Origin of the sequence: Streptomyces nanhaiensis, from assembly GCF_046614825.1 — a bacterium.
Lineage (GTDB): Bacteria > Actinomycetota > Actinomycetes > Streptomycetales > Streptomycetaceae > Streptomyces > Streptomyces radiopugnans.
In genome coordinates this window covers 1-51,826 of the sequence record NZ_JBKJFM010000011.1, presented here as the reverse complement: position 1 = coordinate 51,826, position 51,826 = coordinate 1, and the positions used below count along the sequence as shown (strand labels likewise).

Below are 51,826 nucleotides of genomic sequence, written 5' to 3'. Positions count from 1 at the left end.
GCTCGGCGGAGTCCGGCCGCGGATGCGCCGACCGCTCTGCGACCACGGCGTCGTGGGCGTTCTGCGCGAACGTCCCGGCGTGGTTGCAGCGGCCCCAGCCGACCATCGTCACCACACCCGTCTTGGACAGGTGGGAGTGGCACAGCGGGCCCGGCAGCCCGGACGTGCCCTCGTAGCACAGCCGCAGCGAATCCCGGCCCGCGGTGTGGTGGATGACGACGCCGTTCACGCCGCCCCACGGGCCCTTGTGGTTGCGGTTGTGGCTGCGCCACAGCCCGTACTCGCGGATCGTCAGGCCCTCATCTCGGAACGCGCGCAGCGCCCGGTCGGCGGACAGCGGTGTGGCCATCACACGCCCCCGGTGCCGGTCGGGGTGACGGTCTCGGTGACCTCACCGGTACGGCTCGCGTTCACCTGCTCGAAGTCCGGGCTGGCGTTGACCAGGTCCAACAGCCGCTGGAACGCGGCCTCCGTGTCCGCCTGCGGAGCGGACGCCAGATCGAGCGTCACGTGGAAGTAGGTGCGGTACTCGACCCCGGTGTCGGGGACCGCGTCGCGGAACGTGATCCGGTACCCCTCGCCCCGGTAGCGAGGCTCAGTCGGGTCCTGAAACGGCATGAAGGGCTCCTCAAAAAAGGGGGGTTAGGTGATGCGCTGGTACAGCAGCCGTGTCTGGGTGGTGCCGCCGCGCAGGATCGTCCCGACCGCGTGCGCGGTCACCTGGGAGAACTGCATCGTGATCGCCGCGGTCGTGTCGGCGGTGACGGTGCCCTGGTCGTAGGCGGAGAAGAACGAGCCCAGAGGGACGTCGGTGCCGCCGCCGCCCGCGATGCGGTCCGTGCTGTTCGACGGGCGGCGGAAGATCACACTGGCTGCGGCGTTGAAGGTGCCGGTCGCGTCCGTGTGCCGGGCCTGCGTGAACGACGCGAACGTCGCGCCGGGGGCATCCCACCGCCAGCGGAAATCGGCCGCCTCATGGGCGCTGTAGGAGATCAGCAGCGTGTACCAGTACGTCGCGCCCGCCACCGGCACAAAGCTGATCTCGCTGTTGGCGTAGGTGGTGGAGGCGACGGTCTGGTCTGCGGTCTGCTCCACCAGCCGCATCCGGTCAGCCATGAGGCCGGCAGCGGTGATGCGCTGCCCGGCCAGCCACTGAGGGAACACGGGGCCTCCTAAAGGGCGATGATGGCGGGCTGGGCGAGACGCACGTCCGTCCCCGCCGTGTGCGCCTTGGTGACGCCGTTGACGGAGCGGGTGACGGTCATGGCCTGCGCGGTCAGGTCGGCCGCGCCGGAGACGACGTACAACCTGGCGTGGTTGTCGACGCCGGACCCGGGCGCGAACTCGACCTGCTCGGCGCCGCCGGTGGCGCGTTTGGCCCAGGCGGCGGTGATCGGGTGGGAGCTGCCGCTGGTGCCGGAGGTGGCCAGCAGCGTCCACCCGTCGGGCATGGCCAGCGGCATGGTGCTGTCGTCGCAGCCTTGCATGGCCAGCAGCCACCAGCCCGGCTCGGTGTCCGCGCTGGTGGTGAGGGCCACGGTGGTGGCCGCGCCCGAGACGCCGGACAGGTGCTCGGCGATGACCGGCGCCCCGGTGGCCGTCACCGTGATGGCGGCCCAGGCGTCGGCGGCCCCGACGGTCGCGGTGCGCGTGCCGGTGGCCCCGGCCGCGGCGAGTGCCTCGGTGGCGTCGGCGGTGCGGGTGTAGGTGCCGGTGGTCTCCGCCCCCAGCGCCATGCCGCCCGGGAGGGTGTAGGAGGTGAGGGTGTTCCACGGCTGCCACAGGCAGACCAGCAGCCCGGCCCCGGCCGCGTCCACCGATGGCGCCACATGCGATGTGGACGCTCCGCCCGCCACCGAGTTGGCGGCGGCCGCGCGCATCGGCGCCGCCTCGCCCGTGGTGCAGGCGGTGGCGGTCACCACCTCCCCGCCCACCCGCAGGTCGAACGGGAACTCGGCCGGGTCGGTCACCCAGGGCGGGCCCTGAGTGGTGGTCACGTACAGGACCGTGTCGTCTGGCCCGGCCTCGTCCACCAGCACGCTGCCGTCCGTGTCAGCCCGCCCCAACACGGGATCCTCCAGCACACCCACCGCCCACGGGCCGGCGGGGGCGCAGGCAAGCTGCATGCTCCACGTGCGCACCCCCAGCGCCTCCGACCATCCCTGGACGAGCTGGTCGATGGTGCCGGGTGCCCACTGGGCGGGGGCGCCGGTGATGGTGGCCCGGTCCCGCAGCGCGAGGTCGAGCACCGCGGGGATGAGGTGCGGCGCCCGGCCGAGGTCGAGATTGATGCGGGGGTAGCGGGCCTCGTCCCAGGTGTGCAGGTGCAGGTCCCATCCGGCGATCGGGGGGAGCTGCTCGTCTGTCGCGACGTTGACGGTCAGGGAGTCGTCGTACACCCCGACCCCCGCCGGCGGGGGCTGGACGGACAGCGGCCCGGACTCCAGCACCGCCCGCGCGCTGGAGCCGCCCGGTCGGGTGCGGGTGACGTCGTTGCGGACGCTGAGGTCGTCGTCCACGGGCTCCAGTGGCGGCTGCACCTCCCGCTCCTGCCCGTACCGCAGGGCGAGGGTGACGGGCTGGTTGTAGACCGACGTGCGGGTCCGGTAGATCAGCCCCAGCCGCTCCGGGTCCTCCGCCAGCAGCCCCCCGTCGGCCTGCGCGCACTCCTCCAGCAGGTCCAGCAGCCTGCCCGGCCGCTGCGGGCCCATCGGCTCGGTGCCGGACGTGACGCCCATGATGCGGACCGGAACGCCCTCCTCATCGCACAGCCGCACGATACGGCCCGCCGCGAACTCCGCGTCGAAGCCGTGGTCGGCGAAGTTGTACGCGAACACCCCAGGCTGTGAGAACACGGCGAGGTGGCCGATCCGGATCCCGTCCAGCGGCTCAGTGACGTTGATCGACACCCGGGAGACACGGCCCGCGGACCCGGTCCAGACCGCAGTGCCCTCTTCGCTGGTCTCGCCGATGGTGATCCGGCGGACCGTCATGGTGGTGGTGCTGCCGGACGTGGAGGCGAACAGTTGGAGGCGGTTCCAGTAGCCGAACACCTCCATGATCTCGTTGACCAGGGTGGTGCGGTTCTCCTCGGTGTCGAAGCCGTACACCAGCACCTGCGGCGTGACGCCCTCGAAGAGGCGGGCGCGGACTTCGTAGCGGGCGTAGGTGCCACCAGCGGTGTGCACGGTCAGCAGGTAGGCGGTGTCGGTGGGCGCGGTGTCGGTGTTGAAGACCATCTCCACGTGCCAGGAGCCCGCTGGGGCGGCAGGCACCCGGGCGGTCAGGGACGCGCCCGTGTTGAGGCGGGGCAGCGCGTGCGACCCGGGGAGGGTGTCGTCGGCGGCGAACTGGACGTCGCCGGAGACCCGCATCGGGCGGGCGCCGGGGATCGGGGAGTACGCCTGTGTGGCGTCGCGGTCCTCTTCCAGCGGCCAGTACGCGATCGGGTCGAAGCTGGGGATACGGCGCCGCAGCGTGGAGTCCAGGGCCTTGGCGCCTTGGGAGAGGCGGCGCAGGATCCCGGACGCGGTGATGGTGGTCTCCGCGTCCTGCCCGGACGGGCCCCAGGTGGTGGGCCAGGTGGACACCTCGCCCACGAACCGCGTGTACCGGTTGGTGATCTCGGCCGGGGCGGTGACCGTCCACGCCACCCCCGCGCCGTCGGTGAACGCGGTGGTGCCGGGTGTCTGCGCGGTGAAATCAGCGTCGGCGACGATCGGCCCGTCGATGCTGGAGCGGATCTCCACCGCGTGCACACGGCCGTCCAACGGATCCCACGCGGGGGTAGTGCCCGGCTCTACCCCGGAGGTCTGCACCGGGGCCGAGCCGATGTAGATCGGCAGCGTGGGCCCGGAGAAGGTGATCGGGGTTTCGATCTGGGTCCACGGGCCGGTGATGGAGTCGGCCCGGTAGAGGGTGACGGTGGCCGTGCCCGCGCCGGTGTCGACGGCGACGGTCGCCCGTACGGCCGCCCGGTCGGGCATCTCCGGCAGCCGCCACGCCCCGTACCAGTAGGCGGTGGAGCCACTGGACTCCATCCACTGGATGCGGAGCGCGCCGCTGGTGACGCCCAGGAGCCAGGACCGTTCGGTGCCCTGCCATTGGCTGACCAGGACTTGGCTGGGGCCGCTGGTGTTCCAGCCGTAGGTGGCCTCTACCCGCACGTCGAGTTCGGTGGTGACGGCGCTGGTGGTGGCCGCGGGGGCGTGGGCGTAGCCGGAGGTGTCGCCGGTGTGGGCGAGGTACGCCTCCGGGCCGTCCACAGACACCCTGAGGGGGGTGTTGCGGCCGATCCGCCCGTAGTAGGGGCCCACCGGGTTGCGGGGCGTGAACCGACCATCCGTGTTGCGGAGGGTGAGGGTGCAGGTGGACGGAACCATCTGTGACGCCTCACCCCGCGCGCCCCGGCCGAGCTGGATCAGCCGCTCCGAGTCCCACCACGGGGTGATGTCCTCCCAGCCGTCGCCGAGATCCAGCTCTGCCCGCACGGGCAGCGGGTCCTCCGGAAACCCCACGATGCCTCCTATCCCCCCACCAGCTGAGCCCGTAGCTCCGACTTCACACCGGGGTTGACGCGGACCTCGTGCAGGGCCGTGTCCACCACCAGCTCACCGAACGCGCGGCCGCCGATCTCCACCCGGAGCACCAGCGGCCGGCCGTCCCCGCCCGCGCCGCCAGCCGCGCCCGCGCGGAGGTCCATCAGCCGCCCACCCGCCACGCGCACCCTGTCCGGGTTCACCAGCGACGCCATGGCCTCATCCACGGCGCCCTGGCCATCGCGGATGCCGTCTACGACACCGGCCGGGATCCAGCGGCCGATCTGGTCCCGCATCACCTTCGACGGGGAGGCGATGCCGAGGGCCTTGGCGATCGGCCCGGGGATTACGCTGCGGGCCCACGCGTAGAGGGTGTTCCGCAGCCAGCCGCCCATCGACCGGATACCAGCCCACAGGCCGGACACGATGGACTGGCCCTTGCCGTACAGCAGGCTGCCGACACCGCCGATCGCGCCGACGATCCGGCCCGGCAGCCGCCGCGCCCACCACACGATCGAGGTGCCCTTGCGCACGGCCGCGTTCTGGAAGTCCTGCCACGCGCCCGACGCGGACCGGTACAGCCTGCTGCCGAGGTCCGCCAGCGCCGCCGTCGTACGGCCCGGCAGGGCGTTGACGGTGGCCATCCACTCGCGCCAGGTGCGGGAGACAGGCCCGCCGATGTACTCGTCCCACAGCCCGCCGAACCAGTCACCGATCGCGGCACCGAGCACGTCGAACACGAGCCCGGCCTGATCCGCCTTCTCACTGATCCAGTCGGTGAACGAGTTCCACCACTCGGGGACCTTCTCCACGAACGCGGAGATCATCCCGCCGACGAACGTCCAGATCATCGCGGTCGCAGCAGCCACCAGCGCCGCGCCGACCACGATTGGCAGAGCAGCGATCGCAGCGACGAACGCCGCCCCCAACGCCGCGATCTTCAAGACCTCTTCGGGGTTCTCCATGACGTAGTTGGCGAACTCCTGCCCCGCCTCAACCACCGCGTCGATCAGCTTCGGGCCGAGTTCGCGGACCTTCTCCCAGCCCTTGTCTACGAGGATCTGGAGCGCGTTGAGGACCTGATCCGGGAGGTTGTCCGCGCCCTTACCGGCCTCGTCCCAGAACCCGCGCAGCCGCCCGCCCAAGTCCTCCAGGCCGATGACCGCGCCACCGACCGCCTCCACAAACCCGTGACTGAGCTGCCTCTTGAGCTGCTCCACCCGGGTACCGGCGTTGTCCCGCAGCGTCTTGCCCATCTCGTCCGCAGCGCCGGCGGTCTTCCCCAACTCATCCCGCGCGGTGGACAGGTCCAGGCCCTGGAGGGCCTTCTGCATGTCCTCGGACTTGGTGCCGAACAGCTCCAGCGCGAGCGCGCTACGGTCGGCCGGGTCCTTGACCTTACGGATACGGTCGAAGACCTCTCCCAGCGCGTCGCGTGCTTTCGGGCCGCCCTCGGAGAAGACGCGCTGCATCTTCTCGCCATTGAGGCCGATCTTCTCGAATGCGTCGTTTACCTCTTCGCCGCCGCCCTGGACGATCAACACGAATTCTTTGATGCCGTCCGCGACGATATCGGTATCGCGAGCGCCCTCGTCCAAGCCCTGTTTCATCATCCCGACGACGTCGGCGACGTTCAGCCCGGCCTGCCTGAATTGGGTGCTGTATTCGTTGAAGCTATCGGCCATGTCGTCGGCGCGGGGGCCCATCTGCTGCATGCCGCGGGTGATGGCGTCCAGAGCCTCCGTCGCGTCCTTCGCCAACCCGGTTTTCAGCGTCTGACCGACGGCGTTCGCGGTCTGCCCCAGGTCCATCTCGAACGTCGATGCGAGGTCGGACACCTTGGTGGCGATGGACTCGATCTGCTTGTTGGTGGCGTCCGGGGGGAGAAGCCCGGACCTCATGGTCACGCTGATCGCGTCCGCGGCGCCCTGGAAGTCCTCGGTGATGGCGTCCGCGTACAGGTCCCCAGCAAGGTCCCCGTACCGGCGAGCCTCCTCCGGTGTCGCCCCCAGTTGCGCCCCCAGACGACCGGCGATCCGCGAGTGGTCCATCGCCTCCACGAACGCGGCGATCAGCGCCGCACCAGCGGCCGCGCCGACCACCGCACCCGCAGCGGCCATACGGCCCTGCCCGGCCTCCACACCCGCAGCAGCGTCCTGCGCGCCCTGCTCCCCGCCCTCACCGAGCCCGTCCGCGAGGGCGTCACCGCCCTGGTCTCCGGCCTGCTCAGCCTCTCGGACGACCTCGCGGCGCAGCCCGGACACCTCGTCTCCGGCCCGGTCTACGCCCTCGGCGGCGCCGTCGGCGAGCCCGTTGCGCAGCGCCTCTCCTGCGGCGTCACCGGCCCGCCCGGCGTCCGAGGCGAGAGCGGTGCGCAGCTCCGCCATCTGACGCTCCGCCCGGGTGACCCCGTCGGCGAGGCCGTCGGCGACGGCGTCCCCGGCGGCCTCGCTCTCGCGGGTGACGTCGGTGCGGAGGTCCCGCATCCCGCGTTCGGCGCGGTCCATGCCCGTGTCGAAGCCGCGGGTGTCGAGGCTGATGAATCCGGTCAGCTCGCCGACCATCAACGCCATCGAGGGTCACCTCCTGCCGGGTGGGGGCGGGTTGAAGCGGCGGCTGGTGCGGCACTCCGTCGACAGGAGCCCGAAAATCCTGGTGCGGAGCCAGATCCACGACCGGGCGCGCAGCACACCCGAGCGCACGTCGATGCCGTACACCTCGTGGAGGTCGGCCTCGATGAGCGGCCACTCACTGAGGAGCGCGCCCCAGGTCAGGCCGCTGGTGCCTGCGGCTTGGGGGCCGTAGCCCGGGGCGTACTCGTACCACTCCGGGAGCCCCGTTTCGGGGTCGATGTCGCCGCCGGGGATGAGCCCTTCCGGGTGCCCGCCCTGCGCGTCGCCCGATTCGGGGCCTCGGTTTCCGGGCGGCCACCAGCCGCCTTCCAGTACCGCTCCGCCGCCGACGTCCCCGAGTTGATCCACATGACCGCGGTCAGGGCGGCGTGCTTGAGCCACTCCCAGCGCACGCCGTTGGCGACCATCTCGTCGTAGGCCGGGCCGAGGGCGAGCCGGTACAGGTCCCGCTCCTTGGAGTCGTCCAGGAACGTCATGTCCGGCCGGGCGCCGGTCTGGGCTGCCTTCTGCATGGCCTCCACGAACCGCTCTATGGTCAACCCGTCCTCAGCGGGCGGGGACGGGATGGTGAACGGTCGCCGCTCCCCGTCCGCGCACGGGATCGGCAGTGTCAGCGTCTCGTCCAGCAGCTCGTCAAGAGCCTCGAACTGCCCCATCAGCCACCCGCCAGCGGGTTCGCGATGAGCTCCAGCGGCCCGTCGCCGTCGATCGTCGCCACCACACTGCCCAGGGCGGTGTAGTCCCCGCCTGCCGGGGCCCAGGTGACCACGCCGGTGCCCTGGTACGCCTCCGGCAGGCCCTCCCTGTCGAACCAGCGCACCTCCACCTTGGAGTCCGCGCCCCAACCGAACGCGGCCGTACGGAGCTTCTCGTGCACCGGCGAATACGCCGTGCTGTCCGCCGTCTTCTTACGGTTGAACGTGGCGACGATTTGCCACGTCTGTGCGGTCTTGGTGTTCGAGCCCCAGCCGCCGTTCTCGTACTCGCCCGACGCCTGGAGCGTCGGAGGCGTGTTCGGCACGAAGTCGGTGATGCCGGGGCAGATCTGCCAGTCAGGCACGGCCTCCGTGCCCATGTTGATCTCCAGCCTCCAGCGGCGGGCGAGTGAGGTCTCCGGGGTGGGAGTAGACACGGGGGTCCTCCTAAGCGATCAGGTGGGGTGAGGTGCGCACGGTGCGCAGGTAGTAGTTCGCAGTCAGCTCCTGCCGGCCCCGGCCGTCCGCGCCGATCCACGCGGCCGACTGGCGCCACGCGAGGTTCACGGTGATGCCGCGGAGGTCGAAGTGCCCGCGCATGTGCAGCAGGCTGTAGACAGTGTCCTCGCGGTCGATGACGACGCGGGGGTCCGGCCCGGCGCGAAACCTGATTTGCACGCCTTGCACGATGTCCTCGGTGCCGCTGGTGTCGTCCACCGAGTACGGGGTGAGGGCGATGATCTGGTCCGGGGTGTCTGGCACCGTGGTGATGGTGATGCCGACCTCGCTGGTGGTGTAGACGCCGGACTCGCGCCACACGCCGATGCCGTCGGCGGCGAGGAGTTCGGCGAGTCCGGCCAACAGGTCCGTCGTGTGGCTCACTCGAACGCCCTCCGTATCTGCGCGGCCACCAGCCGCCGCACCTCGTCACGGGAGTCGTTGAGGCTGCTCTCCAGGTACTTCGCACGGCGGCCGGGCGCGTGCCGCCACGTCAGCTCCTCATGCTGCCTGGCGGCGTACGGGGTGTCGTAGGCGACCGCGGCCCGGAGCGAGCCCTCGTCCACGCTGGCGGTCCCGGACCGCTGGAGCGCCGCCTCGTCCAGCGGCACACGGTCGTTGGAGACGGACAGGACGTGCTCAGCCGCGAGGTACAGGGCGCGGCCGGCCGCCTGCCGCACCTCGCCCCGCACCTGCCCGCCATTGAAGGTGAGACGCGCCTGCACCATGGCTGAGCCTCCTATTCGAGGAAGACCTGTGTGTTGGACGGGACGGGCAGGCTGCCGCCGTCGGGCCGGTCCACCCGGATCACCTTCGTGGTCCGGCCGTCCGGCAGGGTCACCTTGCTCCCGGGCGGCGGCCGGTGGTCGGGCTCGGCGAGGTACGAGGCGCTGGACACGGTGTCCGTGCCGTCCGCCGCGCGCACCAGCCGGGTCTCCTCGGCCAGCAGACACGCCACCACGGCAGGCGCCCCGTATACGTCGCCGTACGCCCCCGAGCCCTCGAACGGCTCCACGGTCACCTCGTGCTGCCACAGCGCGGCCGGGATCACGTCCACACCGCCCGGGGCAGGTTGAGCGCGTCGAGGATCTCGGCGGCCTCCGCCGTCAGCACGGCGTCCTCGTCCCCGCCACCAGGGTCCGGTCGGGACATGCTGATCGCCCCGGCCGACACGCTCGTCCACGGCCCCAGCTCAGCCGCTTCGGCGTCCCGGTCGGCCTGGTCAGCGACATGCGCGCACACCGCGTCCCGGAACCCCGCCAGCACCTCGTCATCCGAGGGGTAGCCGCTCGCGTCCGTCTCGTACACCGCCGACCGCATCGCCCGGTCCACGAGCCGGGACGCCCGCGCCAGCAGCCTCTCGGCCCCGGCCGGCGCGGGCTCCCCGGTGAACGCCTCCAGCTCCGCCGTGGTGGCGTACACGCGGCCCACGGCCACCACCTCCTACAGGTCGAACACGGCGACGGTCACGGACCCGGTCGCGCCCGCATAGTCGACCCACACCGCCCCGTCGTCCGGCTGCCGGTACTCCGGCCCCAGCCGCGGCAGCAGCGCCGCCGTCCCCGCCGGGACGACCACGTCGTAGTCGTCCACCGGCCGAGCCTGCCGGCCGATGGTGACGGGGGTCTGCACGGTGACGGTCAGGTCGACCGCGTCGCCGTTGTCGACGTACAACACCCGGTCCGCCGACCACGCGAACGAATTGCCGTCCGTCAGCTCGGCGGCGGCCCCGGCGGTGGAGAGGTCCACGGCTGCTGACCGCAGGTCCGTGCGGGTGATCTCTGTGCGGGCCATCAGCCCTCACCTCCGTACCGCTCGATCAGCTCGTCCTTGGTGGCGGCCTCGGCGGTCTCTCGGTCCGCGCCGGACGCGACCGCGTAGGCCACCCAGTCGCCCTTCGTGGCGGACTTCGCCGGGCGCTCCAGCGGGTCCCCGCCCCCCGGGGCTGGCGCGCTGACGCACTCGATGCCGGGCAGGGACCGCAGCGCTTCGCCGAGCGCCGTGTCGTCGGTGGCGAACCGGCCCCCGTCGAACCGCGCCCGCCCGGCCGGGCCGATGACCTGAAGCTGCGGATACTGCTGGCTCACGAACTCGTAGCTGCTCATGCCGCGCCTCAGCTCGTGGTCAGGTTGACGATCTTGCCGTGGGCGCGCTCGTTGCCGTACGCGAGGCCGACCTCGCCGTACAGCTGCGTGCGGTCCTTCGCCCCGGTGCGGGCCAGCGGCTCCGCGAAGAAGTGCCCCTTCCCGGGGATCTCCTGGTACACCGGCATGCACTGCTCCAGGCTGACGACCGCAAGTTCGTCCGTGGGCATGTGCCGGTTCAGCATCAGGTTCAGACGGCCGAAGTCCGTCTCGATGGTCTGGAGCCGCACCCCACCGACCGTGCGGGACTCCTCGGTGTAGTTCTTCTGCGTGATGAACAGGTCCGTCAGCGTCCGCTTCTGGAACGCCCCGCACATCAGCGTCGCAGTCTCCGACTCCTGAATGCCGCCGTTCTCCCACACCGCCTGAAGCAGATCCAGCACAGCATCCACGGTCAGCGCGGCCGGCGCCCCAGCCCCGCCGTCCATCGTCACCACGTTGGTGGTGATCGCCTCCAGGATGCCGCGGGTCTGCCGCGCGGTGGAGTTGTCCGCGGGCTTGACGTAGGTGCCCTGGATGAAGGAGTACTCCACGTCGCGGACCATCTGCTTGAGCATCTGCTCGACCTGCCAGTCGAGCTCGTTGGTGACCGGGTTGGACTGCGCGTTGTTGACGCCGGCCTTCGCCTGAGTCGCGGCGAGCTTGGTGTACGACACGCCCACGGTCTCGTGGTGGATCTGCACGATGTTGGACACGTTCGCGCGGACGCGGTTCTCCTCGCCGGGGGCGTCGGCGCCCTCGACCGCGGTGTTCTGTCCGGCGGCGCGGAGGTCGAACGTCTCCCACTCGAACTCGATCGCGTTGGTCTGCCCGCCGCCGGTCAGCCCGCCGATCGCGGAGAAGAACGGCGTGTCGGCGGGCGTGAGCTGGTGGAGGATCCCGGTGTAGTTGGGGAGGTTGTAGGTCGTGCCCAGCGCGGTGATTCCGGCCATGAGGCCACTCTCCTAACGGTCGTTGGTGCGCGGCCCCTTGGTCCGGGGCCGTGGTTACTGCTGCTGTTCGGCGGCGGCGAGCTTGGAGTTCTCCAGCCGCATCACGGTCCGCCAGTCGCCCTTGCTCTTGGCGTCGGCGATCTGCTGCGCGAGGGAGGGGGCGCCGTCCCCGGCGCCGCCGCCCATGTCCCCGCCGGACCGGCCCGGACCGCGCGGCCCGGCGAGCTTCGCGAACCGCGTCACGGCCGACTTGATCGCGGCGGTGTTCACCTCGCCGTCGTCGCCGACGAACCGGCCGACGTCGATGAACTCGGCTGCGTCGCCCAGGTCGACACCGGCGGCGGCGGTGGCGGCGCGGAACTCCGCCTCAGCCAGGCGGCGGCCGTACTCGGCGGCGGCGGCCGTGCGGCCTGCCTTCTCCGCCTCCTTCACGGCGCGCTCTTGCTCGGTCATCTGCTGTTCGCGGAGCTTCTCCAGCTCGGCGGCGGCGCCCTTGTTCTCCTTGGCGCGCTTCTCCCACTGGCGGGCCAGCGCTTTCCAGTCGGGCTCTCCGCCGTCGTTCCCGGAGGTCCCGGAGCCGTCTCCGCCCTGGCCAGAGCCTTCCGCCCCGGCCGGGCCTCCGGAGGTTCCGGACCCGGTTCCGTCCTGTCCGGACGTTCCGGAGCCGTCTCCGCCGTCACCCGCGGTGCTGCCGGTTCCGCCGTCGCCCTCGCCGTTGCCACCCGCGATGGCGTAGATCGGGGCGCCGTTGCGGCGCCAGCCGAGCACCTCCAGCGCGTGGTGTGTGGCGAGCGGGTGCTTGAAAGGGTGTCGCATGGTGTTCTCCCGTTTCGGGGTTGCCCGGCGGTGCCCGTGCGGGCGGTGCCGGAAGCTGTTCATCGGGAGCCGGTGATTTGCTCCCGGTGGCTCTTGCGCGGCAGGCCGGTGTCCGCGGTGAGTTCGCGGATGCGGGCCTGGTAGGCGCGCACCCGCGCGTTCGCGCGGCGGCGCGCGTCCTCGGTCATGGCGGCGGCGGCACGGCGCTTCCAGGCCCTTACCTGCCGTTCCAGGTACCGCTGCTGCTGCGTGTCCTCGTAGGTGCCGCGCTGTTCCACGGGCTCCAGCGCCCGCGACAGGCCAGGGAAGTACGCGGACACCTGGTGCCGGCAGTTCGGGTGGAGGAGCCCGGCCTCGCGGGCCTCCCGTAGCGACCCGGACACCCGCACCGTCACGGTCCGGTTCTCGGTGGCGTGCCGCACCTGCACCGTCCGCCCGCCGCCCGGCCCCTCGCGCAGCAGCACCTTGCCCTCCCAGGGGCGGCACAGCGGGCACTCCTCCGGCGCCCGCGACACCCGCACCAGCTCCACCCCGGCAGCGCCGAGCCGATCCGTGTGCGCCTGCACCGCGGCCCGGCCGACCGCCGAGCGAGTGGCCATCTCGGTGTAGGACACCATGTCCCACGCGCGGCCGCGGGCGTCGATGAACCCGGTGATGCCCCGGGCGGCGAACTTATCGAGGGCGCGCTGTGCGGCCTGCCGCCGTGTGTTCGCCCCGGTCAGCGGTGCCGCGGACGCGCGGGCGATCACGTCCCGGTACGCGTCCATCGAGGCGCGGAGGATCCGCTGGTGCACCGACGACGTCTCCTCGACCGCAGCAGCGGCGAGACGATCCACGGCCGCCCCAGCCGGAATCGCCTCGGCCGCCGCCGCGGCCTGCCCCACACCCACCGCGCCCAACTCGGCCACGGCAGCCTGTTGCCCCCTGGTGTACGCCTCGGCCACGGCCTGCGCGGTCGCGTCGGTGGCGTCAGCGGCGAGGGCGTCGATGACGGCCTGCACGGCCGCGGAAAGGTCGCCGAGCGCGCGGGCCTTCAACTCGGCCCAGCGTGGAGACTCCAGGCCCTGCGCGAGCGCCGCCCGGATCCGCTCCACGAGAACCAGCTCCGCCTCCTCGTACAGCGAGGAGACCGCGCGGGCGAGGTCTTCGGCCATGTCCGGGCTGATCGCCACCGCCCACCCCCTCGGCTACGGCAGGAGCCCGTCCTGGCCCGGCGACGGCACCGCCACCCCTGTCTCGGCCATCACCCGATCCGTCTCCGCCTGCACCGCAGCGTCATCCCAGTCCGGATGCAGCAACCGAACCCGCGTCTCCGTCGACGCGGCCGCCGCCTGATGCATCAGATCCGCCGTCTCCGCCAACTCCCGCGGGCTCTCGCTGATGGAGTCCTGGAACTCCACCCTCGGCCGGCCGACCTCCAGCCCCGGCGTCCGGAACCGGTCCCCAGCGGCGACTGCCAGCCACGCCTCACCGATCGCGCCGAGCGCCGGCCCCGCGTACAGGGCCTTGCGGCCACGGGTGGTCATGCTGCGGCGCTGCCTCGCGCGGATCTCCGTCGCTGTCACCGCTGACGCGCCCTCGCCGCCCTCACCGAACGTCGCGGCGGAGTATCCGGCCATGCGGACGGCCCGCTCGATCAGCTCCGCGCACGTGTCGCGGTGCTCCTCCACTCTGATGTCGAACTGAACGACCTCGATCGGGTTCGGATCGTTGACCTTGGGCAGCATGTTCAGCCCGGAGTAGATGCGGCGCTCCTCATGCCACATGGCGCCCTGCCCCGGGCCCTCCGTCTCCAGCATCGAGTTGGGGACGATGACGCGGCCCTTGCCGTTCTGCACGTCCCGCATCCACGAGGAGTACGTCTCGTCCAGCGCGTCCATGACGCCCTCGATGCCCTGGAAATCCGACTGCCCCCACCCCGCCGCGGCGGGCAGGTTCCGCCACGCCCGCGCCGGGCGCACGTTCGGGATGTAGGCGGCCGTCAGGTGGTCGGGGGCGCCGGTCAGGATGTAGTTGTCGCCGTCCAGCAGCCCGGCCAGCGGCGCGGTTGCCGGGTGCTCCGCCAGCGGGATCCGCCGACCGAGGGTGCCGAGGTTGCCCTCGTACAGGCCGTGGAGGATCGCGCCGCGCTCGTGCCGCTCCAGGTGCCGCAGCACGGTGTTCCCGTCGGCGTGCAGCACAGACCAGAACGTGACGGCGCGCAGGCGGCCGTAGGCGAACTCGGGGTGCGCCCGGTCGGCCGGGACGGTGTCGATCCACGGCAGGGGGCTGATGTCCTCGTCCCACACGATCCGCAGGTATGCGCCGCCGAGCGCGGAGCACACCTCTCCGGCCTCCAGCAGCGTCGGGTGCAGCCCCTCGTGCATGAGCGTGTCGAGGGCGTCCTGGGTGCCGGTGTGGTCGGTGAGCAGCCGCGGCGGCTCGGCGAACAGCAGCTCGCTGGAGACGCGGGCGATGTCCCCGGCCAGCGGCACGTGCAGCTTGTTGACCTTCTCGCCGGGCGGGGTGGGGTTGCCCCAGAACCAGCGGGCCAGGCGGCCGAGGACGCCGTTGCGGTACTGCGCCGGCCTGGACTCGGGCAGCTCGCGGAATCCGCGGTCGGTGTACCGGTTGGCGAGCCGGTCCGGGTCTGAGCTGTACCAGGCGTCCCAGTCGGCGAGGGCGGTGCGGATGGTGGGGTCGGTGGGGGGCCAGGTGACGTCAGTGTCGGGCAGCGGCATGGCTGGTGGTCACCTCCTTGGTGTGGTGGGCGGTCATGCCGCTACCTCCAGCAGGGTCGGGATGTGCGGGCGCCACAGCGCCTCAGTGGTCCGGACGCCGTACCGGAGGGCGTCACACGAGTGGTCGTCGGCCTTGATCGGCTTGTCCTCGCCGCGCTCCGCCGCGTCCGGATCCCACGAGTAGCCCGGCAGCTCATCGATCAGCCCAGTGCAGGAGCGGTGCACGCGGAGCCGGTCGGCGGACAGCAGCGTGGAGACGGTTCGGATGCCGTCCAGCACGGTGTTGTCGGCCGGGGTGACGCTGGCCGTGCCGTCGCGGTGCAGCTGCTCGATGAACGAGGAGGCGGACGGGTCCACGACGGTCCACTCCGGCCGCACCCCGGCCACATTCGACTGAGGGTGTGGGACGGCGGCGAGCCACCGGCGACGGGCCTGGCTGTACTCGGCGTCGGTGAGCTGCCTCCGCTCGCGCCGCGAGTCGTACCGGTACTCCGAGACGGCGTACAGCCGCATGTCGTCACCGAGCCCCAGCAGGACGTCCGCGAACGGGTTGACGGTGCCGTAGTCGATGGCGTCGCACAGCCACCGGCGAATCGGCGGCAGGTCGGTGACGACGTGCCGGTCGGGGTCGAACATCTCGTAGATCGCGCCGTGCGCGAGGCACCACTCGCCGAGGATGAACCGCCGGTACCACAGCCCGGTGTACTGCGCTTTGAGGCGGGCGATGACGCCGGGGTCGGCCGACGGGTTGTCGTCCAGGGTGAAGTGCCAGTGCGACAGGCCGACCTCGTCGGCGCGGAGGATGAACTCGCGCCGCAGCCAGTGGAACGGGCCGTCCGGGTTCGTAGTGGCGATCAACCTCGACTGGTTGCCGACGCGGAGCCGGGACAGCAGCATCATCCAGAACGAGTGCGGCACCAGCGTGGCCTCGTCCACGTAGGCCAGGGCGATGGTGGATCCGCGGATGCGGCCTTCCGCCCGCGCGTCGCTCGCGCCTACAAGGTGGACGGTGCGGCCGAGGATCACGGCCGTGGTGCTGCCGGTGGTGTGGTGGACGTGCCGGGCGAGAGGCCCGAACAGGTGCACCGACTGGAGCGGGTCGAGGAGGTTCCGTTCGATGGTCTGGAGTGTGCGGCCGACGATGACGATCAGCCCGTGGTCCGGGGCGAGGGTGAGGCGGATCAGGAACGCGATCAGGCTGGCGATCGTCTTGCCGCTGGACACCGCCCCGGACCACAGCGCTAGCGGGGCGTCCTGCGCCTCCACGATCGACGCGATCTGGCGTCGGGACAGCGGCAGGTCGAGGTCACGGAGCATCACCGTCCCCCTCGCCGTTGGGCTGCTCCTGCTGGTCGCGGTAGATCGCGGTCAGTCCGGTGAGCAGCTGGCCGACCATGCCGCGCGCCGCGTCCTCGCCCCGGTCGGTGTCGGGCGGTACGAGCTTGAGGGACCGGTCGATGGCCATCCCGGCGGCGGCCATGAGGTTCTTCTTCGCGTCGGCCGGCGGTTCGGGCACGGTGCGCTCGGCGTACTTGTTGTCCTTGCCGCCGAAGTTCCACACCTTCGAGGGCTGCCAGAGCTGCTCTGTGAGGCGCTCGGCGTCGCCTTGGAGCGCTTCGGCGAGGATGGCGCGGCGCTCGGCGAGCTGGGCGACGCGGTGGCGGGTGGCCTCTTCGGTCATCGTGGTGTCGAAGGTGAGGCCGAGTTCGGCGGCGATGACGCTGACGGTGCGCTGGGCGCGGTCGATGCGCCGGGCGATCTCGTTCCGGCCGAGCCCTTCAGCATGGAGGCGGGCGACGGCGTCGTAGTCGTCCTGGGTGACGGGGCGTTGGTCGCGTCGGTGTGCCACAGGGGCCTCCTCCCGGCGGGCGTTGTGTGTCCCGCCGAGAGAAGGCCGGCGGGTCAGGGGCAGGTGGCGCCCTTCACGGGCTCGAACTCGCGGTCGCCCTCGTTCATGCCGGTGCTCGCGGCGCCCATCTTGCCGACGGCGACGCGGCCGTTGGCGAGGCGGTTGTCCGCGGCCTTCGCGCCGCCACTGGTGCAGTTGATGAGGACGAAGTACCCGGCCTCGTCGTCCAGCTTCCCGGCGACGTCCTCGAAGACCGCTTCGAGGTTCTTGGTCGTCTCGACTTCCACGACGACTTCGCGCTGGTTGCCGGTGTCGTCCTGGTGGGTGATCTCGTACTTCGGCGCGGCGGGCTTGGCGGTGTCGCCGTTGTCGCTGCTGCTGGTGCAGGCGGTGGTGAGGGCGAGGAGCATGGTGGCCGCAGCGGTGGCGGCGGTGTGTCGGATGCGCATCCGGTCATGGTGTCCGCTCGCGGGCGTGCGCGGCGGGGGTGTTGCGGAGTCGTGACGCGGTCAGGCGGGCTCGTAGGTGGCTTCGAAGATGTCCGGCTTGCAGGGGTAGATCTCGCCCTGCACGCCACGGATGACGTAGTCGCCTGGACTGGCGGACATCGTGCCTTCGAGCGTGTTGATCAGCATGATCGGGTGGCGGTACTCGAACATCTCCTCAGCGGCGAGGGTGCCGGTGTTCTGCTCCTTCCACCACGCGACGATGCCGAGGTAGGAGTCGAGGTCGGTGAACCGCATGGCTTCGACTTCGACGGGCTTCTTGCGGTAGCGGGGCATGGCGGCCTCCGGGGCGCTGGCGGGAATGACAACGGCCCCCGCCGGTGAGGGTCGGGGGCCGGAGCGTTTTTGTCTGGGCATGCCGCAGGTGCCCCCCATGATGGGGCATGATCCGCACGCGTGCAACTACAGCCGTAGTGAGGCCCCGCCGTCCCCGCGACGGCGGGGCCTCGGTGGCGCGTCCTCAGCGGGGGCAGGGATTTGAACCCGCGTCTGCCGGGGCTGGCCCGGCCGCTCTGAGCTGGCTGAGCTACCCCGCTGAGCACGCGCAGTCTCCAGTGTGGCAGGCGGTCAGGCGCACCAGCGGCCGAAGTCGAGCGTCTCGGTGCGCAGCGCCGCAGCGGCCAGCAGCTCGGCGTCCGGTGCTCCGGCGGCGATCGCGGCGAGCACGTCCCGGTGGAGCGCGTCCTCCAGGCCGTGTGCGGCCTCATTGTCGTCCTGCACGGCGTGGATCTCGGCGAGGCGGCGGGCGATGTCCTCGGCGGTCAGCTGCGGGTCGCCTACGCGGGTCTGTTCGATCTCGTTCATGAGCCAGTCCTCTCTCGTGGTCAGTTGTGCCCGCAGCGGGGCCGGGTCCACCATCCGCACTTCCCGCAGTACTCCATCAGCGCCGCACCTCCGTCCGAACCGGATGGATGATCCGGACCCCTTCCGCGACCCGAACCACTCTCGCGACCTCACCGCTCTCACCTGCGAAAACATCTCCACGAGAGGGGGCCACGGTGGGGGAGGGGAGGGGTAGGTCCGGACCTTTACGCCGCACGGAGCGCCACAAAACCACCGCCCCGACAACCCACACCCCGACCGTCCCAACCGTCGGCGAGGCAGCAAACACACCCGCCGTCACCCCACCTCCGAGGACCACCAGGACGCAGCCGCCCGCGAGCGGCCCGCGCTCCTCCGGCAGCTCCTCCACCTCCTTCTCCTTGCGGCGGCTCACACGATCACCCCGTACACCGTCGCCCCCACCACGTTCGCGGCCTGCGCCAACGGCACCGCGGCGAACCCGGCGATGCCAGCGGAAGTGCCGAGGCAGATGCCGCACCAGGCCCCGGCCTTGATGTCCCGCCCGTACCTGCTCTTCTTCACCGCGGCGAGCACGGCCACGGTGGAGAGGAGCACCAGCGCGGTGCCGGTCTGGGTCAGGGGCAGGTAGGAGCTGCCGGTAGCGGACTGGCCGGTCGTGCCGCCGACGCCCCAGACCAGGGCAACGTCGCCGAGCCAGTTGGAGATCCACAGGGCGGTGTCGGCGATCCAGCCGACGATGCCGCCGAGGGTGAGGATGGCGAGGACGCCGTAGGCCCAGGCGGCGATGAAGGGCAGGAGCCTGCCGGCGTGCGGGAGGGGGGCTTTCCTGAGGGCTTTGGCGCCGGGGTACCAGGCGGTGAGGTACCAGACGAGGATGCCGAGTCCGATGGTGACTCCGCCGATGGTGACGATGTTCACGGTGGGGTTCCTAGGTGAAGAGGGCGGCGAGGACGGTGCCGCTGAACGCGGTGATGAACGCTGTGGTGGCGAGTACGGGTGCGAGTGCACGCCGGTCGGTTGCGGCGAGCCCTGCGGCTGCGATGGCGACGGCTACGGCGGATGCGGCTGCGAACCAGGGATGCATCAGGCGCTCTTGGGGAGCTGTGCTTGGATGCGCTGGGCGCGGCGCTGGCCGATGCGCAGCTCCGACTGGAGAGTGCGCAGCGGAACAACCCGGCCGGTCTCCGCGAGTGCGGTCTCGTTGAGGCGGAGTGCGGCTTCGAGGAGCTGTGCATCCGCATCCGCGTCGTGCAGCTCGCGCACCGCATCCGGGCCGTGACCTGCGGCGGATGCGGCTGCGCTCGGCTCGGATGCGGGCTGTGCGGGCGGCAGGGCGGGCGCAGCCGGGACCGCGGGCGCCGCATCTGGCTGCGGCCCGGCGACGGCCACGGCTTCGGCCGCAACCACATCGAACGCATCCGCAGCCGGTGCGGTGAGCATCCCGGCGAGGGCCGCATCCGCACCCGCACTCATCCGGTTGCGCTGCGCCTGCACCAGATGCACGCCCAGCTCTGCATCCCCGACGCCGACCTTGCGGGCCAGCCGCCACGAGATGCGCTCGGAGTACCAGCGCACTCGCTTCGACGGGTGCTTGGCTGCGCGGGCCCGGTGGTAGGCGAGGCGCTGCATCGTGGCTGCGTTGCGGCGCTGCGCCTCCATGTCGACGCCGGTGCGGTGCACGACGATGCGGCGGGCGAGGAGGCCGAGGCCTTCGGCGGAGACGCACATGCCCATCGGGCTCATGCCGTAGATGACGGCCTCGGTCAGGGTGTCGGCGAGGGCCAGGCCGACGGCGGACGCGGCGATGGGTACGGCCCACAGGCCGATGCGGACGGGGGCGGGTGAGGGTTGGCCGAGCATGGTGAGGCCGACCATCACGAGGGCGAGGACGAGGGCGAGGCCTTCGCCGGCGGCGACGATGCCGAGGGCGGTCTCGGCGCGGCCGAACTCGGCCTTGATGTTGGTGTAGGTGCCGTAGGCGCCGGCGGCGCCGGTGGCGACCATGGGGATGGCGGCGGCGGCGAGGATGCCGATCTGGCCCTTGGTGAGGGTGCGGGTGGTCACGGTGTGCTCCGGGGCGGTCGGGTGGCCGGGCCCGCGGTGGGGTGCGGGCCCGGCTGGGGCGGTGGGTCAGCGGCGGTTGGTTTCGCTGCGCCGGTTGGCCTCGCGGACCTTGCGGGACAGTTCCTCGCGCTCGGTGTCGGTCAGGGCGGTCACCGGGCGGGCTCCTCGTCGTACGGCCCGAAGAGGGCGCGGTCGACGTCGTCGTCGTTCGCGGTGGGCTCGTCGAGCGGCGGAGTCTGCGGCTGCTGCTCGGCCATGGCGGTCACAGTCCCTTCGCGGCGTCGCGGAGGCGGAGCGCGTACTCGCCGCCCGTCTCGCCCTGCCGCAGCTCGGGCAGCGCACCGAGGACGCGGGCCCACGCGGCGTTCGCGACCGGGTCCGGGGCGGTCGGGAGGACGTAGAGGTGGGCGCGGCGGAGCGCCTCGGACCAGGCCAGCGCGGTCACGGGCCGGGTGGGGGCGACGGTGTCGAGGTAGCGGGCGGTGTGGGTGGCGAGGCGGGCCGCGAGGGTGGGGGCGGCGAGGGCGCGGCGGAGGGCCTCGGCGGTGGTGGGGTCGTCGGCGAGGGGGCTGCCGGTGGTGGTGGGGTGCTGGGTACGCTGCGTCATGGTCAGCTCCTGGTCGAGTCAGGTGTCTGGCCGGCCCCTGCTCCGCGTGCTTGCCGGCGGCGGAGCGGGGGCCGTCTTGTTGGTGCGGTGCAACACTGGCAGAACCTCTTTACAACGTCAAGAGGTTCGGGAAGGATGGCGGGCGTGCCCAACCCCGAACAGCAGAGCGGGAGCGTGCGGCTGATGACCGTCTCGGAGATCGCCGAGGAGTACGACGTCAGTCGGCAGACAGTCCACGGCTACCGGCGGCGCGGCACCTTCCCCCAGCCTGTGCAGGGGGAGGGCAGCACGCGGCCCCGGTTCCGTGCGGATGAGGTGGCCGTGTGGTTCGCGGCGAATCCGAAGCGGCCCGGCCGACGCACCGACCTCGCACCCCAGCAGCCAGGAGAAGATGTGGACGAATTGATCGCGTTCTACAGCGCCCAACTAGACAAGGACGAGGCGGCAGCGCGGGCCGCGTGTTGGGACGAGCAGTCAGACGTGTGGACGGCCCGCCCGCCTCAAGCGAGGTACGAGCAGTACACGGTCGTGGACTACTTGGACGATGGCGTCGTGGTGGCGGCTCCGGAGAACGCCGACGCTGACGGTGTGGGCCAGCACATCGCCCGTCACGACCCGGCCCGCGTGCTGCGCGAGGTCGAGGCCGGACGGCGGCTCATCCGGGCGCACGAGAAGTGGTGCGAGGGCCGGTGCGAGGCCAAGTACCCGAACGTCGGCCCGGATGCCGCCTACTACTGGGAGATCAAGAACCGGGCCGCCGTATACGCCGACCACCCGGACTACCGCGAGAAGTGGCGACCGTAGCCGAGTAGCCGCGCAGCAGTGGAGGCCCCCGCCCGGTTGGGTGGGGGCCTCTCGCATGCCCAGGATCAGGCGCGGGCGGCGATCCAGTTGGCGGCGGCGTACAGGGCGCGCGCGAGGAACGGCGGCTTCGGTCGGGGCTTCGGGTCCGCCATGGCGGTGGGCGCGGACTGCCGGGTGTAGTTCTCGCCCTTCCAGGAGATCACCTCGCCGTCGAGGCTGGCGAAGATCTCCGGGCCGAGGACGGTCACATCGCCGTCGGTGTAGGGGTAGCTGGGGTGGTTGGTCTGCGCGGTCATCGGGCTCTCCTTCGGTGGGTTCGGTCAGGCGGCGGTCTCTTGGGTGGTGCGGGTCCAGCCGCAGGCGCCGCACTGGACGGCCGGAGGCTGCCCGTCCCCGCCCTCCACGGTCAGCCGAGCCTTCCGGCAGTGGGGGCAGGCCATCGGGAGACGCTCCCGGCGGCGGGCGGTGGCCAGCACGGTGTCGATACGGCGCGCGGCCTCGGCGGCGACGCGGGCTATCCGCTCGACCTGCTGCGTCGTCAGCGGCCGGAACGGGCCGTCCTGCGGGCTCGGGTCGTCCAGGCGCTGCTGGAGCCACACAGCAGCGAATACGGCGGTGCGGCGCGGGTCCGTGGGGTCGTACGGCCACCGTCGCGGGTCCGCAGCATCCTTCGCGGCGAGGAGCGCGGCCTGCTGGTGCACCTGGTCCGACCACCCCCGCCCCATGTCCACCGACAGGGGTGCGCGCTGCACGGCGGAGGCGATCCGGTCCGCGGTCTCCGTGAGGGCGATGGTGACGGTGCGGGCGGTGTCGACCACGTCCAAGTTCAGCGGGGGCTGCCCGGCGGGCACCTCCAGTTCGCGGACGGTGCCGAGGGGGCGTGCGGCGTCGAGGAGCGCTTGCTCGTAGTCGGTGTAGCGGCCGGCGGGGGGCCAGGGGGCTGCGGTGTGGGTGTCGAGCATGTCTGCGAGGTGGGGCCAGCCGGTGATGACGGTCTGGAGGTGCTGGCGCGGGGTGGTGTTCATGGTGCTCCTGGGTGGCGCGGGGCCCGGCCGGTGGGGCGGCCGGGCGGGGGCGGGCTACTGCTGCTGGGGGCCGAGGGCGGCGGAGACTGCGGCGATGGCCGGGTACAGGTCGGGGTGCGCCAGGCACGCGTCGATGACCTCGGCCAGGACCACGTGGTCCTTGGGGTGGTCCTCGTCCTGCGGGTGCATGCGACCTCGGACGTAGCCCATGACGGCGGCGTCCTTGACCAGGGCGCGTTCGCGGTCGGTGAGCGATGCGAGGAGCGTGGTCACGGCGTCGGCGCGCTGGGCGTCGCGCTCGGCGAGGTAGCGGATCAGGAAGTCGGGGAGGGGGATGGTCACGGCTGGCTCCCGTCGAGGGCGCGGATGGTGGGGCAGGGCCAGGGAACGGCGTAGTTCGGGTAGTCGCGTTCTGAGCAGTGCTCGCAGTCCCCGGTGTTCTGGTTGCGCACGTGGAGGGCGCGGACGCGGTCGAGGGCGGCCTCGGCGTCGCGGACCGTCTGTGCCAGCTCGCGGATGCTGGTGGCCTGGCGGGCGAGGCATGCCCGTAGCTCGGCGGTCTCGGCTTCGGCCACGGCCATCACGGTGTCGGAGATGCCGAGGCCGATCGTGCCGCGGAAGGCAGCCCACTCCTCTGCCTGCACCTCCCGGGGGAGGGCCTTCTCGACCGCTTCGTCGTACCGCTGGCGGCGCTGGTCGCTGCCCCCGGCCGGGACGGGCTTGCCCCACTCGACAGTGCTCAGCTCACCCAGGACGCCGAGGACAGCGGCCACGCCGTCCGCATCAAGCGGGCACGTTCCCTTCCTGGAACGTCCGGTGATCAGCGCCGGGCCGCAGATGCCTCCCGGCACGCCGTAGCGGTCCAGCACGGCAGACGCGAGAGCGTTGACCGGGCGCCGGTACATGGCGGAGGACTCGTCAACCCACATGGTCCAGTGGTCGGTGAGGTCGGCGGCTTCGACGCCGTGGGAGCCGAGGACCGCGTTCATGACGGTGAGCCGGTCGTCAGGGGCGGCGGGAAGGGTGAGGGGGACGACATGGCTGTCGTTGGTGATCAGAACGGCGTTGGTCATCGTCGGTTCCTCCTGCGGGAGCGGTGTCGGGGCGCGGTCAGCGCCAGATAGGCGGGAGTGAGGATCAACAGCGCGGCCAGCACAGCCCCAGCAGCCGGGGACAGGGCGGCGAGGACGGCGGTCACAGCCGGTCTCCGGTGAGCGGGACGGTGCGGATCCGGCGCCCGTGGTGGAACCGGCGGCGTATGGACACCTCGGGCACCAGGCCGGCCGGGCGGCGCGGGTCGGTCACGTCGTCCAGGTCGAGGAGCCCGCGCTTCAACGCGAGGGCGACGGCGTGGGTGCGCGAGGCGGCGCCGAGGGACTTCGAGGCGGTCTTCAGCCGGAGGTGGATGCCCTGCTCCGTGGTGCCGAGGATGCGGGCGATCTCGCGGGAGGTCATGCCGTTGGCGGCGAGGCGGAGTGCGGCGAGTTGTCCGGGGGAGAGGTGACCGTCGAGGGCGCGGGGCATCAGACGGTCACCTCCTCCGCGGGGGCCGGTGCGGGCAGGCCGGTGGCGGCGGCGAGGACGTGCGCGGCCAGCAGTGGCGGCACGGCGTTCGCTATCTGGAGGAACCGGCGGGACTCGCTGCCCTGGAACGGGTAGCCGGCGGGGAAGCCCTGAAGGATCGCGGCCTCGGCCAGCAGCAGCGGGCGCTTCTCCAGGTCGCCGCGACCGTCGACCTTCACCCACTGGTAGTCGTGGCGGGCGTGGCCGGCCACCAGCGTTCCGGCGGGCTGGTCCAGGCGGCGCACGGTGGCGTTGGCCCGCTTGCTGTGCCGCAGCACCCACCAGGAGCGGGCTTTCTCCGTCAGCGCCCACGACGGCCGGTCGCACGGGAACTCGTTGCCCCCGGCGGTGCGCCGCTCGCCGCGGGTGTTGACCCGCATCCCGGCCGGGAGGTCGAGGGCCTGGGCCATCGTCACCCAGGCGGGCCGGGTGGCGCCGAACAGGTCGATGCCGGGGTGCTCGGCGTGGGTGGGCTCGGGCGGGGCCACGGGCCGGGTGCGGGAGGCGATGAGGATCGCGCGGCGGCGGGTCTGGGGGACGCCGTAGTCGGCGGCGTTGAGGATCCCGGCCCACGTGCTGTAGCCCCAGGAGCGGAGCACGGCGGCGTACTGGCGCCACAGCGGCAGCACGTCGGGGACCTGTTCCAGTGTCACCCATTCGGGGCGGAGCGCCTGGAGGAACCGCATCGGCTCGGCGGCCAGCAGCGACCTCTCGTCGCGGACCGCGGCGCGCAGTTTGGTGCGGGTGTCGCGGCCGTGGGCGAGGTCGTGGACGGCTTGGTGCACCAGGGCGAGGTCGGTGAGGCCGTCGCGTTTGCCGCTGGCGCTGAACGTCTGGCACGGCGGGGAGGCGATCTGCCCGCGGGCCAGGCCGGTGAAGGGCCGGGTGGGGTACTGGGCGATGTCCGTGCGGATGGTGAGGTGTCCGGCGGCGGCGCGGGTGGCGCAGGCTGCGGCGTCCCACTCCAGGCCGACGGGGCGGAGGCCGAGTTGGCGGGCGGCTTCGTCCCAGCCGCCGGGGCCGGCGAAGAGGTCGAGGTGCATCGGTTGCTCCTGTGTGCGGGGTGTGCTGGAACCGGATGAGCGCCCGGGAAGGGCTCTGGGCGGTCGTGTGGCGGGCTGTGGGCCCTTCCTGTGGCTCTGTGGCCGTCTGGTGGGCTGTTAGGCGGCCTGGTGGCTGGTGGCGGCTTCGGTGCGGCTGGGGTGGGGGGTTGCTCGTTCGCGGCGGCCGATGCGGCAGGGCTGGCCTGTGGGTGCGCGGCAGGCGTCGTAGGGGCAGGGGACGGTGAGGGGGTCGGTGCCGTTGGTGAGGCGTCCGCGGCGGTTGGGGCGCCATTGGTCGAAGGTGTCGGGCATGTAGCGGCCGACGTTCTCCAGGCGGCGGGCGACGTTTTCGGCGGGGCCGGCGGTGAGCTGCTTGTGCTCGGCGGGCGGGGCCTGCCCGGTGGCGACCGCTGTGCGGGTGGCGCGCAGCTGCTTCAGGTAGGCGGCGGGGTCGGCCGGCGGGGTGGGGTCGGTGTGGCGGGTCATGCGGTCGCGGACGGTGGTGCGCCAGCGGTCGGCGATGTCCGCGGGGCGGATCGGGAAGGGGCTGGTGGCGTAGTGCTTGCCGACGGCGTGGATGGCGAAGTCGAGGGGGACGTCGGCGAGGACGGTGGCCCAGAGGGCGGCGAGGCCCATGACTTCGTCGGGGTCGTCGGGGAGGACGCGGGGGTCGGCGTAGGAGACCTGCTTGAGGAGCTGGGGGATTTGGTCGGGGTTCACTGGTTGCCTCCTGCGGCGCGGAGCTGCTGGGTGAGTTGGTCGAGGACGTTGCGGGATGCGTTGCGGCGGGCGGCCTGCGGTGTGGGGGCCGGGGCGGGCGCGGGGCGGAGCGCGGGGAGCCGGTGGACGCCGTCGGGGGCGGGCTCGGGCGCCGGGGGGAGGTCGCGCCAGCCGGAGAGGAAGTAGCGGCCGTAGCTGATCTGCCGCTGCTGGCACTGTTCGATGGCCCAGCGGGCGAGGCGTTCGGTGCCGTGGCTCTTGATGAGGGCGTGGACGATCAGCCACTCGTTGCTGGCGAGGTTCCAGCGGATGGTGTCGTAGCCGGCGAGGCTGATGGTGTCGACGACGGGGCGGGCGAAGTCGGGGATGACGACGGCGGGGGTGGTCGGGCTGTCGTGCTTGCTTCCACTCCTGGTAGGAGTGGTTTGGTGAAGGGGTCCTGATTCAGGACCGGTAGGGGTCTCGATTCGGTACCCCCCCGGTCCCGATTCAGGACCGGTAGCGGTTTCGTTAGGGGTCTCGATTCGGGACCCCTGCTGTGCGTTAGGGGTCCTGATCTGGGACCGGTAGCTTTCGCTTAGGGGTCCTGATTCGGTACCCCTAGCTATGGGTGCGGGGCGGGTGTAGCCGACCGCGAACGGCAGCTGGTAGGCCGCGGGGCGGCTCCCGGCGGCGGGTTCGGCGATGACGAGTTCGCCGGATTCGAGGGCCTTGTCGACGGCGCGGACGACGACGGACTTCGAGGCGTTGAGGCGGGCGCGGAACTCGGTGGTGCCCATGCGGACAGTGCAGTCGGGCCCCGGTGCCTTGTCGGCGACCGCGAGCAACACGAGGCGGGGGTTCCCGGTGGTGCGGGAGCAGTTCCACACCCAGTGCATGGCGTCGATGGTCAACGGGGCCTTCTCTCTGGTCGTGCGGGGTACGTGGGTGGTGCTCCCGGGGCGGGGGGCTGGTGGCCGGCCCCGCCCCGGGGCGCGCGGCGGGTGCTACAGGTGGTCCTCTTCGAGGACCGTGTCGACGAAGTGCTGTTCGTCCTTCGCTTCGCGGTCGTGGCAGGGCACGCACATGCGGCGGTAGTGGTCGCGGCGCTCAACGCGGGCGGTGCACCAGCGGTCGCCCTGCTCCTCGAACCAGGCGATGTGGTCAGCGGCCTCGATGAGGTTGACCGGGCCGATGACCGTGAGGCAGTCGTGGAAGGGCTTGTAGGGGAAGAGGGGCCGGGGCTGCTTGCAGCGGGTGCAGCGGCCCTCAGTGGGCTTCTCGGCAGGCATCAGATGTCCTTGGTCTGGTTGGGGCAGTGAGCTAGGTGGTGGGCGGGGACGGTCGCCGTGAACTGGGCGACGGCGTCCCCCGTGGCGTGGTCCGTCCAGCCACACCGGCCGCACCGGAAGTCAGCGGCCGGGTAGTGCAGCCACCTGCCGCCCCGCGCCCGCTCGCCGAGGTCGACGTGGAGGCCGGGGAGGTCGGCCGGTGGCCACCGGGTCATGCCGCTCGTCTCCCGGCGTCCGGCTCGTTGGGTACGGCGTGCAGGTGCCGGCGGGGCGGGTGCCAGCCGTCCAGGGCGGCCTCCAGGTCGGCGCGGTGGTCGGCGGCGAGCGGGTCCGGCCCAGCCGCGGGGGCGGGTCGGGGGCCGCCCCACTGGCCGGTGGGCCACTCCTCCGCGTACAGGCGCTCCAGCGGGCTCACGCAGCCACCCCCTTCTTCCGTGCGCGGCGGCGGGCGTTGAGGCGCTCCCGCTCGGTGGTGCCGCCCCAGATGCCGCTGGAGTAGCGGGCACCGCGCTGGTCTTCCATGTGGTCGGCGTAGGCGCGGCAGTCGGCGAGCACGGGGCACCGGGCGCAGATGTCGAGGGCGAGTTCGGTGTTCTTGTTGATGCCGCCGGTGTCGGGGAAGAACAGCTCAGGGTCGGCGTCGCGGCAGGCGGCGTTGAGCATCCAGGCGGGGATCATCGGAGCACCGCCTCCTTCGGCGGCCACGCGACCTTCGACAGGCGGGCCCGCTGCGCGGCGGGGAGGGTGAACAGCGGCTGGCCGTACCAGTCGTGGCCGGCGGCGCGGAGCCACCAGGCGTCGCACTGGTCACCGCCTGGATCGTTGGCGAACTCGGCTCCGGCAGCGATGAACGCGGCGGCGGCCATGTCGTCCTTGCTCGCCCGGCCGTGGTCGTAGGCGAACGCCTTGAGCGTCGCGGGAACCACCAGCGCGTAGGGCACGCGTGCCTCGACCAACTCGGCCCGCACGATGCCGTGGACCATGGCCGTGACCCCGGCGCCCATGGCGTGCCGCGGGAGGTCTTCGAGGACGGCGAGGGTGGGCCGGTGGACGAGCGCGGCACGGATGGCGGCGCGGATGACGAGGAGCCGGAGGTCGCCGTCCTTCTGCCGAGTCTTGATGCGCTGGGTGGTGCCGTCGGGGAGGGCGACGCCGGTGCAGGTGAGCGAGAGGTCCAGGCCCAGGACGCGGAGGGTGGGGCCGGCCGCCCCCGGCATCGCGCCGGGGACGGTCGGAGCCAGGCCGGGCAGGGGCGGCGCGGTCATCGGCCACCTCCTCGGGGGCCGTGCGGGGTGCAGCGGCAGTACTCGAAGAGGCGCTCGCAGCGGGGGCAGCGGCCGTTGGGGATCGCGCCGGGGCGGGCCAGGAACGCGCCGAGCCGGACCGCCAGGGCGGCGGCCACCAGGAGCCAGACGATGGCCAGGGCGGTGATCTCGGGGGCGGTCATGCGGGCACCTCCTCGAAGGGCACCAGCGGCCAGTCGCCGCGCACGCCGTCGGCCTGGTGCTCCTTGCCGGGCGTCCGCCGGAAGTAGGCCGCCAGACCCTCGGCCTGCTCGGCCGCCCACTGCACCTGCTTGTCGTGCAGGAAGCCGAGCGTCGCCTCACCGATCACGGGCTCCTGCTGCGCGATCCGCCACGCCACCCGGCACGCGGCGATCGCGTCCGCGGCGGCGTCGTGGGCGCCGTCCAGGGCCACTTTGTAGTGCTCGCACAGGGCGGTGAGGGTGCGGGAGCCGCGCCGGTAGCGGTCGATGCGCTTGTCCAGCACCCGCGGGTCCACCACGCGCAGCCGGTCACCGACCGCGTCCGTCAGCGGCTTGATGCCGTGCCGGCGGGCTTCGCGGTCGAGCATCGTCAGGTCGTAGGAGGCGTTCATCGCGACGATCGGGAGGCCGTTGAAGACGGCGTCGGCGAGCGCGTACACCACGTCCTGGACGACCTTGGCGGCGGGCTGTCCCTCCGCGCGGGCGCGTTCGGTGGTGATGCCGTGCACCTTCGCGGCGCCTTCGGGGATGTCGATGCCGGGGTCGGCGAGCCAGGTCAGGGTTTCGGTGCCGTGTCCGCCGCCGACCTGGACGACGCACGCGGTGACGATGCGGTCCGTCTCCACGTCCACGCCGGTGGTTTCCAGGTCGAAGCCGCACAGGCGGCCGAGGTGCCAGCCGGTCACTGGACCTCACCCGCCTTCACCGCGGCGAGGAAGGCGCGCAGCTGCCCGGCCGACGCCGTGCCCGGCATCAGCCCGTTGTTCCGCTCGGCGAACCGCCGCTCCGTCTCGGACGTGGACCAGCCCAGACGACCGACAGCGGCGACGATCTCGAACCACACGTCCGCCGGGTCCTCGCCGTCGTCGTCCACGAACTCGGCGTCGATGACCTCGTCCGCCGGGGCCGAGCTCTCACCGGCCGGCGTCTCCTGCCCCTGCTCCTGCTTCGGGGTCTTGAGCTCCTCCGCGCGGGCGGTCAGAGCCTTCGCGAGCGCGTCGTCCATGTGCCCGGCGCCCACGGCCTTCTTCCACAGCGCGCCGACCTCCTCGGAGGTGGTCGCCACCGCCGCCAGCGCCGCGTAGTCCGGGCGCGGGGCCTCGATCGCGGCCCGCTCCGGACCGGAAGACACCGCCGCCGCGGCGCCCGTCGTCTGCCCGGACAGCAGCGCCGCCGGGGCGATGTCCACGTCGATCGTCGGGACCATCCACCGCAGGGTCTTGCCGTCCCGCTTCGCGGTGCGCTCCTCCAGCCCCAGGTACGCCTCCACGTAGCCGCCGGCCTTCGCCAGCAGCTCCGCCACCCCGGGCAGCTCCAGCGCGGCGTAGTAGCCGTGGGACTCCAGGCGCCACACGCCGACGCCGGGGATGTCCCGCAGGACGACGTTCAGGCGGGTGGTGGGCTTGCACTGCCGCTGCTCCGGGTCGGGGCCGCACACGCAGGGCCGGTCCCTCAGGAGTTCGGTGACGCCGTCGCAGCGGCGCTGGCAGCCACCCCCACTCCAGAGTTCGTAGTACTGGGAGACGGGCTGGTGCGGCACCAGGATCGGCATGCGGGTGGCGTCAGTGAGGACCTCGAACTGCCCGGCGCCGCCGTCGGGGGTCCAGGGGGCGACGGTGCCGCCGTAGGCGGCGGCCACACGCTCCAGCAGGGGCCTGCTGGGGGAAGTGAGGCGGAACCGGTTGAGCTTGGCCGGGCGGGTCCCTCCGCTGGCGGTGGGGACCTTCTGGCCGATGCGGATGCGTCCGAGTTCTCGGATGCGCTGCTGGAGGTCGAGGATGGGCATCAGGCAGCCTTCTTCTGTGCAGGGGCGGGCAGGGTGAGGGGGGCGCCGACGACGGTCTTGGCGGTGGTCCGCTCGAACTCGGCGATGTCCCGGGCGTGGCGGAACGCGGAGAACTCCGCGGCGCCGCAGGCGACGGGGATGGGGCGGTAGCCCTCGGGGCGGAGGTGCAGGACGATCCCGGTGTCGTGGACCGGGGGGAGCGGCACCTTGGAGCCGTCGCGGAGCCAGCCGACTTCGGCGTGGGCGTAGGCGGACATCTGGAGGCCGGCCTCGGCGTACACGCCCTTCTTGTCGAGCTCGCCGCCGGTCTTGGTGTCGCCCATGAACACGGTGTTCGCAGGGACGTTGAGGGCGGCGGCTATGCGGGGGGACCGCAGCAGGTAGTCCAGGGTTCCGGCGTACCGCTCGGTGTAGTTGGCGACGACCATCTCCGAGGCCTCGAACGTGACTTGCCACTCCTCCACGAACGCGAGGAAGTTGGTCAGGTACGGGGCGACCTCGGGGTCGTCCAGCAGCTCCTCCGGCACCGGCTGGCCCAGGACGTGGGCCTCGATCACGGTGTGGACGGCGGAGCCGACGGCGGCGCGGGCGTCCTTCTTGCGGGTGTGGGCGCGGCGGAGCCAGTCGTATGCCTCGGTCCGCTCGTCGGGGCGCAGGGAGGCGCGGACGAGGTAGGGGAGGTTGTCGAGGGCGGTCTCCGCGGTGATGTTCCCGGCCCAGAAGACCAGCGCCTCTTTGGGGTAGCCCTGGGAGAGGATCGTGGTCACCGAGCGGAGCTTGATGCTGGTGTCGAGCGGGTCGCGGTACCAGCCTTGGGAGCGGCGGGGGATGCGGTCGGCGCCGGTCGGCTCCTGCTTCTTGCGGGAGCGGCGTCCGGCGGCCGGGACCTGGGTGGTCCCGGCGCGTCCGGTTGCGGTCGTCACGCGGCCTCACCCCGCACGATGCGCTGGTGCTGGCGGAGGCTGTAGCCGTCCTGCGCGAGGGCGTCGGCGAGGTCGTCCCGCTCCTCGTCGTCGGTGGGCTCGTCGTCCCAGATGAGGTCACGCATCGTCGGCCTCCGGGTAGTCGAAGCGGTCGTGGCGGTCGTCCTCGTTGCGGCAGGCCCAGGAGCAGTAGGTGGTGCCGCGCGGGACCGGGCGGGGGCAGCAGGCGCACGTGTCGAGTGCGGGGGCGGTGCGGGCGGGGCCGGTCGGCGGGCGCAGGTGTTCGGCGACGATTCCGGCGGCGATGGCGGCGGGTCCGGCGGCTCCGGCGAGGATGGCGATCAGCACGGTCATTCGTCCGCCTCCTCGTTGTAGGCGGAGGCGACGGTCAGCGGGGTGACGACGTATCCGGTGGGATCCCAGGTCGCGGTCTCCGGATGCGTGCCGTACTCGTACAGCTCCTCGGCCTCGTCCGGGCCGGGCTCGCCGTCGTCGTCCTCGCGCCACTCGCCGTCGCGGCGCCACTCCAATGTGGCGACCGACGCGCGCTCCATGAGCGTCTGGCAGTGCTCGCGGGCGGCTTGGCGGGTGGTGTAGAGGCCCATGGCGATCGAGTCGTGCGAGGCGCGGTACACGGTCAGCTCAGCGTCCCGGGTGGACTCGCCCCGCGACGGGGTGTCCTTCCCGGCCTCGGCGTCCTCGCGCTTCCACTGCTCCTCGCGCTCACGGAGACGGCACTGGACGTCGAAGGCACCCTCGTAGTCCTTGGTCTCCGTGCACGTGGCGATCAGCTCGGCGTAGGACTGGCGGATCTCGTTGCGCTTCGCCTCGATGGCGGGGCGCTCCAGTTCGGCGACCCGCGCCCGCAGCCGCTCCACCTCGGCCAGCACCACAGGGGCGAGGTGCTCGGCGAGGTACCCCCGCATCTGGGCGTGCTGGAGGCTGGAGAGGTGCGCGGTCTGCTGGAAGGCGCAGATCGCCTCGTACAGCAGGCCCGTGATGCGGTCGGCCAGCCGCTCCGCCGACAGCGGCTCCCGGGCGCTCATGCCGCCACCGCCGAACCCGCAGCAGCGGACACCGGCAGCACCACAGCCACCCGCACCGACACATCCCGCCACACCGCGCACAGCGTGTGCGTCCGCACCACCACGCCGTTCAGCTGCCAGCCACGCCCCGGCGTGACCGAACCGCCCACCACGGCCGCGTAGGCCGACAGGGCCTCCATGCCGCCGGTGTGCAGGTGCCCGTGCAGCGAGCCCAGCTCGGTGTCGATCGTCCACGTCGCCGTCGGCAGCTCGGGGTTCTCCTGGATCAGCTGCACCAGCGCCGTCGCCGGTGCCAACTGCGGGTTACCGATAGGCTTCATCAGCCTTGCCTCTCTTTCAGAGGTTGTAGGGGTGAGGCCTCGTGGGGTCGTCCGGGTCCAGCCGGGCGGCCCCCGCCTCGTTGATGGGGGGTGTCAGGCGGCGTCGCGTCGCGCCACGACCGGCCGCTCCGCCACCACCGGCGCGAACAGCACCCGCAACCGGGCGAACTGCTCCGCCGTCAGCGGCGGCGCCTCGGCCACCAGCACCCGCCGGGCCTCCGCCGCAGCCGGGCCCAGACGACGCGCAGCCGCCTCCGGGTCGATGCGGTGGCCGCTCACCGGGCGACCGCCGATCCGGCCGGCGTGCGCGAGGAACGGGCGATGGTGGTCCGCTGGACCGGCAGCCACAGGACGAGGAGGTCGCAGCCGACGCGGGCGGACCATGCCTCGGCCACGTCGGGGCTGACGGTGTCCTGCTCGCCGGACAGCACCTCGGCTATGAGGCTGGAGGCGACGCCTGCCACCTCGGCGATGTCGCGCATGGAAGCGCGGCTGCCGTCGCCGGTGCGCTGCATGATCCGGCGCAACATGTCGCGGTCTACGGGCCGGTAGCGGAGGGGTTTGTCGTCCAGGGGCTGGGGTTGCGGCATGGGCGTGCTCTCCTCGTGCAGCGGATCGCTCCTGTGTGGGAGTGAAGCCAGCATTGCACGACGGGAACACTCTGTCCACCCCTAGGGAGTGCATATGCCGCTCCCGTGCGGGAGTGGCGGGATGCCGCTATGCGCCCCGTGCCCCCACTGGCGCAACTCACTCCTGTTAGGGAACACTACGTTCCCGTAGTGCAGCGCGCGCCGCTGTTACCAGCGGGAATGCTGAGGCTTGACCGACCCCAGGTAGACACGCACACATGGAGACACGGGATGATGACACTCATGGGCACCCGAGATCAGCTATCGCGCCTGGTGCGAGACCGCCGGGCAGAGCTGGGCCTCTCCCAAGCCCGTGTCGCCACGGCATCCGGAGACCCCACGCTCCACACCTCATGGATCACCCGCCTCGAACAAGGCAAGATCCGCGATATCCCCGACCGCGACCGCCTCGAAGCCTTGGCGCGCGGCCTCCAGCTTCCCCCGCAGCAGGTAGCCCGCGCGGCCGGCGAACAGTTCCTCGGGATCGATGAGGTCCGCTCCGAGGACGAGACGGCGCGCGCCGTCGTCCACTTCATGGAGACGTTCTCCGAGGCGGACAAGCTCGCGGTCAAGGCCATGGTGGAGGCGTTCGCCCGGTCCAGGCGTTCCGGGGAGAATGACGCAGGGTAGTTTCTCATTCAACCCTCTGGCACCCCGAGCCCCTGGTGAGGCAATATCTGATCACGTCACCTGGGGGCAGGAGCCGTAGCAGTGCATTCCGTCGTTCGCACATGCGTTCGATGGCCGGGGAAAGAGGGATGCATGGCACCAACCGCATGTGTAGAGGTGGAAGTAGTCGACACGCTCCCGGGCGGCCAGCCCACCATGGTCCTGGAAGAGAAGGGACGCATCCGCTTCCTGATCCTCAAGGGCGCGCCGATCGAGGAGATCGGCCGCTCCCTCCAGGGCGACATGCAGCACGAGATCGACAGCGGTCTGTGGGATCAGCACTGGCCCGGCGGCGGGGGGCCGGGCGAGGGCAAGGAGTCCACGGAGGACGGGCCGGACGGCACGCCCTGACGGACGGCAGATGCGAGCGGGCCCCGGGAAACCGGGGCCCTTCGTCATGCCCAGGGCTGCGACCTGCGCATCCATAAAGGTGATTCATAAAGGTTCGACCTCGCCGTCGCATGCGCGGTGCTCGGAGCCGCCGAGCGGATCGACCCCCGCGCGCTCACCGGACTGGTGATGATCGGCGAACTGGGCCTCGACGGGCGCGTCCGGCCCGTACGCGGCGTCCTGCCCGCGGTCCTGGCCGCCGCGGACGCCGGATACCGCCAGGTCGTGGTCGCCGAGCAGACCGCCTCCGAGGCCGCGCTGGTACCCGGCGTCTCCGTCCTCGGCGTCCGCTCCCTGCGCCAGCTCGTCGCCGTCCTCACCGACGCACCCGTCCCCGACGAGGAGTGCCCGGACGAGCACGGCGCCGACGCCACCATGCTCGCCGGTCTCACCGTGCCCGGCGCGGGCGGAGGGATCGCGGGGCTGGGCGGCGAACGCCAGGTGGACCTGGCCGAGGTCGCCGGCCAGAAAGCCGCCCGCAGGGCGCTGGAGGTGGCCGCCGCGGGGCGACACCACGTCTTCTTCAAGGGCCCGCCCGGAGCGGGCAAGACCATGCTCGCCGAACGGCTCCCCGGGCTGCTGCCGCCGCTCACCCCGAAGGAGGCGCTGGAGGTCACCGCCGTCCACTCCGTCGCCGGGGCGCTGCCGCCCGGCCAGCCGCTGGTCGAGCGGCCTCCCTACTGCGCCCCGCACCACTCGGCCACCACCGCGTCCCTGGTGGGCGGCGGCAGCGGTCTGCCCCGGCCCGGAGCGGTGTCCCTCGCCCACCACGGCGTCCTCTTCCTGGACGAGGCGGCCGAATGCAGCGCGCGGGTGCTCGACGCGCTGCGCCAGCCGCTGGAGTCGGGGCAGGTCGTCGTGGCCCGGGCCCAGGGCATGATGCGCATGCCCGCACGCTTCCTGCTCGTCCTCGCCGCCAACCCGTGCCCCTGCGGGCGGCACGGTTCCCGGGGCGGCGGCTGCGAGTGCAGGCCCTCGTCGGTCAGGCGCTATCGCGCGCGGCTCTCCGGACCCCTGCTGGACCGCGTCGACCTCCGGGTCACGGTCGAACCCGTCACCCGCTCCGAGCTGACGGCCACCGGCGCCCGCTCCGAGACCACCGAGACCGTGGCGGCCCGGGTGCGCGCCGCACGCGAGCGCGCCGCCGCCCGCTACGCCGGCACGCCCTGGCACACCAACAGCGAGGTCCCCGGCCACGAACTGCGCACCCGGTGGCCGGGGAGCCCGGGAGCGCTCGGCCGGGCCGAGGAGGACATGGAGCGCGGCCTGCTCACCGCGAGAGGCCTGGACCGCGTCCTGCGGGTCGCCTGGACCCTGGCCGATCTCGCCGGGCACGACCGGCCCACCGCCGAGGACGTGGACGGCGCGCTGGAGCTGCGCACAGGCGTGCGGCGCGGCGCGGCACTCGCCGGAGGCCGGACGTGACCGGCCGTGAGGAGCGCACGGCCCGGGCGGCGCTCACCAGGATCGGGGAGCCCGGGGACGAGGCGATGAACCGGTGGCTCGACCGGTACGGGGCGGTGGAGACGCTCAAGGCGTTCGGTTCCGACTCCCCGCTGCCCGGCGCGTCCCGGACCCGCTGGGCCGGACTGCGGCAGCGCGCGCGAGGGCTCGACCCCGAGGCCGACCTCGCCGCGATCGGCGCACTGGGCGGGCGTTTCGTCTGCCCCGGCGACGCCGAGTGGCCGAGCCAGCTGGACGACCTGGGCGACGGACGCCCCGTGGGCCTTTGGGTGCGCGGCGGAGCCTCGCTGCGGATGTGGGCCCTGCGCTCGGTCGCCGTCGTCGGCTCACGGGCGTGCACGGACTACGGCGCCCATGTCGCCGCGACGCTCGGTTCCAGCCTGGCCGCCCGCGGCTGGACGGTGGTCTCCGGCGCTGCGTACGGGGTGGACGGCGCCGCGCACAACGGAGCCCTGGCGGTCGGGGGAGCGACCGTCGGGGTCCTGGCCTGCGGAGTCGATGTGGCCTACCCGCCGGGCAACGGCGAGCTGATCCGGCGCATCGGGGAGCAGGGGCTGCTGGTCGCCGAGCTGCCGCCCGGCGACCACCCCACCCGCAGCCGTTTCGTCCTGCGCAACCGCGTGATCGCGGCCCTCACCCGCGGCACCGTGGTGGTGGAGGCGGAGCTGCGCAGCGGCTCACTGGTCACCGCGCGGCGGGCCCTCGGGCTGGGCAGGCTCACCATGGGCGTTCCCGGCCCGGTGACCAGCGGACTGTCGGCGGGCGTCCACCAGCTCCTGCGCGGCGAGGGCATCGTCGTCACCGACGCCGCCGAGATCGTCGAGCTGGTCGGCGCCATCGGCGAACTGGCCCCCGAGCGGCGCGGGCCCATGGTGCCGCGCGACCTGCTGTCCCCGGAGGCGGCGTGCGTACTGGAGGCACTGCCCGCCCGGGGTGCGCTCGGCGTCGCGGCGGTGGCGCGCGCCGCCGCTCTCGCGGAGGACCGCGCGCTCGTCCGCCTCCAGGAACTGCAGTCACTCGGGTTCCTCGAACGCAACGGTGACTACTGGCAGTTGGCCAGGGCGGCCAACCAACACACCAACAGGTGACGAGGCGGTCCTTGACCTGGGTCGATCGAGTGAAAGGGTGAGAGGCATGATCGCTGAATGCTTCGTTCCGCATGGCCCGGCCGCGCCGTTCCGGCCACCCGGGTAACCCCGGGGTGCGGGCAGCGGAACGTATCTGCGTATGCCCGGTCGACCGCTCATCGCGCTGAGCGACACCGCAGTCACGCTACGCTCCCAAGGTTCCCGACCCCTTCGTACGCCCACCGGCGTCAGCGCACAGATCACGGCAGAACGGCTCAAGACGACGCATGCCCCATCACATCCCCGGGCCCGACCGCACGGCCACGGCAGAACCGACTGCGGCCGACGGTGCCGCACGCCCTGCCACGCCCGGATCGCTCGACGAACTGTGGCGGTCGTACAAGTGCACGGGCGACGAGCGGCTGAGGGAGCAGCTGATCCTCCACTACTCGCCCCTGGTCAAATACGTGGCCGGGCGCGTCAGCGTCGGCCTGCCCGCCAACGTGGAGCAGGCCGACTTCGTCTCCTCCGGGGTGTTCGGGCTGATCGACGCCATCGAGAAGTTCGACCCGAGCCGCTCGATCAAGTTCGAGACCTACGCCATCACCCGCATTCGCGGAGCCATGATCGACGAGCTGCGGGCGCTCGACTGGATCCCCCGCTCGGTGCGGCAGAAGGCCCGCGCGTTCGAGCGCGCCCACGCCGCGCTGGAGGCGACGCTGCGGCGCACACCCTCCGAGGCCGAGGTCGCGGACGAGATGGGGATCCCGCTGGAGGAGCTCCACGGCATCTTCAGCCGGCTGCCGCTGGCCAACGTGGTCGCGCTGGAGGAGGTGCTCCACAGCGGCGCGGAGGGGGGCGACCGGCTGAGCCTCATGGACACCCTCGAGGACACGGCCGCCGACAACCCCGTCGAGATCGCCGAGGACCGCGAGCTGCGGCGGCTGCTGGCCCGGGCGGTCAACACCCTGCCCGAGCGCGAGAAGACCGTGGTGACCCTCTACTACTACGAAGGGCTCACCCTCGCCGAGATCGGGCAGGTGCTCGGAGTCACCGAGAGCAGGGTCAGCCAGATCCACACCAAGTCCGTACTGCAGCTTCGGGCCAAGCTCGCCGATGTCGGTCGCTGAATCACCACCGCCCTCCCTACAGTGGGACACGTGCCCAGGATTCGAGCGGCCTCCGTGGCCGAGCACCGGACGATGCAGCGCGACGCCCTGCTGGAGGCAGCACGATCCCTGCTGTCCGAGGGCGGCACGGAGGCTCTGACCTTCCCCGCGCTGGCGGCCCGCACGGGACTGGCGCGCTCGTCCGTCTACGAGTACTTCCGCTCCCGCGCCGCCGTCGTCGAGGAACTGTGCGCCGTGGACTTCCCCGTCTGGGCGGCGGAGGTGGAGGACGCCATGGAGCGGGCCGACACCCCCCAGGCGAAGGTGGAGGCCTATGTGCGGCGGCAGCTGGCGCTGGCCGGCGACCGGCGCCACCGGGCCGTCGTGGCCATCTCGGCAGGCGAACTGGACCCCGGTGCCCGGGAGAAGATCCGTGCGGCCCACGGCGGACTGATCACCATGGTGGTGGACGCCCTCGTGGCTCTCGGCCACGACGAGCCGCGGCTGACGGCCACCCTGCTGCAGGGTGTCGTGGACGCCGCGGTCCGCCGTATGGAACTGGGCGCCGCCGAGGACCCGGACCGGATCACGCGGGCCGCCGTGTCGATGGCGCTCCATGGTGTCGCGGGCTGAATCCCCTCCCCTTTTCTCCCCGCCCCCACCCCACCCCCCGCCCCCGCTTTCCCTCCGGGCGCATGCGCGCCCGCCGTCCCTGCCGGCACCCCCTCGGGCGGGCGGCACACGGCTTCGGCGGGCCCGTGGGATCCACCGAGACGCGGAAGGCGCCCAGGCCGCGGTGACGGGAGCACCCGCGGATCCCCGGGCTGCGTCCGGCCGTCGAACGCCGTGGTTCACGGCGGTGGTTCCTCCGTGCGAAGCCGGGCGTGCCGGCACCGGGCCCAGGACGCGGCCACCGCCAGGACCAGCGCCGCTCCCACTCCGGGCACGCCGGTGGCCGATGAGTCCCGAGCGGCCACCGTCCGCACAGCGTCGCCCCGCCGGCTCCCCGAGTCCGCAGGAAGCGGAACCCCCAGCACGGGAAGGAGCCGGGAGGGACCGCGCGCGAGCAGGGAGAGCGGATCCAGGTAGGCGTCGCCGCGGCGCAGCCCCCAGTGCAGACACCCCGCCGGGCAGTGGAAGCCGTCCCGCTCCAGCACGCCGACCACGTCCCCCGCAGCGACCCGGTCGCCCACACGCACCCGCGAGCCGACCGGCTCGTACGTCGTACGCAGCGGAGGGGACCCCGTGCCGGCGAGCTCGACCGAGACCACCCCGCGTCCGGCGACCTCCCCCGCGAACGAGACCCGGCCCGCGGCCACCGCGCGCACCGGCTCCCCGGGACGAGCCGCCAGGTCCACGCCGCGGTGGCCGGCCGACCACCGTTCGGGCGGAGGGTCCCAGCCGCGTCCGACCGCCCCCGGCACCGGTCTGACCCGGCCGGAGCCGGAGGGGATGTCGGACGGGCGGCCGTCCCCGGGAGCGGCATGGGCCGCAGCGGCCCCCGCCGCCGGAAGCGGAGGCGGCAGTGGCAGGAGGATCGACATGCAGAGCGGCAGGCAGAGTGACATGCAGAGCGACAGACGGAGCGGCAGGCAGCGCGGCAGCGCGGCGCTAAGTCGGCGTCCCATGAGCACAGCGTGGCGCTGAACGCGGGACGGAGTTGATCCCGGACGAGAACTGTGGAGTACCGGCCGGTTGTGGACAACCGCGTCACCCGTTCCGGGGACGTCACCGCCCGCCGCGGTGGTGTCCGCTACCCATGCGTGTCGCCCGCCGCTTCCCCGGTCCCGTACACTTCTGGTGCGATCCGGGTCACCGGATCGACTTCGCACGCCCCGCCACCCTCCACAGGCGGCCGCGCACCTCGGTCCTCGAAGACGGTCCTCAACCCGTGAACTTCGCAGGCAAGCGCGTCGGGGCGTCAGGAGCGGCGGCCGTCCGGCCGCCGTGTACAACCGAGTGATCCAAGGAGATACGGCCATGGCCGTCGTCACGATGCGGGAGCTGCTGGAGAGCGGCGTCCACTTCGGGCACCAGACCCGCCGCTGGAACCCGAAGATGAAGCGCTTCATCTTCACCGAGCGCAACGGCATCTACATCATCGACCTGCTCCAGTCGCTGTCGTACATCGACCGCGCCTACGAGTTCGTCAAGGAGACCGTCGCCCACGGCGGCTCCATCATGTTCGTCGGCACCAAGAAGCAGGCCCAGGAGGCCATCGCCGAGCAGGCCACGCGCGTGGGCATGCCCTACGTCAACCAGCGCTGGCTCGGCGGCATGCTGACCAACTTCTCGACCGTCCACAAGCGCCTGCAGCGCCTGAAGGAGCTCGAGCAGATCGACTTCGAGGACGTGGCCGCCTCGGGCCTCACCAAGAAGGAGCTCCTGGTCCTCTCCCGCGAGAAGGCCAAGCTGGAGAAGACCCTCGGCGGTATCCGCGACATGCAGAAGGTGCCCAGCGCCGTCTGGATCGTGGACACCAAGAAGGAGCACATCGCCGTCGGTGAGGCGCGCAAGCTCAACATCCCGGTCGTCGCGATCCTCGACACCAACTGCGACCCGGACGAGGTCGACTACAAGATCCCGGGCAACGACGACGCGATCCGCTCCGTCACCCTGCTCACCCGTGTGATCGCCGACGCCGTCGCCGAGGGCCTCATCGCCCGCTCCGGCGCCGCCGGCGAGGGCAAGGGCGAGAAGGCCGCCGGCGAGCCGCTCGCCGAGTGGGAGCGCGAGCTGCTCGAGGGCGACGCCCAGAAGGCCGCCGAGTCCAAGGAGGAGGGCGAGGCCCCGGCCGCCGCCGAGGAGCAGGCCGCCCCCGCCGAGGAGCAGGCCGCCCCCGCCGAGGGCGAGAAGCCGGCCGAGCAGGCCTGACCGACGCCGCAGGTGGTACGGCCGGGGGCAGTGCCATGAGCGCCGCCCCCGGCCGCATGCCCGCCCCGTAGATCGATCCATCCTCATCGACCTTTCGAGAAGAGATTCACCGACCATGGCGAACTACACCGCCGCTGACGTCAAGAAGCTCCGCGAGCTCACCGGCGCCGGCATGATGGACTGCAAGAAGGCGCTGGACGAGGCCGAGGGCAACGTCGACAAGGCCGTCGAGATCCTGCGCGTCAAGGGCCAGAAGGGCGTCGCCAAGCGCGAGTCCCGCACCGCCGAGAACGGCGCCGTCGTCTCCCTGATCGCCGACGACAAGAAGTCCGGTGTGCTGGTCGAGCTCAAGTGCGAGACCGACTTCGTCGCCAAGGGCGAGAAGTTCCTCGCCGTGGCCGACGCCATCGCCGCCCACGTCGCCGCCACCTCCCCGGCCGACATCGAGGCGCTGCTCGCCTCCGAGATCGAGTCCGGCAAGACCGTGCGGACGTACGTGGACGAGGCCAACGCCACCCTCGGCGAGAAGATCGTCCTCGACCGCTTCGCGCAGTTCTCCGGCGGCTACGTGGCCGCCTACATGCACCGCACCAGCCCGGACCTGCCCCCGCAGGTCGGTGTCCTGGTCGAGCTGGAGCAGGAGAACGCCGAGGTCGCCAAGGACGTCGCGCAGCACATCGCCGCGTTCGCCCCGAAGTTCCTCTCCCGCGAGGACGTCCCGGAGGAGACCGTCGCCAATGAGCGCCGCGTCGCCGAGGCCACCGCGCGCGAGGAGGGCAAGCCCGAGCAGGCCCTGCCGAAGATCGTCGAGGGCCGCGTGAACGGCTTCTTCAAGGAGAACTGCCTCCTGGACCAGCCCTTCGCCAAGGACAACAAGAAGTCCGTCCAGAAGGTCCTGGGCGAGGCCGGTGTCACGCTGAAGCGCTTCGCCCGCTTCCGCGTCGGCGCCTGACCCGTACGCCCGCTCCCGGTTAGGGTCGGGTTACGGGGGCCCGTCCCGGTGCGTCGTGCACTGAGCGCAGGCGCGTACGGACCGGACGACCGCAGTTGTGACGAGGAGGCCATTGCCGCTTTCGGGGACCGAGAGGAACCACCGGCAATGGCCTCCTCACGCGTGTGCACGAGGAGATCCGCATGAAACAGGGCAACGACCCCGGAGGCAAAGCCTCCGACAAGGACCGCGACCGCCGCCGCTTCCTGCTGAAGCTCTCCGGTGAGGCGTTCGCCGGCGGCGGAGGGCTCGGAGTCGACCCCGACGTCGTGCACAAGGTCGCCCGCGAGATCGCAGCCGTGGTCCGTGACGGCGCCGAGATCGCCGTCGTCATCGGCGGCGGCAACTTCTTCCGCGGTGCCGAGCTCCAGCAGCGCGGCATGGACCGGGCCCGGTCCGACTACATGGGCATGCTCGGCACGGTCATGAACTGCCTCGCTCTCCAGGACTTCCTGGAGAAGGAGGGCATCGACTCCCGCGTGCAGACCGCCATCACCATGGGGCAGGTCGCCGAGCCGTACATCCCGCTGCGTGCCGTGCGCCACCTGGAGAAGGGGCGCGTGGTCATCTTCGGTGCGGGCATGGGCATGCCGTACTTCTCCACCGACACCACCGCCGCCCAGCGCGCCCTGGAGATCGACGCCGAGGCGCTGCTCATGGGCAAGAACGGCGTGGACGGCGTCTACGACTCGGACCCGGCGACCAACCCCGACGCGGTGAAGTTCGACGCCCTGGAGTACGGCGAGGTCATCGCCCGCGAACTGAGGGTGGCCGACGCCACCGCCATCACCCTCTGCCGCGACAACAAGCTCCCGATCCTGGTCTTCGAGCTGCTGGCGGAGGGGAATATCGCCAGGGCGGTCCGGGGTGAGAAGATCGGCACACTGGTGAGCGACCAGGGCTCCCGGGCCTGACGCCGACGGCGGACACGAAACGACGTCCGTACGGGAGCCGCGGTACACGGCACCGTACGGCAACTCCGTGCCGCACGATGGGCACGGTACGGGGATGGACAACAGCCTGCCGGTCGGACACCGTGCAGGAATCAGGGCTTTCCGGCTCAATTCATCGAACCAGGAGCACGTGGTGATCGAAGAGACCCTCCTCGAGGCCGAGGAGAAGATGGAGAAGGCGGTCGTCGTCGCCAAGGAGGACTTCGCCGCGATCCGCACCGGCCGTGCGCACCCGGCGATGTTCAACAAGATCGTGGCCGACTACTACGGCGCGATGACCCCGATCAACCAGCTCGCGTCGTTCTCGGTGCCCGAGCCGCGCATGGCCGTGGTCACCCCGTTCGACAAGAGCGCGCTGCGCAACATCGAGCAGGCCATCCGTGACTCCGACCTCGGCGTCAACCCGTCCAACGACGGCAACATCATCCGCGTCGTCTTCCCGGAGCTGACCGAGCAGCGCCGCCGGGAGTACATCAAGGTCGCCAAGGGCAAGGCCGAGGACGCCAAGATCTCCATCCGCAGCGTCCGGCGCAAGGCCAAGGAGGCCATCGACAAGGCGATCAAGGACGGCGACATCGGCGAGGACGAGGGCCGCCGCGCGGAGAAGGAGCTCGACGACACCACCTCCAAGTACGTCACGCAGGTGGACGAACTGCTCAAGCACAAGGAAGCCGAGCTTCTCGAGGTCTGAGGTTTTCGAGGCTGCGATTTTCGTGAACGACTCATCCTGGGGAGCACCACCGTCGGGCGCCGGGCCCTCCGGTCGCCCCGGCCACCCCGCTCATCCCGGCCACTTCGGACACCGGAGCACTCCCGAACAGGGTTTCTCCTCCCCGCTTCGCGCAGAGGTGGCCCAGGCCCCGGCGGGTTACACGCACGAGGACGCCGACGCGTCGCAGACTCGGCGTATGCCCATCGTGCCCGACGCCCCCGGCGGTGACCAGGACGATCGTGACGGCCGGACGGCCGGGCGGCCGTTCGGCGGCGGCCCAGTCCCCGGCGGCCGGCCCGAACCGCGGACCGGTCCCGGAGCGGAGCCCGCCGCCCCCTCGCCCCGGGGCCGTTCCTCGGGCCGCAAGCGGGCGGGCCGCGATCTGCGTGCCGCGATAGGGGTCGGCCTGGGGCTGGGCGCCGTCATCATCGCCTCGCTCTTCGTCTACAAGCACGTCTTCGTCGGCGTGGTCGTCGCCGCCGTCGTGGTCGGGCTGTGGGAGCTGACCTCCCGCCTCGCCGAACGCAAGCAGATCAGGGCGCCGCTGGTGCCGCTGGCCGTCGGCGGCGCCGCGATGGTCGTCGCCGGCTACGTCCGCGGTGCGGAGGGCGCCTGGGTGGCCACCGCGCTCACCGCGCTGGCCGTACTGGTGTGGCGGATGACGGAGGACCCGGCGGAGTACCTGCGGGACGTCACCGCCGGTGTCTTCGCCGCCTTCTACGTCCCCTTCCTGGCCACCTTTGTCGCCATGATGCTCGCCGCCGACGACGGCCCGCAGCGGGTGCTCACCTTCCTGCTGCTCACCGTCGTCAGCGACACCGGGGCGTACGCGGTCGGCTGGCGCTTCGGCACGCACAAGCTCGCTCCGCGCATCAGCCCCGGCAAGACCCGTGAGGGCCTGCTGGGGGCGGTGGCCTTCGCGATGGTGGCCGGCGCGCTGTGCATGCACTTCCTCATCGACGGCGGCGTCTGGTGGCAGGGTCTGCTGCTGGGTCTGGCCGTCGCCGTCAGCGCCACCCTGGGCGACCTCGGCGAGTCCATGATCAAGCGGGACCTGGGCATCAAGGACATGGGCACCCTGCTGCCCGGCCACGGCGGCATCATGGACCGCCTGGACTCCCTGCTGCCGACCGCCCCCGTGGTCTGGCTGCTGCTGGCCGTCTTCGTCGGCGCGGGCTGACGACCCGCATCCCGCCCGTGTCAGGGGCCCGCCGCTCACGAGCGGCGGGCCCCTGACACGTCCACGGCCCCCTTGCGGGGGCGGTGCCCGGCGAGAACGCCCGGAGCGTCGCGAGGCCGCCCTCGGCACCGGACCGGTTCGGCACCGGACCGGCGGTCCGCCGTTGCGGCGCCCCCGGCGTCCCGGCTCATCGAGTGCAGGAGACCTCGGCCAGCCATTGCGGCTCGTAGCACTCGGCGAACGACCACTTCCCGTCCGAGTGGGGGTCGTCCGTAGCGTCGGTGTACACCTCGAGCCTGCCCTGCGGCGTCAGACGGTAGTGGTCGCGGACCGGGGCGCCCTCCACGGTGGGGTACGTCACCCCCATCTCCGCGCCCTCGCCGCTCTCGAGGGACCGCCGCAGACAGGCGATCTCCCCGGCCGCCTGCTCCCGCAGATCCTCGCCCTGCTCCAGGGCCACCTCGCCGCAGCTCGGAAAACCGCTCCTCGCCTCCCAGCGCTCCTCGACCGGATCGTCCAGGACGCCGCAACCGGCAGCCGACACGGAAGCGACCACCACCGCGACGAGCCGCACCCGGAACCCGGCTGCCGCCGCGCCACGGCGACGGCCCCCGTTCCTACCTGACATGCCCCCACCTCCCCGTTCCGGCCGTTGGACGCGGCTTCGCGAAAAGGGGTTCCACGCGTGCGCGCGGCGGCCACGGGCGCCGGCCGGACCCCCGGCCGCTGTCGGCGGCGTCTTCTACAGTCACCCCATGGGAAGCCACTTCCAGACCGTCGTCGACCTGGACGCCACGCCGGCGGACGCTCCATTCCTCGCGGCCCGCGGTCTCGCCTGGCTCGTCGCCGAGGGGATAGTCAGTGCCGAGCGCACCGACTGCGTTCTCGGCGCCCCGCTGGGACATCCGCCCGGTCCGCTGTGGACCAAGGCCGTCAGGCACCTGGACTGGGAACCCGACGACGGACTCAACATCGAGACGGGCCCAACCGTCTTCCACGGCGGCCAGGGAGACGCCATGTACGCCGCCTGCCCCCACTGCGCCGCCCGCGTGGACCTGTACACCGACGAGTGGGAGGCGGTCGAGGGCGCCTGGGAGCCCTTTGCGAAGGCCATCGACGTCTGGTGCGACACGGGGCGAGCCGCCGTCGCCTGCCCGCGCTGCGGCCGAGCCGGCGATCTGGCCGCGTGGAGCTGGGAGAGCGACCACTACGCGTTCGGCCACCTCGGCTTCGAGTTCTGGGACTGGCCCGAGTTCAGCGCCGGCTTCCTCGAAGGACTCGCACGCTCGCTGGGCGGCCACCGCACGGTCCTGGTGGCGGGCAAGCTCTGAGGAACGGCTCCCCGTACGACCGCTTCAGGTGGAAGAACCCCGCCGGGCCGTCCCCGGGCCGTGCGGAAGCCGCCGGGCGATGGCCTCCCGCCTGCTCGCGCCCGGAGTGCCGCAGCCGATCTGCGACACTGGAGAAGTTATGCCTGCACCCGGAGAACTCACCTTTGTCGCGCCGCGCGGAGCCGCCAGGCCGCCGCGGCACCTCGCCGACCTCGCCCCGGCCGAGCGGCGCGAGGCCGTCGCCGCGATCGGCGAGAAGCCGTTCCGCGCCCAGCAGCTGTCGCGGCACTACTTCGCCCGGTACGCCACCGACCCCGCCACCTGGACCGACATCCCGGCCGCCGCGCGCGAGCGGCTGGCGGGCGAGCTGCTGCCCGAGCTGATGACCGTGGTGCGGCACGTCAGCTGCGACGACGACACCACCCGCAAGACGCTGTGGCGGCTGCACGACGGGACGCTGGTGGAGTCGGTGCTGATGCGCTACCCGGACCGGGTCACCATGTGCGTCAGCTCCCAGGCCGGCTGCGGCATGAACTGCCCCTTCTGCGCCACCGGGCAGGCCGGGCTGGACCGCAACCTGTCCACCGCCGAGATCGTCCACCAGATCGTCGAGGGCATGCGCGCCCTGCGCGACGGCGAGGTGCCCGGCGGCCCCGCACGGCTGTCGAACATCGTCTTCATGGGCATGGGCGAGCCGCTGGCCAACTACAAGCGGGTCATCGCGGCCATCCGCCGCCTCACCGACCCCGAGCCCGACGGCCTGGGCCTGTCCCAGCGCGGCATCACCGTCTCCACCGTCGGACTGGTCCCGGCCATCCACCGCCTGGCCGACGAGGGGCTCAGGTGCCGGCTGGCGGTCTCCCTGCACGCGCCCGACGACGAGCTGCGCGACACCCTGGTGCCGGTCAACACCCGCTGGAAGGTCCGCGAGGTCCTCGACGCAGCCTGGGAGTACGCCGAGAAGTCCGGCCGCCGCGTCTCCATCGAGTACGCCCTCATCCGGGACATCAACGACCAGGCGTGGCGCGCCGACCTGCTGGGCCGGCTGCTGGCGGGGAAGAGGGCGCACGTCAACCTCATCCCCCTCAACCCCACGCCCGGCTCCAAGTGGACCGCCTCCCGGCCCGAGGACGAGCGCGCGTTCGTCGCCGGACTGGAGGCGCACGGCGTGCCGGTTACCGTCCGCGACACCCGCGGGCAGGAGATCGACGGAGCCTGCGGCCAGCTCGCCGCCACCGAGCGCTGAGGGCGCGCCCGCCACTGGTACGGTGGCGGGGACCTCAGCGGTCGCACACAGTAGCGAAACACCAGTAGCGGAACACCAGCAGCGAACACAGGCATCGAAGCAGCGGAACCGACAGGGGAGCGCGTACGGCGCTGAGAGTGCGGTGTCGCCGGGAGCGCGGCCGAGAGGCCGCCCGGGGAGCCGCAGACCCTCGGACCTGATCCGGTTAGTACCGGCGTAGGGAGTCAGAAGAAAGTGCACACCAAGCTCCGCCGCGCCCTGGGCGCGGCCGTCCTCGGCGCGTTCACCCTCTCCGCCCTCACCGCGTGCGGCGGCTCGCAGTCCTCCGGGGACGGCGAGGGGAAGGGCGGGAAGGACAGGACGGTCACCCTGGTCGCCCACGACTCCTTCGCGGCCTCCGAGGCCGTGCTGGAGGAGTTCACCGAGAAGACCGGCTACAAGGTGAAGGTGCTGCGCGGCGGCGACGCCGGCTCCTCCCTCAACCAGGCGATCCTGTCCAAGGACAACCCGCAGGGCGACGTCCTGTTCGGCGTGGACAACACCCTGCTCTCCCGCGCCCTGGACAACGGCCTGTTCACGCCGTACGAGGCGGAGGGCCTGGCGAAGATACCGGCGCGGTACCAGCTCGACGCCGGGGAGCACCGCGTCACCCCCGTCGACTCCGGCGACGTCTGCGTCAACTACGACCGCGCCTACTTCGACGAGCGCGGCATCGCCCCGCCCAAGACCCTCGACGACCTCGCCGAGCCCGCCTACAAGGGCCTGCTGGTCACGGAGAACGCCGCCACCTCCTCGCCCGGGCTGGGCTTCCTGCTGGCCACCGTCGCCGAGTACGGCGAGGAGTGGCCGCAGTACTGGGAGAAGCTGAAGGCCAACGACGTCGAGGTCGTCGACGGCTGGGAGCAGGCGTACTACGACCGCTTCTCCGGCTCCTCCGGCGGCAAGGGCAAGGGCGACCGGCCGCTGGTCGTCTCCTACGCCTCCAGCCCGCCCGCCGAGGTCCTCGGCGCCGACCCCGCGCCCGAGCAGGCCCCCACCGGGGTGGCCACCGGCACCTGCTTCCGCCAGATCGAGTTCGCCGGGCTGCTGAAGGGCGCGGACAACCCCGAGGGCGGCAAGGCGCTGCTGGACTTCATGACCGGCCGCTCCTTCCAGGAGGACCTGCCGCTGCAGATGTTCGTCAACCCCGTGCGCGAGGACGCGGAGCTGCCCGAGGTCTTCACCCGGTACGGCGAGACGATCGACGAGCCCCGCACCATGGCCCCCGAGGAGATCGCCGAGAACCGCGAGGCGTGGGTCAAGGCGTGGACCTCGGCCGTCGTGCGGTCGTAGTGAGGTGAGGACGGGCATACGCGCGGGGACGGCGTCGCGCCTCGCGCTCGCGGCGGTGCCGGCCGTCTTCCTCGCGCTGTTCTTCGCCTACCCCGTCGCCGCCATCACCGCCCGCGGGCTGTACGACGGCGGGCGGTGGCGCCCGGATCGGATCGCCGCCGTCCTCACCGATCCCGACGTCCTCGGCGTGCTCTGGTTCACGCTGTGGCAGGCGGCGGCCTCCACCGCGCTCACCCTGCTGCTGGCGCTGCCCGGCGCGTACGTGCTGGCGCGCCTGGACTTCCCCGGCAGGCGGGTGCTGAGGGCGGCGGTCACCGTGCCGTTCGTGCTGCCCACCGTCGTCGTCGGCTCCGCCTTCCTGGCCCTGCTCGGCCGCGGCGGGCTGCTGGACCAGTGGTGGGGGGTGCGGCTGGACGGCGGCGTCACCGCCATCCTGCTGGCCCACGTCTTCTTCAACTACGCCGTGGTCGTGCGGATCGTCGGCGGCCTGTGGGCCCAGCTCGACCCCCGCCAGGAGGAGGCCGCGCGGGTGCTCGGCGCGAGCCGGTGGGCCGCCTGGCGCACCGTCACCCTCCCGGCGCTCGTCCCGTCGGTGGCCGCCGCGGCGCTGATGGTCTTCCTGTTCACCTTCACCTCCTTCGGCGTCGTCCAGATCCTCGGCGGCCCCGGCTACGCCACCCTGGAGGTGGAGATCTACCGGCAGACCGCCCAGCTGCTGGACCTGCCCACCGCCGCCGTCCTGACCCTGCTGCAGTTCGCCTCGGTCGCCGCCCTGATGGCCTTCCACTCCCGCACCGTCCGCCGCCGCAGGACGGCCCTGGGCCTGGTCGACGCCGCCCGCACCGCCCGCCGCCCGAACGGGGCCGGACAGCGGGTGCTGCTTGCGGGGGTGCTGGTCCAGGTCGCCGTACTGCTCCTGGCCCCGCTCGCCGTGCTCGCCGAGCGGTCCCTGAGCGGCCCCGACGGCTACGGACTGCACCACTACCGCGCCCTGGGCTCGGCCGACGCGGCCGGGGCCACCTTCACCGTGGCCCCGCTGGAGGCGGTCGGCAACTCCCTGGCCTACGCGGCCACCGCCACCGCCGTCGCCCTGGCCGTGGGCCTCCCGGCCGCCGTCGCCCTCACCCTGCGCGGTCCGGGAGGCCGGACCGGACGGCTGCTGCGCGGCCTCGACGCGCTGCTGATGCTGCCGCTGGGCACCTCGGCGGTCACCGTCGGCTTCGGGTTCCTCATCGCCCTGGACGCCCCTCCGCTGGACCTGCGCTCGTCGTGGATCCTGGTCCCGCTGGCCCAGGCACTGGTCGGCATCCCCTTCGTGGTGCGCACCCTGCTGCCGGTCCTGCGGGCCGTGGACACCCGGCTGCGCGAGGCCGCCGCGGTGCTGGGCGCGTCGCCGCCGCGCGTGTGGCGCGAGGTCGATCTGCCGCTGGTGCGGCGGGCGCTGCTGGTCGCCGCGGGGTTCGCCTTCGCCGTCTCCCTGGGCGAGTTCGGAGCCACCGTCTTCATCGCCCGCGCCGACGCACCCACCCTGCCCGTCGCCGTCGCACGCCTGCTCGGCCGGGCCGGAGAGGCCAGCTACGGCCAGGCCATGGCGCTCAGCACGATCCTGATGCTGCTGTGCGCGGCGACCCTGCTGGCGCTGGAGGGCGTCCGCACCGACCGATCGGGGGAGCTGTAGGGATGGCATCGCTGCGACTGGACGCCGTCACCGTGCGCTTCGGCGGACGCACCGCCCTGGACGCCGTCGACCTCGACGTCGCCGAACACGAGATCGTCTGCGTGCTCGGCCCCTCCGGCAGCGGCAAGTCCACCCTGCTGCGGACCGTCGCCGGACTGACGGAGCCGGACGCCGGACGGGTGCTGCTCGCCGGGCGCGACCAGCGGGGCGTGGCCCCGCACCGGCGCGGGGTGGGCCTGATGTTCCAGGACCACCAGCTCTTCCCCACCCGCGACGTCGGCGGCAACGTCGCCTTCGGACCGCGCATGCGCGGCGAACCGCGCGCGATGACCGAGGAGCGGGTCGCCGAGCTGCTGGAACTGGTCGGCCTGCCCGGGGCGCAGAGGCGGCCGGTGTCGGCCCTCTCCGGCGGCGAGCAGCAGCGCGTCGCGCTCGCCCGAGCGCTCGCGCCACGCCCCGGCCTGCTGATGCTGGACGAGCCGCTCGGCCAGCTCGACCGGTCCCTGCGCGAGCGGCTCGTGGTGGAGCTGCGGCAGCTCTTCCGCCGCCTGGGCACCACCGTGCTGGCCGTCACCCACGACCAGGGCGAGGCGTTCGCGCTCGCCGACCGGGTGGTGGTGATGGAGGCCGGGCGGATCGCCCAGACCGGCAGTCCGGTGGAGGTGTGGCTCCGCCCCGCCTCGGAGTTCGTCGCACGCTTCCTGGGCTTCACCAACCTCGCCGCGGCGACCGTGCGGGGGCGGAGCGCGGACACCCCCTGGGGCGCGGTGCCCGTGGCGCCCGGCGCGCCGCAGGGGCCGTGCACCCTGCTGGTGCGCCCCGCCGGAGTACGGCTCACCGGCCCCGGTGAGGGGCTGCCCTGCACCGTCACCGCCCGCACCCTGCGCGGCGGTGGCTCCTCGGAGATCTCCGTGCTGCTCGCACCCGAGCGCGGTCCCGCGCTGGAGGCCTCCTGCCCCCTGCACACGGCGCCCGATCCGGGCACCGCCGTGTCCGCCGCCTTCGACGCGGGCGAGGTGGTCGTCCTGCCCGCGCGGTGAGCGCGGGCGGGAACGGACGGGGGAACGGGCGGGCAGGGCGGCGCGGTCCCGTCCTCACCGCACCAGGGGCGCCGAGGCCAGTTCCGCCACCAGCCAGGCCGTCGGCGCCAGCACACCCAGCAGGGCCGCCACCCGCAGCGCGGCGGCGGCGCGCAGCAGCCGCCGCGGTACGCCGAGCCGCCGCAGCCCGTCGTTGGCGGGGGCACGGGCCGCACGGAACTCCGACGCCGCGCTCAGCTCGCCCGCCTCCGTGACCGTCGGCTGCTGCCCCGGCAGCACCTGCTCGACGGCGGCTACCTCTCCGTCTCGCTGCTGTACCACTCCATCCGCGACCACCAGGTCGAACTCGTCGGCCCGGTCAAGACCAG

General features: G+C 72.4%; 68 protein-coding genes, 1 tRNA gene, 2 pseudogenes and 1 riboswitch (1 of these 72 cut by a window edge). Of the genes and pseudogenes, 17 read left to right on the top strand and 54 right to left on the bottom strand.

The window, feature by feature from the left end; all coding sequences use genetic code 11:
- The 27 genes from ACLIYP_RS05640 to ACLIYP_RS05510 form a co-directional block, all read right to left on the bottom strand.
- Nucleotides 1-349, bottom strand: the 5' portion of a protein-coding gene (locus ACLIYP_RS05640; protein WP_412712038.1) for an N-acetylmuramoyl-L-alanine amidase. Its footprint begins 632 nt before the window's first position; 349 of the gene's 981 nt are visible here — the first part of the coding sequence; it begins with the start codon at nt 347-349; the stop codon falls past the left edge of the window.
- A complete protein-coding gene (locus ACLIYP_RS05635; RefSeq protein WP_412712037.1) occupies nt 349-618 on the bottom strand; it encodes a hypothetical protein in 270 nt (89 codons plus the stop codon). The genes ACLIYP_RS05640 and ACLIYP_RS05635 overlap by 1 nt, the downstream gene beginning before the upstream one ends.
- A gap of 24 nt (nt 619-642) precedes the next feature.
- Nucleotides 643-1,164 carry a hypothetical protein gene (locus tag ACLIYP_RS05630; RefSeq protein ID WP_412712036.1) on the bottom strand — a complete coding sequence of 174 codons (522 nt, stop codon included), beginning with the start codon at nt 1,162-1,164 and terminating at the stop codon, nt 643-645.
- 8 nt (nt 1,165-1,172) lie between these two features.
- Nucleotides 1,173-4,517: a hypothetical protein gene (locus tag ACLIYP_RS05625; RefSeq protein WP_412712035.1), complete on the bottom strand. Its 3,345-nt coding sequence runs from the start codon at nt 4,515-4,517 to the stop codon at nt 1,173-1,175.
- An 8-nt stretch (nt 4,518-4,525) separates the two neighbouring features.
- Nucleotides 4,526-7,111 carry a phage tail tape measure protein gene (locus ACLIYP_RS05620; protein ID WP_412712034.1) on the bottom strand — a complete coding sequence of 862 codons (2,586 nt, stop codon included), beginning with the start codon at nt 7,109-7,111 and terminating at the stop codon, nt 4,526-4,528.
- Nucleotides 7,112-7,308: 197 nt separating this feature from the next.
- On the bottom strand, nt 7,309-7,827 hold the full coding sequence (locus ACLIYP_RS05615) for a DUF7426 family protein (RefSeq protein WP_412712033.1): 519 nt from the start codon (nt 7,825-7,827) through the stop codon (nt 7,309-7,311).
- Entirely contained in the window at nt 7,827-8,303 is a 477-nt protein-coding gene (locus ACLIYP_RS05610) for a phage tail tube protein (RefSeq protein WP_412712032.1), read from the bottom strand. Before ACLIYP_RS05610 ends, ACLIYP_RS05615 begins: the two co-directional genes overlap by 1 nt.
- Nucleotides 8,304-8,313: 10 nt before the next feature.
- Entirely contained in the window at nt 8,314-8,748 is a 435-nt protein-coding gene (locus ACLIYP_RS05605) for a minor capsid protein (RefSeq protein WP_412712031.1), read from the bottom strand.
- Nucleotides 8,745-9,092, bottom strand: a complete 348-nt coding sequence (locus tag ACLIYP_RS05600; protein ID WP_412712030.1) for a hypothetical protein — start codon at nt 9,090-9,092, stop codon at nt 8,745-8,747. Before ACLIYP_RS05600 ends, ACLIYP_RS05605 begins: the two co-directional genes overlap by 4 nt.
- An 11-nt stretch (nt 9,093-9,103) precedes the next feature.
- The gene (locus ACLIYP_RS05595; protein WP_412712029.1) at nt 9,104-9,421 is read right to left on the bottom strand and encodes a hypothetical protein; all 318 of its coding nucleotides are present in this window, start codon (nt 9,419-9,421) and stop codon (nt 9,104-9,106) included.
- Entirely contained in the window at nt 9,412-9,795 is a 384-nt protein-coding gene (locus ACLIYP_RS05590) for a hypothetical protein (RefSeq protein ID WP_412712028.1), read from the bottom strand. The genes ACLIYP_RS05595 and ACLIYP_RS05590 overlap by 10 nt, the downstream gene beginning before the upstream one ends.
- A gap of 12 nt (nt 9,796-9,807) precedes the next feature.
- Nucleotides 9,808-10,158 (bottom strand): hypothetical protein, encoded by a 351-nt coding sequence (locus tag ACLIYP_RS05585; protein ID WP_412712027.1) that lies wholly within the window; start codon nt 10,156-10,158, stop codon nt 9,808-9,810.
- The gene (locus tag ACLIYP_RS05580) at nt 10,158-10,469 is read right to left on the bottom strand and encodes a hypothetical protein (protein ID WP_412712026.1); all 312 of its coding nucleotides are present in this window, start codon (nt 10,467-10,469) and stop codon (nt 10,158-10,160) included. The genes ACLIYP_RS05585 and ACLIYP_RS05580 overlap by 1 nt, the downstream gene beginning before the upstream one ends.
- 8 nt (nt 10,470-10,477) lie before the next feature.
- Nucleotides 10,478-11,440, bottom strand: coding sequence for an SU10 major capsid protein (locus ACLIYP_RS05575; protein WP_412712025.1), 963 nt, complete (start codon nt 11,438-11,440; stop codon nt 10,478-10,480).
- A 54-nt stretch (nt 11,441-11,494) separates the two neighbouring features.
- The gene (locus ACLIYP_RS05570) at nt 11,495-12,256 is read right to left on the bottom strand and encodes a hypothetical protein (protein ID WP_412712024.1); all 762 of its coding nucleotides are present in this window, start codon (nt 12,254-12,256) and stop codon (nt 11,495-11,497) included.
- A 59-nt stretch (nt 12,257-12,315) separates the two neighbouring features.
- The gene (locus ACLIYP_RS05565) at nt 12,316-13,428 is read right to left on the bottom strand and encodes a phage minor capsid protein (RefSeq protein ID WP_412712023.1); all 1,113 of its coding nucleotides are present in this window, start codon (nt 13,426-13,428) and stop codon (nt 12,316-12,318) included.
- 15 nt (nt 13,429-13,443) lie between these two features.
- Nucleotides 13,444-14,976, bottom strand: a complete 1,533-nt coding sequence (locus tag ACLIYP_RS05560; RefSeq protein ID WP_412712022.1) for a phage portal protein — start codon at nt 14,974-14,976, stop codon at nt 13,444-13,446.
- Nucleotides 14,977-15,009: 33 nt separating this feature from the next.
- On the bottom strand, nt 15,010-16,293 hold the full coding sequence (locus ACLIYP_RS05555; RefSeq protein ID WP_412712021.1) for a PBSX family phage terminase large subunit: 1,284 nt from the start codon (nt 16,291-16,293) through the stop codon (nt 15,010-15,012).
- Complete coding sequence (locus tag ACLIYP_RS05550) at nt 16,283-16,825, bottom strand: hypothetical protein (protein ID WP_412712020.1); 543 nt, start codon at nt 16,823-16,825, stop codon at nt 16,283-16,285. The genes ACLIYP_RS05555 and ACLIYP_RS05550 overlap by 11 nt, the downstream gene beginning before the upstream one ends.
- 53 nt (nt 16,826-16,878) lie before the next feature.
- Entirely contained in the window at nt 16,879-17,274 is a 396-nt protein-coding gene (locus ACLIYP_RS05545; RefSeq protein WP_412712019.1) for a hypothetical protein, read from the bottom strand.
- A gap of 60 nt (nt 17,275-17,334) precedes the next feature.
- Nucleotides 17,335-17,568, bottom strand: a complete 234-nt coding sequence (locus ACLIYP_RS05540; RefSeq protein WP_412712018.1) for a hypothetical protein — start codon at nt 17,566-17,568, stop codon at nt 17,335-17,337.
- Between the two features lie 224 nt (nt 17,569-17,792).
- Nucleotides 17,793-17,867, bottom strand: a tRNA-Leu gene (locus ACLIYP_RS05535).
- A 31-nt stretch (nt 17,868-17,898) separates the two neighbouring features.
- Nucleotides 17,899-18,135 (bottom strand): hypothetical protein, encoded by a 237-nt coding sequence (locus ACLIYP_RS05530; RefSeq protein ID WP_412712017.1) that lies wholly within the window; start codon nt 18,133-18,135, stop codon nt 17,899-17,901.
- 408 nt (nt 18,136-18,543) lie between these two features.
- Nucleotides 18,544-19,053, bottom strand: a complete 510-nt coding sequence (locus ACLIYP_RS05525; RefSeq protein ID WP_412712016.1) for a hypothetical protein — start codon at nt 19,051-19,053, stop codon at nt 18,544-18,546.
- Nucleotides 19,054-19,063: 10 nt separating this feature from the next.
- Entirely contained in the window at nt 19,064-19,219 is a 156-nt protein-coding gene (locus ACLIYP_RS05520; protein WP_412712015.1) for a hypothetical protein, read from the bottom strand.
- Nucleotides 19,219-20,199 (bottom strand): conjugal transfer protein, encoded by a 981-nt coding sequence (locus tag ACLIYP_RS05515; RefSeq protein ID WP_412712014.1) that lies wholly within the window; start codon nt 20,197-20,199, stop codon nt 19,219-19,221. Before ACLIYP_RS05515 ends, ACLIYP_RS05520 begins: the two co-directional genes overlap by 1 nt.
- Nucleotides 20,200-20,461: 262 nt before the next feature.
- The gene (locus ACLIYP_RS05510; protein WP_412712013.1) at nt 20,462-20,806 is read right to left on the bottom strand and encodes a hypothetical protein; all 345 of its coding nucleotides are present in this window, start codon (nt 20,804-20,806) and stop codon (nt 20,462-20,464) included.
- 144 nt (nt 20,807-20,950) lie between these two features.
- On the opposite strand from ACLIYP_RS05510, the gene ACLIYP_RS05505 reads away from it, so the two are divergent.
- Nucleotides 20,951-21,610: a DUF6221 family protein gene (locus ACLIYP_RS05505; protein ID WP_412712012.1), complete on the top strand. Its 660-nt coding sequence runs from the start codon at nt 20,951-20,953 to the stop codon at nt 21,608-21,610.
- 65 nt (nt 21,611-21,675) lie between these two features.
- Here the strand turns inward: ACLIYP_RS05505 and ACLIYP_RS05500 are convergent, their stop codons facing one another.
- From ACLIYP_RS05500 to ACLIYP_RS05385, 24 genes are all read right to left on the bottom strand, one after another.
- Nucleotides 21,676-21,906 (bottom strand): hypothetical protein, encoded by a 231-nt coding sequence (locus tag ACLIYP_RS05500; protein ID WP_412712011.1) that lies wholly within the window; start codon nt 21,904-21,906, stop codon nt 21,676-21,678.
- A 24-nt stretch (nt 21,907-21,930) separates the two neighbouring features.
- The gene (locus tag ACLIYP_RS05495; protein WP_412712010.1) at nt 21,931-22,635 is read right to left on the bottom strand and encodes a hypothetical protein; all 705 of its coding nucleotides are present in this window, start codon (nt 22,633-22,635) and stop codon (nt 21,931-21,933) included.
- A 54-nt stretch (nt 22,636-22,689) separates the two neighbouring features.
- The gene (locus ACLIYP_RS05490) at nt 22,690-22,977 is read right to left on the bottom strand and encodes a hypothetical protein (RefSeq protein WP_412712009.1); all 288 of its coding nucleotides are present in this window, start codon (nt 22,975-22,977) and stop codon (nt 22,690-22,692) included.
- Entirely contained in the window at nt 22,974-23,708 is a 735-nt protein-coding gene (locus ACLIYP_RS05485; protein ID WP_412712008.1) for a DUF3846 domain-containing protein, read from the bottom strand. The genes ACLIYP_RS05490 and ACLIYP_RS05485 overlap by 4 nt, the downstream gene beginning before the upstream one ends.
- Nucleotides 23,705-23,833 (bottom strand): hypothetical protein, encoded by a 129-nt coding sequence (locus ACLIYP_RS05480; protein WP_412712007.1) that lies wholly within the window; start codon nt 23,831-23,833, stop codon nt 23,705-23,707. The genes ACLIYP_RS05485 and ACLIYP_RS05480 overlap by 4 nt, the downstream gene beginning before the upstream one ends.
- Complete coding sequence (locus ACLIYP_RS05475; protein ID WP_412712006.1) at nt 23,830-24,159, bottom strand: LuxR C-terminal-related transcriptional regulator; 330 nt, start codon at nt 24,157-24,159, stop codon at nt 23,830-23,832. The genes ACLIYP_RS05480 and ACLIYP_RS05475 overlap by 4 nt, the downstream gene beginning before the upstream one ends.
- Nucleotides 24,159-25,241, bottom strand: coding sequence for a DNA cytosine methyltransferase (locus ACLIYP_RS05470; RefSeq protein WP_412712005.1), 1,083 nt, complete (start codon nt 25,239-25,241; stop codon nt 24,159-24,161). Before ACLIYP_RS05470 ends, ACLIYP_RS05475 begins: the two co-directional genes overlap by 1 nt.
- 117 nt (nt 25,242-25,358) lie before the next feature.
- Nucleotides 25,359-25,961 carry a zinc finger domain-containing protein gene (locus ACLIYP_RS05465; RefSeq protein WP_412712004.1) on the bottom strand — a complete coding sequence of 201 codons (603 nt, stop codon included), beginning with the start codon at nt 25,959-25,961 and terminating at the stop codon, nt 25,359-25,361.
- Nucleotides 25,958-26,854 (bottom strand): hypothetical protein, encoded by an 897-nt coding sequence (locus tag ACLIYP_RS05460; RefSeq protein ID WP_412712003.1) that lies wholly within the window; start codon nt 26,852-26,854, stop codon nt 25,958-25,960. Before ACLIYP_RS05460 ends, ACLIYP_RS05465 begins: the two co-directional genes overlap by 4 nt.
- Nucleotides 26,855-26,947: 93 nt before the next feature.
- Nucleotides 26,948-27,232 (bottom strand): hypothetical protein, encoded by a 285-nt coding sequence (locus ACLIYP_RS05455; RefSeq protein ID WP_412712002.1) that lies wholly within the window; start codon nt 27,230-27,232, stop codon nt 26,948-26,950.
- A complete protein-coding gene (locus ACLIYP_RS05450) occupies nt 27,232-27,447 on the bottom strand; it encodes a hypothetical protein (protein WP_412712001.1) in 216 nt (71 codons plus the stop codon). The genes ACLIYP_RS05455 and ACLIYP_RS05450 overlap by 1 nt, the downstream gene beginning before the upstream one ends.
- Entirely contained in the window at nt 27,444-27,647 is a 204-nt protein-coding gene (locus ACLIYP_RS05445) for a hypothetical protein (protein ID WP_412712000.1), read from the bottom strand. Before ACLIYP_RS05445 ends, ACLIYP_RS05450 begins: the two co-directional genes overlap by 4 nt.
- A complete protein-coding gene (locus tag ACLIYP_RS05440; protein WP_412711999.1) occupies nt 27,644-27,910 on the bottom strand; it encodes a WhiB family transcriptional regulator in 267 nt (88 codons plus the stop codon). The genes ACLIYP_RS05445 and ACLIYP_RS05440 overlap by 4 nt, the downstream gene beginning before the upstream one ends.
- On the bottom strand, nt 27,907-28,497 hold the full coding sequence (locus ACLIYP_RS05435; RefSeq protein ID WP_412711998.1) for a RuvC family protein: 591 nt from the start codon (nt 28,495-28,497) through the stop codon (nt 27,907-27,909). Before ACLIYP_RS05435 ends, ACLIYP_RS05440 begins: the two co-directional genes overlap by 4 nt.
- Complete coding sequence (locus ACLIYP_RS05430) at nt 28,494-28,679, bottom strand: hypothetical protein (RefSeq protein ID WP_412711997.1); 186 nt, start codon at nt 28,677-28,679, stop codon at nt 28,494-28,496. Before ACLIYP_RS05430 ends, ACLIYP_RS05435 begins: the two co-directional genes overlap by 4 nt.
- Complete coding sequence (locus ACLIYP_RS05425) at nt 28,676-29,404, bottom strand: exonuclease domain-containing protein (RefSeq protein ID WP_412711996.1); 729 nt, start codon at nt 29,402-29,404, stop codon at nt 28,676-28,678. The genes ACLIYP_RS05430 and ACLIYP_RS05425 overlap by 4 nt, the downstream gene beginning before the upstream one ends.
- Complete coding sequence (locus ACLIYP_RS05420) at nt 29,401-30,504, bottom strand: recombination directionality factor (protein ID WP_412711995.1); 1,104 nt, start codon at nt 30,502-30,504, stop codon at nt 29,401-29,403. Before ACLIYP_RS05420 ends, ACLIYP_RS05425 begins: the two co-directional genes overlap by 4 nt.
- Entirely contained in the window at nt 30,504-31,427 is a 924-nt protein-coding gene (locus ACLIYP_RS05415) for a hypothetical protein (protein ID WP_412711994.1), read from the bottom strand. Before ACLIYP_RS05415 ends, ACLIYP_RS05420 begins: the two co-directional genes overlap by 1 nt.
- On the bottom strand, nt 31,424-31,552 hold the full coding sequence (locus tag ACLIYP_RS05410; RefSeq protein ID WP_412711993.1) for a hypothetical protein: 129 nt from the start codon (nt 31,550-31,552) through the stop codon (nt 31,424-31,426). Before ACLIYP_RS05410 ends, ACLIYP_RS05415 begins: the two co-directional genes overlap by 4 nt.
- Nucleotides 31,545-31,781, bottom strand: a complete 237-nt coding sequence (locus ACLIYP_RS05405; protein ID WP_412711992.1) for a hypothetical protein — start codon at nt 31,779-31,781, stop codon at nt 31,545-31,547. The genes ACLIYP_RS05410 and ACLIYP_RS05405 overlap by 8 nt, the downstream gene beginning before the upstream one ends.
- Nucleotides 31,778-32,473 (bottom strand): hypothetical protein, encoded by a 696-nt coding sequence (locus ACLIYP_RS05400; protein ID WP_412711991.1) that lies wholly within the window; start codon nt 32,471-32,473, stop codon nt 31,778-31,780. The genes ACLIYP_RS05405 and ACLIYP_RS05400 overlap by 4 nt, the downstream gene beginning before the upstream one ends.
- The gene (locus ACLIYP_RS05395; protein WP_412711990.1) at nt 32,470-32,793 is read right to left on the bottom strand and encodes a hypothetical protein; all 324 of its coding nucleotides are present in this window, start codon (nt 32,791-32,793) and stop codon (nt 32,470-32,472) included. The genes ACLIYP_RS05400 and ACLIYP_RS05395 overlap by 4 nt, the downstream gene beginning before the upstream one ends.
- A gap of 93 nt (nt 32,794-32,886) precedes the next feature.
- Complete coding sequence (locus tag ACLIYP_RS05390) at nt 32,887-33,072, bottom strand: hypothetical protein (RefSeq protein ID WP_412711989.1); 186 nt, start codon at nt 33,070-33,072, stop codon at nt 32,887-32,889.
- Entirely contained in the window at nt 33,069-33,383 is a 315-nt protein-coding gene (locus ACLIYP_RS05385; protein ID WP_412711988.1) for a hypothetical protein, read from the bottom strand. The genes ACLIYP_RS05390 and ACLIYP_RS05385 overlap by 4 nt, the downstream gene beginning before the upstream one ends.
- A gap of 282 nt (nt 33,384-33,665) precedes the next feature.
- Between ACLIYP_RS05385 and ACLIYP_RS05380 the strand changes: the two genes are divergently transcribed.
- The 6 genes and pseudogenes from ACLIYP_RS05380 to ACLIYP_RS05355 all read left to right on the top strand — a co-directional run bounded on the left by ACLIYP_RS05380 (nt 33,666) and on the right by ACLIYP_RS05355 (nt 38,754).
- Nucleotides 33,666-34,052, top strand: coding sequence for a helix-turn-helix domain-containing protein (locus ACLIYP_RS05380; RefSeq protein ID WP_412711987.1), 387 nt, complete (start codon nt 33,666-33,668; stop codon nt 34,050-34,052).
- 132 nt (nt 34,053-34,184) lie between these two features.
- Complete coding sequence (locus tag ACLIYP_RS05375) at nt 34,185-34,442, top strand: hypothetical protein (RefSeq protein ID WP_412711986.1); 258 nt, start codon at nt 34,185-34,187, stop codon at nt 34,440-34,442.
- A gap of 93 nt (nt 34,443-34,535) precedes the next feature.
- A pseudogene (locus ACLIYP_RS05370) lies at nt 34,536-35,906 on the top strand (YifB family Mg chelatase-like AAA ATPase); the annotation flags it as partial.
- Nucleotides 35,903-37,033 carry a DNA-processing protein DprA gene (gene dprA, locus ACLIYP_RS05365; RefSeq protein ID WP_412711985.1) on the top strand — a complete coding sequence of 377 codons (1,131 nt, stop codon included), beginning with the start codon at nt 35,903-35,905 and terminating at the stop codon, nt 37,031-37,033. The pseudogene ACLIYP_RS05370 and the gene dprA, both read left to right, overlap by 4 nt.
- Before the next feature lie 266 nt (nt 37,034-37,299).
- Entirely contained in the window at nt 37,300-38,142 is an 843-nt protein-coding gene (gene whiG / locus ACLIYP_RS05360; protein WP_412711984.1) for an RNA polymerase sigma factor WhiG, read from the top strand.
- A 54-nt stretch (nt 38,143-38,196) separates the two neighbouring features.
- Complete coding sequence (locus ACLIYP_RS05355; protein WP_412712055.1) at nt 38,197-38,754, top strand: TetR/AcrR family transcriptional regulator; 558 nt, start codon at nt 38,197-38,199, stop codon at nt 38,752-38,754.
- Between the two features lie 218 nt (nt 38,755-38,972).
- Here the strand turns inward: ACLIYP_RS05355 and ACLIYP_RS05350 are convergent, their stop codons facing one another.
- Nucleotides 38,973-39,749 (bottom strand): murein hydrolase activator EnvC family protein, encoded by a 777-nt coding sequence (locus ACLIYP_RS05350; RefSeq protein WP_412711983.1) that lies wholly within the window; start codon nt 39,747-39,749, stop codon nt 38,973-38,975.
- Nucleotides 39,750-40,101: 352 nt separating this feature from the next.
- Here ACLIYP_RS05350 and rpsB point away from each other — a divergent pair, with 352 nt between their 5' ends.
- The 5 genes from rpsB to ACLIYP_RS05325 all read left to right on the top strand — a co-directional run bounded on the left by rpsB (nt 40,102) and on the right by ACLIYP_RS05325 (nt 44,831).
- Complete coding sequence (rpsB, locus tag ACLIYP_RS05345; protein ID WP_412711982.1) at nt 40,102-40,995, top strand: 30S ribosomal protein S2; 894 nt, start codon at nt 40,102-40,104, stop codon at nt 40,993-40,995.
- A 115-nt stretch (nt 40,996-41,110) separates the two neighbouring features.
- Nucleotides 41,111-41,947 (top strand): translation elongation factor Ts, encoded by an 837-nt coding sequence (gene tsf, locus ACLIYP_RS05340; protein ID WP_093662159.1) that lies wholly within the window; start codon nt 41,111-41,113, stop codon nt 41,945-41,947.
- A 182-nt stretch (nt 41,948-42,129) separates the two neighbouring features.
- Nucleotides 42,130-42,900: a UMP kinase gene (gene pyrH / locus ACLIYP_RS05335; protein WP_410536179.1), complete on the top strand. Its 771-nt coding sequence runs from the start codon at nt 42,130-42,132 to the stop codon at nt 42,898-42,900.
- A 172-nt stretch (nt 42,901-43,072) separates the two neighbouring features.
- On the top strand, nt 43,073-43,630 hold the full coding sequence (gene frr / locus ACLIYP_RS05330) for a ribosome recycling factor (RefSeq protein ID WP_093662313.1): 558 nt from the start codon (nt 43,073-43,075) through the stop codon (nt 43,628-43,630).
- A 22-nt stretch (nt 43,631-43,652) separates the two neighbouring features.
- Nucleotides 43,653-44,831, top strand: a complete 1,179-nt coding sequence (locus ACLIYP_RS05325) for a phosphatidate cytidylyltransferase (protein WP_412711981.1) — start codon at nt 43,653-43,655, stop codon at nt 44,829-44,831.
- Between the two features lie 187 nt (nt 44,832-45,018).
- Here ACLIYP_RS05325 and ACLIYP_RS05320 read toward each other — a convergent pair whose 3' ends face one another.
- Nucleotides 45,019-45,375, bottom strand: coding sequence for a hypothetical protein (locus ACLIYP_RS05320; protein WP_412711980.1), 357 nt, complete (start codon nt 45,373-45,375; stop codon nt 45,019-45,021).
- Nucleotides 45,376-45,586: 211 nt separating this feature from the next.
- Between ACLIYP_RS05320 and ACLIYP_RS05315 the strand changes: the two genes are divergently transcribed.
- The 5 genes from ACLIYP_RS05315 (at nt 45,587) to ACLIYP_RS05295 (ending at nt 51,458) form a co-directional block, all read left to right on the top strand.
- Nucleotides 45,587-46,162 carry a hypothetical protein gene (locus ACLIYP_RS05315; RefSeq protein WP_412711979.1) on the top strand — a complete coding sequence of 192 codons (576 nt, stop codon included), beginning with the start codon at nt 45,587-45,589 and terminating at the stop codon, nt 46,160-46,162.
- A gap of 139 nt (nt 46,163-46,301) precedes the next feature.
- The gene (rlmN, locus tag ACLIYP_RS05310; RefSeq protein WP_412711978.1) at nt 46,302-47,408 is read left to right on the top strand and encodes a dual-specificity RNA methyltransferase RlmN; all 1,107 of its coding nucleotides are present in this window, start codon (nt 46,302-46,304) and stop codon (nt 47,406-47,408) included.
- Nucleotides 47,409-47,511: 103 nt separating this feature from the next.
- Nucleotides 47,512-47,648, top strand: a riboswitch (TPP riboswitch).
- Nucleotides 47,643-48,740, top strand: coding sequence for a thiamine ABC transporter substrate-binding protein (locus ACLIYP_RS05305; protein WP_412711977.1), 1,098 nt, complete (start codon nt 47,643-47,645; stop codon nt 48,738-48,740). Its footprint overlaps the riboswitch before it by 6 nt.
- Before the next feature lie 4 nt (nt 48,741-48,744).
- Nucleotides 48,745-50,418 carry an ABC transporter permease gene (locus tag ACLIYP_RS05300; RefSeq protein WP_412711976.1) on the top strand — a complete coding sequence of 558 codons (1,674 nt, stop codon included), beginning with the start codon at nt 48,745-48,747 and terminating at the stop codon, nt 50,416-50,418.
- Between the two features lie 2 nt (nt 50,419-50,420).
- A complete protein-coding gene (locus ACLIYP_RS05295) occupies nt 50,421-51,458 on the top strand; it encodes an ABC transporter ATP-binding protein (RefSeq protein WP_412711975.1) in 1,038 nt (345 codons plus the stop codon).
- A gap of 54 nt (nt 51,459-51,512) precedes the next feature.
- Here ACLIYP_RS05295 and ACLIYP_RS05290 read toward each other — a convergent pair.
- Nucleotides 51,513-51,826 (bottom strand): annotated as a pseudogene (locus tag ACLIYP_RS05290) (hypothetical protein); the annotation flags it as partial.

Coding starts and splice junctions, on each gene's coding strand:
- ACLIYP_RS05405 (WP_412711992.1), bottom strand. CDS start 31,781: ATGACCGTGCTGATCGCCATCCTCGCCGGAGCCGCCGGACCCGCCGCC.
- ACLIYP_RS05430 (WP_412711997.1), bottom strand. CDS start 28,679: ATGACCGCCCCCGAGATCACCGCCCTGGCCATCGTCTGGCTCCTGGTG.
- ACLIYP_RS05495 (WP_412712010.1), bottom strand. CDS start 22,635: ATGAACACCACCCCGCGCCAGCACCTCCAGACCGTCATCACCGGCTGG.
- ACLIYP_RS05315 (WP_412711979.1), top strand. CDS start 45,587: ATGGGAAGCCACTTCCAGACCGTCGTCGACCTGGACGCCACGCCGGCG.
- ACLIYP_RS05420 (WP_412711995.1), bottom strand. CDS start 30,504: ATGCCCATCCTCGACCTCCAGCAGCGCATCCGAGAACTCGGACGCATC.
- ACLIYP_RS05545 (WP_412712019.1), bottom strand. CDS start 17,274: ATGCGCATCCGACACACCGCCGCCACCGCTGCGGCCACCATGCTCCTC.
- pyrH (WP_410536179.1), top strand. CDS start 42,130: ATGAAACAGGGCAACGACCCCGGAGGCAAAGCCTCCGACAAGGACCGC.
- ACLIYP_RS05635 (WP_412712037.1), bottom strand. CDS start 618: ATGCCGTTTCAGGACCCGACTGAGCCTCGCTACCGGGGCGAGGGGTAC.
- ACLIYP_RS05435 (WP_412711998.1), bottom strand. CDS start 28,497: ATGACCGCGCCGCCCCTGCCCGGCCTGGCTCCGACCGTCCCCGGCGCG.
- ACLIYP_RS05455 (WP_412712002.1), bottom strand. CDS start 27,232: ATGCCTGCCGAGAAGCCCACTGAGGGCCGCTGCACCCGCTGCAAGCAG.
- ACLIYP_RS05440 (WP_412711999.1), bottom strand. CDS start 27,910: ATGATCCCCGCCTGGATGCTCAACGCCGCCTGCCGCGACGCCGACCCT.
- ACLIYP_RS05450 (WP_412712001.1), bottom strand. CDS start 27,447: ATGACCCGGTGGCCACCGGCCGACCTCCCCGGCCTCCACGTCGACCTC.
- rlmN (WP_412711978.1), top strand. CDS start 46,302: ATGCCTGCACCCGGAGAACTCACCTTTGTCGCGCCGCGCGGAGCCGCC.
- ACLIYP_RS05575 (WP_412712025.1), bottom strand. CDS start 11,440: ATGGCCGGAATCACCGCGCTGGGCACGACCTACAACCTCCCCAACTAC.
- ACLIYP_RS05350 (WP_412711983.1), bottom strand. CDS start 39,749: ATGGGACGCCGACTTAGCGCCGCGCTGCCGCGCTGCCTGCCGCTCCGT.
- ACLIYP_RS05485 (WP_412712008.1), bottom strand. CDS start 23,708: ATGACCAACGCCGTTCTGATCACCAACGACAGCCATGTCGTCCCCCTC.
- ACLIYP_RS05555 (WP_412712021.1), bottom strand. CDS start 16,293: ATGCTCCGTGACCTCGACCTGCCGCTGTCCCGACGCCAGATCGCGTCG.
- ACLIYP_RS05530 (WP_412712017.1), bottom strand. CDS start 18,135: ATGAACGAGATCGAACAGACCCGCGTAGGCGACCCGCAGCTGACCGCC.
- ACLIYP_RS05615 (WP_412712033.1), bottom strand. CDS start 7,827: ATGGGGCAGTTCGAGGCTCTTGACGAGCTGCTGGACGAGACGCTGACA.
- ACLIYP_RS05570 (WP_412712024.1), bottom strand. CDS start 12,256: ATGCGACACCCTTTCAAGCACCCGCTCGCCACACACCACGCGCTGGAG.
- ACLIYP_RS05395 (WP_412711990.1), bottom strand. CDS start 32,793: ATGAAGCCTATCGGTAACCCGCAGTTGGCACCGGCGACGGCGCTGGTG.
- ACLIYP_RS05600 (WP_412712030.1), bottom strand. CDS start 9,092: ATGGTGCAGGCGCGTCTCACCTTCAATGGCGGGCAGGTGCGGGGCGAG.
- ACLIYP_RS05510 (WP_412712013.1), bottom strand. CDS start 20,806: ATGACGCAGCGTACCCAGCACCCCACCACCACCGGCAGCCCCCTCGCC.
- tsf (WP_093662159.1), top strand. CDS start 41,111: ATGGCGAACTACACCGCCGCTGACGTCAAGAAGCTCCGCGAGCTCACC.
- whiG (WP_412711984.1), top strand. CDS start 37,300: ATGCCCCATCACATCCCCGGGCCCGACCGCACGGCCACGGCAGAACCG.
- ACLIYP_RS05385 (WP_412711988.1), bottom strand. CDS start 33,383: ATGCCGCAACCCCAGCCCCTGGACGACAAACCCCTCCGCTACCGGCCC.
- ACLIYP_RS05375 (WP_412711986.1), top strand. CDS start 34,185: ATGGCACCAACCGCATGTGTAGAGGTGGAAGTAGTCGACACGCTCCCG.
- ACLIYP_RS05380 (WP_412711987.1), top strand. CDS start 33,666: ATGGGCACCCGAGATCAGCTATCGCGCCTGGTGCGAGACCGCCGGGCA.
- ACLIYP_RS05585 (WP_412712027.1), bottom strand. CDS start 10,158: ATGGCCCGCACAGAGATCACCCGCACGGACCTGCGGTCAGCAGCCGTG.
- ACLIYP_RS05400 (WP_412711991.1), bottom strand. CDS start 32,473: ATGAGCGCCCGGGAGCCGCTGTCGGCGGAGCGGCTGGCCGACCGCATC.
- ACLIYP_RS05470 (WP_412712005.1), bottom strand. CDS start 25,241: ATGCACCTCGACCTCTTCGCCGGCCCCGGCGGCTGGGACGAAGCCGCC.
- ACLIYP_RS05540 (WP_412712018.1), bottom strand. CDS start 17,568: ATGCGGTTCACCGACCTCGACTCCTACCTCGGCATCGTCGCGTGGTGG.
- ACLIYP_RS05410 (WP_412711993.1), bottom strand. CDS start 31,552: ATGCGTGACCTCATCTGGGACGACGAGCCCACCGACGACGAGGAGCGG.
- ACLIYP_RS05560 (WP_412712022.1), bottom strand. CDS start 14,976: ATGCCGCTGCCCGACACTGACGTCACCTGGCCCCCCACCGACCCCACC.
- ACLIYP_RS05295 (WP_412711975.1), top strand. CDS start 50,421: ATGGCATCGCTGCGACTGGACGCCGTCACCGTGCGCTTCGGCGGACGC.
- ACLIYP_RS05475 (WP_412712006.1), bottom strand. CDS start 24,159: ATGCCCCGCGCCCTCGACGGTCACCTCTCCCCCGGACAACTCGCCGCA.
- rpsB (WP_412711982.1), top strand. CDS start 40,102: ATGGCCGTCGTCACGATGCGGGAGCTGCTGGAGAGCGGCGTCCACTTC.
- ACLIYP_RS05520 (WP_412712015.1), bottom strand. CDS start 19,219: ATGCATCCCTGGTTCGCAGCCGCATCCGCCGTAGCCGTCGCCATCGCA.
- ACLIYP_RS05580 (WP_412712026.1), bottom strand. CDS start 10,469: ATGAGCAGCTACGAGTTCGTGAGCCAGCAGTATCCGCAGCTTCAGGTC.
- ACLIYP_RS05500 (WP_412712011.1), bottom strand. CDS start 21,906: ATGACCGCGCAGACCAACCACCCCAGCTACCCCTACACCGACGGCGAT.
- ACLIYP_RS05620 (WP_412712034.1), bottom strand. CDS start 7,111: ATGGCGTTGATGGTCGGCGAGCTGACCGGATTCATCAGCCTCGACACC.